The 45,699-nt window shown below is 50.5% G+C and carries 44 protein-coding genes and 2 rRNA genes; 26 read left to right on the forward strand and 20 right to left on the reverse strand.

Annotated features, from left to right (window positions below; all coding sequences use genetic code 11):
- Window positions 1–457 precede the first annotated feature (457 nt).
- Window positions 458–1,123 (forward strand): DNA mismatch repair endonuclease MutH, encoded by a 666-nt coding sequence (gene mutH / locus BZJ17_RS12315; protein WP_069586556.1) that lies wholly within the window; start codon window positions 458–460, stop codon window positions 1,121–1,123.
- A gap of 9 nt (window positions 1,124–1,132) precedes the next feature.
- Here the strand turns inward: mutH and BZJ17_RS12320 are convergent, their stop codons facing one another.
- A complete protein-coding gene (locus BZJ17_RS12320; RefSeq protein ID WP_077456307.1) occupies window positions 1,133–1,435 on the reverse strand; it encodes a DUF6482 family protein in 303 nt (100 codons plus the stop codon).
- A gap of 139 nt (window positions 1,436–1,574) precedes the next feature.
- Here BZJ17_RS12320 and BZJ17_RS12325 point away from each other — a divergent pair, with 139 nt between their 5' ends.
- Window positions 1,575–2,609, forward strand: coding sequence for an NADP(H)-dependent aldo-keto reductase (locus BZJ17_RS12325; RefSeq protein WP_077640925.1), 1,035 nt, complete (start codon window positions 1,575–1,577; stop codon window positions 2,607–2,609).
- Between the two features lie 87 nt (window positions 2,610–2,696).
- Here BZJ17_RS12325 and BZJ17_RS12330 read toward each other — a convergent pair whose 3' ends face one another.
- Together BZJ17_RS12330 and BZJ17_RS12335 are read right to left on the reverse strand one after the other, a co-directional pair.
- A complete protein-coding gene (locus tag BZJ17_RS12330; RefSeq protein ID WP_077640926.1) occupies window positions 2,697–2,927 on the reverse strand; it encodes a hypothetical protein in 231 nt (76 codons plus the stop codon).
- A gap of 452 nt (window positions 2,928–3,379) precedes the next feature.
- Window positions 3,380–4,258, reverse strand: coding sequence for a LysR family transcriptional regulator (locus tag BZJ17_RS12335; RefSeq protein WP_077640927.1), 879 nt, complete (start codon window positions 4,256–4,258; stop codon window positions 3,380–3,382).
- A gap of 177 nt (window positions 4,259–4,435) precedes the next feature.
- Here BZJ17_RS12335 and BZJ17_RS12340 point away from each other — a divergent pair, with 177 nt between their 5' ends.
- Complete coding sequence (locus BZJ17_RS12340; protein ID WP_077640928.1) at window positions 4,436–4,864, forward strand: PACE efflux transporter; 429 nt, start codon at window positions 4,436–4,438, stop codon at window positions 4,862–4,864.
- A gap of 37 nt (window positions 4,865–4,901) precedes the next feature.
- Here BZJ17_RS12340 and BZJ17_RS12345 read toward each other — a convergent pair whose 3' ends face one another.
- The 5 genes from BZJ17_RS12345 to xerD all read right to left on the reverse strand — a co-directional run bounded on the left by BZJ17_RS12345 (window position 4,902) and on the right by xerD (window position 11,835).
- The gene (locus tag BZJ17_RS12345) at window positions 4,902–6,239 is read right to left on the reverse strand and encodes a sigma-54 dependent transcriptional regulator (protein ID WP_077640929.1); all 1,338 of its coding nucleotides are present in this window, start codon (window positions 6,237–6,239) and stop codon (window positions 4,902–4,904) included.
- Window positions 6,240–6,469: 230 nt separating this feature from the next.
- Entirely contained in the window at window positions 6,470–7,978 is a 1,509-nt protein-coding gene (gene lysS, locus BZJ17_RS12350) for a lysine--tRNA ligase (protein WP_069586549.1), read from the reverse strand.
- A gap of 26 nt (window positions 7,979–8,004) precedes the next feature.
- Window positions 8,005–9,103 (reverse strand): peptide chain release factor 2 gene (prfB, locus tag BZJ17_RS12355; RefSeq protein ID WP_101494789.1). Its coding sequence is split into 2 segments (ribosomal slippage): window positions 8,005–9,027 and window positions 9,029–9,103, totalling 1,098 coding nucleotides; the frame shifts between segments, so codons are not numbered across the junction.
- Window positions 9,104–9,194: 91 nt separating this feature from the next.
- Entirely contained in the window at window positions 9,195–10,925 is a 1,731-nt protein-coding gene (gene recJ / locus BZJ17_RS12360; RefSeq protein ID WP_077640930.1) for a single-stranded-DNA-specific exonuclease RecJ, read from the reverse strand.
- Between the two features lie 19 nt (window positions 10,926–10,944).
- Window positions 10,945–11,835 (reverse strand): site-specific tyrosine recombinase XerD, encoded by an 891-nt coding sequence (gene xerD / locus BZJ17_RS12365; RefSeq protein WP_069586547.1) that lies wholly within the window; start codon window positions 11,833–11,835, stop codon window positions 10,945–10,947.
- 150 nt (window positions 11,836–11,985) lie between these two features.
- On the opposite strand from xerD, the gene fldB reads away from it, so the two are divergent.
- Window positions 11,986–12,513, forward strand: coding sequence for a flavodoxin FldB (fldB, locus tag BZJ17_RS12370; protein ID WP_069586546.1), 528 nt, complete (start codon window positions 11,986–11,988; stop codon window positions 12,511–12,513).
- Window positions 12,514–12,575: 62 nt separating this feature from the next.
- Here fldB and brnQ read toward each other — a convergent pair whose 3' ends face one another.
- Window positions 12,576–13,880: a branched-chain amino acid transport system II carrier protein gene (gene brnQ, locus BZJ17_RS12375; protein WP_077640931.1), complete on the reverse strand. Its 1,305-nt coding sequence runs from the start codon at window positions 13,878–13,880 to the stop codon at window positions 12,576–12,578.
- Window positions 13,881–14,163: 283 nt separating this feature from the next.
- Here brnQ and BZJ17_RS12380 point away from each other — a divergent pair, with 283 nt between their 5' ends.
- The 3 genes from BZJ17_RS12380 (at window position 14,164) to BZJ17_RS12390 (ending at window position 18,016) form a co-directional block, all read left to right on the forward strand.
- Window positions 14,164–14,895 (forward strand): methyltransferase, encoded by a 732-nt coding sequence (locus BZJ17_RS12380; protein WP_241836802.1) that lies wholly within the window; start codon window positions 14,164–14,166, stop codon window positions 14,893–14,895.
- Between the two features lie 113 nt (window positions 14,896–15,008).
- Complete coding sequence (srmB, locus tag BZJ17_RS12385; RefSeq protein ID WP_077640932.1) at window positions 15,009–16,238, forward strand: ATP-dependent RNA helicase SrmB; 1,230 nt, start codon at window positions 15,009–15,011, stop codon at window positions 16,236–16,238.
- 230 nt (window positions 16,239–16,468) lie between these two features.
- Entirely contained in the window at window positions 16,469–18,016 is a 1,548-nt protein-coding gene (locus BZJ17_RS12390; RefSeq protein ID WP_077640933.1) for an alanine/glycine:cation symporter family protein, read from the forward strand.
- Between the two features lie 67 nt (window positions 18,017–18,083).
- Here the strand turns inward: BZJ17_RS12390 and BZJ17_RS12395 are convergent, their stop codons facing one another.
- Both BZJ17_RS12395 and BZJ17_RS12400 read right to left on the reverse strand, forming a co-directional pair.
- Complete coding sequence (locus tag BZJ17_RS12395) at window positions 18,084–18,782, reverse strand: oxidative stress defense protein (protein ID WP_077640934.1); 699 nt, start codon at window positions 18,780–18,782, stop codon at window positions 18,084–18,086.
- 91 nt (window positions 18,783–18,873) lie between these two features.
- On the reverse strand, window positions 18,874–19,764 hold the full coding sequence (locus BZJ17_RS12400; protein ID WP_077640935.1) for a LysR family transcriptional regulator ArgP: 891 nt from the start codon (window positions 19,762–19,764) through the stop codon (window positions 18,874–18,876).
- A gap of 155 nt (window positions 19,765–19,919) precedes the next feature.
- Here BZJ17_RS12400 and BZJ17_RS12405 point away from each other — a divergent pair, with 155 nt between their 5' ends.
- A complete protein-coding gene (locus tag BZJ17_RS12405) occupies window positions 19,920–20,507 on the forward strand; it encodes a LysE/ArgO family amino acid transporter (protein ID WP_077640948.1) in 588 nt (195 codons plus the stop codon).
- A gap of 50 nt (window positions 20,508–20,557) precedes the next feature.
- On the opposite strand, the gene BZJ17_RS12410 is transcribed toward BZJ17_RS12405, so the two are convergent.
- From BZJ17_RS12410 to BZJ17_RS12430, 5 genes are all read right to left on the reverse strand, one after another.
- The gene (locus tag BZJ17_RS12410) at window positions 20,558–21,415 is read right to left on the reverse strand and encodes a mechanosensitive ion channel domain-containing protein (protein ID WP_077457400.1); all 858 of its coding nucleotides are present in this window, start codon (window positions 21,413–21,415) and stop codon (window positions 20,558–20,560) included.
- A gap of 180 nt (window positions 21,416–21,595) precedes the next feature.
- Complete coding sequence (gene fbaA, locus BZJ17_RS12415) at window positions 21,596–22,672, reverse strand: class II fructose-bisphosphate aldolase (RefSeq protein ID WP_069591186.1); 1,077 nt, start codon at window positions 22,670–22,672, stop codon at window positions 21,596–21,598.
- 153 nt (window positions 22,673–22,825) lie between these two features.
- Window positions 22,826–23,992: a phosphoglycerate kinase gene (locus BZJ17_RS12420; RefSeq protein ID WP_077457402.1), complete on the reverse strand. Its 1,167-nt coding sequence runs from the start codon at window positions 23,990–23,992 to the stop codon at window positions 22,826–22,828.
- Between the two features lie 65 nt (window positions 23,993–24,057).
- Window positions 24,058–25,074, reverse strand: coding sequence for an erythrose-4-phosphate dehydrogenase (gene epd, locus BZJ17_RS12425; protein ID WP_077640949.1), 1,017 nt, complete (start codon window positions 25,072–25,074; stop codon window positions 24,058–24,060).
- Between the two features lie 198 nt (window positions 25,075–25,272).
- Window positions 25,273–27,228 carry a ligand-gated channel protein gene (locus BZJ17_RS12430; RefSeq protein ID WP_077640936.1) on the reverse strand — a complete coding sequence of 652 codons (1,956 nt, stop codon included), beginning with the start codon at window positions 27,226–27,228 and terminating at the stop codon, window positions 25,273–25,275.
- Between the two features lie 171 nt (window positions 27,229–27,399).
- Between BZJ17_RS12430 and BZJ17_RS12435 the strand changes: the two genes are divergently transcribed.
- From BZJ17_RS12435 to ruvX, 7 genes are all read left to right on the forward strand, one after another.
- Window positions 27,400–28,338: a LysR family transcriptional regulator gene (locus BZJ17_RS12435; RefSeq protein ID WP_077640937.1), complete on the forward strand. Its 939-nt coding sequence runs from the start codon at window positions 27,400–27,402 to the stop codon at window positions 28,336–28,338.
- A gap of 175 nt (window positions 28,339–28,513) precedes the next feature.
- Window positions 28,514–29,668, forward strand: a complete 1,155-nt coding sequence (gene metK, locus BZJ17_RS12440; protein WP_069591183.1) for a methionine adenosyltransferase — start codon at window positions 28,514–28,516, stop codon at window positions 29,666–29,668.
- A gap of 143 nt (window positions 29,669–29,811) precedes the next feature.
- Entirely contained in the window at window positions 29,812–30,315 is a 504-nt protein-coding gene (locus tag BZJ17_RS12445; protein ID WP_077640938.1) for a SprT family zinc-dependent metalloprotease, read from the forward strand.
- 114 nt (window positions 30,316–30,429) lie between these two features.
- On the forward strand, window positions 30,430–31,161 hold the full coding sequence (gene rsmE / locus BZJ17_RS12450; protein ID WP_069591180.1) for a 16S rRNA (uracil(1498)-N(3))-methyltransferase: 732 nt from the start codon (window positions 30,430–30,432) through the stop codon (window positions 31,159–31,161).
- A 21-nt stretch (window positions 31,162–31,182) separates the two neighbouring features.
- A complete protein-coding gene (gshB, locus tag BZJ17_RS12455; protein ID WP_077640939.1) occupies window positions 31,183–32,127 on the forward strand; it encodes a glutathione synthase in 945 nt (314 codons plus the stop codon).
- 90 nt (window positions 32,128–32,217) lie between these two features.
- A complete protein-coding gene (locus BZJ17_RS12460) occupies window positions 32,218–32,784 on the forward strand; it encodes a YqgE/AlgH family protein (protein ID WP_069591178.1) in 567 nt (188 codons plus the stop codon).
- Window positions 32,781–33,209 (forward strand): Holliday junction resolvase RuvX, encoded by a 429-nt coding sequence (ruvX, locus tag BZJ17_RS12465; RefSeq protein WP_069591176.1) that lies wholly within the window; start codon window positions 32,781–32,783, stop codon window positions 33,207–33,209. The genes BZJ17_RS12460 and ruvX overlap by 4 nt, the downstream gene beginning before the upstream one ends.
- On the opposite strand, the gene BZJ17_RS12470 is transcribed toward ruvX, so the two are convergent.
- Window positions 33,206–34,324, reverse strand: coding sequence for a PilT/PilU family type 4a pilus ATPase (locus tag BZJ17_RS12470; protein ID WP_069591175.1), 1,119 nt, complete (start codon window positions 34,322–34,324; stop codon window positions 33,206–33,208). The genes ruvX and BZJ17_RS12470 overlap by 4 nt on opposite strands.
- Window positions 34,325–34,332: 8 nt before the next feature.
- A complete protein-coding gene (locus BZJ17_RS12475; RefSeq protein WP_069591174.1) occupies window positions 34,333–35,358 on the reverse strand; it encodes a type IV pilus twitching motility protein PilT in 1,026 nt (341 codons plus the stop codon).
- A gap of 23 nt (window positions 35,359–35,381) precedes the next feature.
- Here BZJ17_RS12475 and BZJ17_RS12480 point away from each other — a divergent pair, with 23 nt between their 5' ends.
- The 11 genes from BZJ17_RS12480 (at window position 35,382) to BZJ17_RS12530 (ending at window position 45,168) form a co-directional block, all read left to right on the forward strand.
- Window positions 35,382–36,083 carry a YggS family pyridoxal phosphate-dependent enzyme gene (locus tag BZJ17_RS12480; protein WP_069591173.1) on the forward strand — a complete coding sequence of 234 codons (702 nt, stop codon included), beginning with the start codon at window positions 35,382–35,384 and terminating at the stop codon, window positions 36,081–36,083.
- Between the two features lie 84 nt (window positions 36,084–36,167).
- Window positions 36,168–36,986, forward strand: a complete 819-nt coding sequence (proC, locus tag BZJ17_RS12485) for a pyrroline-5-carboxylate reductase (RefSeq protein WP_077640940.1) — start codon at window positions 36,168–36,170, stop codon at window positions 36,984–36,986.
- A gap of 16 nt (window positions 36,987–37,002) precedes the next feature.
- Window positions 37,003–37,557: a YggT family protein gene (locus tag BZJ17_RS12490; protein ID WP_069591171.1), complete on the forward strand. Its 555-nt coding sequence runs from the start codon at window positions 37,003–37,005 to the stop codon at window positions 37,555–37,557.
- The gene (locus BZJ17_RS12495; protein WP_069591169.1) at window positions 37,557–37,853 is read left to right on the forward strand and encodes a DUF167 family protein; all 297 of its coding nucleotides are present in this window, start codon (window positions 37,557–37,559) and stop codon (window positions 37,851–37,853) included. Before BZJ17_RS12490 ends, BZJ17_RS12495 begins: the two co-directional genes overlap by 1 nt.
- A gap of 61 nt (window positions 37,854–37,914) precedes the next feature.
- Window positions 37,915–38,355, forward strand: coding sequence for a DUF4426 domain-containing protein (locus BZJ17_RS12500; protein WP_069591168.1), 441 nt, complete (start codon window positions 37,915–37,917; stop codon window positions 38,353–38,355).
- Between the two features lie 28 nt (window positions 38,356–38,383).
- On the forward strand, window positions 38,384–38,980 hold the full coding sequence (rdgB, locus tag BZJ17_RS12505) for an RdgB/HAM1 family non-canonical purine NTP pyrophosphatase (protein ID WP_077640941.1): 597 nt from the start codon (window positions 38,384–38,386) through the stop codon (window positions 38,978–38,980).
- A gap of 2 nt (window positions 38,981–38,982) precedes the next feature.
- Complete coding sequence (gene hemW / locus BZJ17_RS12510) at window positions 38,983–40,140, forward strand: radical SAM family heme chaperone HemW (RefSeq protein WP_077640942.1); 1,158 nt, start codon at window positions 38,983–38,985, stop codon at window positions 40,138–40,140.
- A gap of 100 nt (window positions 40,141–40,240) precedes the next feature.
- On the forward strand, window positions 40,241–41,326 hold the full coding sequence (locus tag BZJ17_RS12515; protein WP_077640943.1) for an AI-2E family transporter: 1,086 nt from the start codon (window positions 40,241–40,243) through the stop codon (window positions 41,324–41,326).
- A 101-nt stretch (window positions 41,327–41,427) separates the two neighbouring features.
- Entirely contained in the window at window positions 41,428–42,456 is a 1,029-nt protein-coding gene (gene rsmC, locus BZJ17_RS12520) for a 16S rRNA (guanine(1207)-N(2))-methyltransferase RsmC (protein WP_198534164.1), read from the forward strand.
- Window positions 42,457–42,637: 181 nt separating this feature from the next.
- Window positions 42,638–44,206, forward strand: coding sequence for a HAMP domain-containing protein (locus BZJ17_RS12525; protein WP_157893191.1), 1,569 nt, complete (start codon window positions 42,638–42,640; stop codon window positions 44,204–44,206).
- Window positions 44,207–44,265: 59 nt separating this feature from the next.
- Complete coding sequence (locus BZJ17_RS12530; protein WP_077640946.1) at window positions 44,266–45,168, forward strand: LysR substrate-binding domain-containing protein; 903 nt, start codon at window positions 44,266–44,268, stop codon at window positions 45,166–45,168.
- 210 nt (window positions 45,169–45,378) lie between these two features.
- Here BZJ17_RS12530 and rrf read toward each other — a convergent pair.
- Window positions 45,379–45,494 (reverse strand): 5S ribosomal RNA (gene rrf / locus BZJ17_RS12535).
- Between the two features lie 86 nt (window positions 45,495–45,580).
- A 23S ribosomal RNA gene (locus BZJ17_RS12540) occupies window positions 45,581–45,699 on the reverse strand; the annotation flags it as partial.

Genomic DNA, 45,699 nt, shown 5'->3' on the forward strand with positions numbered 1-45,699 from the left:
GTCTAAAACGTCATCAGCTCAAGATCAGTTAATCTGATTTATGTCTAAAACGTCATCAGCTCAAGATCAGTTAATCTGATTTATAATTAAACAAAAACAAAAATAACCTATATAAATCAGAATATTAGAAACATAAAACCCAGAAAAGATCCTTGTGGCGATCTTTCGATCATCCTTTGCACACAGATCGCTCAAAGATCCATCAGTTAGTAAATTATCCACATCGTTAGCGCAAAAATCCAACAATATCGTTAGTTACTCACCTAACACAGGTAAAAAGGGTACTGTATATATGATCATGATCGCGATTTTTATACGCAACACTTATCTTTCTGTGGATAACTAAAGCGCTGCAAGATTGATCTTCACCATAAGGATCCTTGCGCCTCGCTCGACGCTTAACGATAATGCCGGTCATCTTATGCCAAACATTACCCGTTGCCGAAAAGCTATCTATATGCAGCCACCACAGTCCGAATCAGAACTCATGCAGCGTGCCGCTGATTTAGCCGGTTTTACGCTAGGGGAAATCAGCCACGAGCATGGGATCGCCTGTCCGGCCGATCTGAGCCGAGAAAAAGGCTGGGTAGGCATGTTGTTAGAAACCTGCTTGGGCGCGACGGCAGGAAGTAAGCCCGAGCAAGACTTTGCTCATTTGGGGATTGAGCTGAAAACGATCCCCGTTAACGCGCATGGCAAGCCACTCGAAACCACCTTTGTGTGTGTTGCGCCTTTGACGGGGATCAGTGGTGTACAGTGGGAACACAGCCATGTTCGGCACAAACTCTCTCGTGTTCTTTGGGTTCCCGTTGAGGGAGAACGCACTATCCCACTCGCAGAGCGACGCATTGGCACTCCCCTGCTCTGGTCACCCAGTCGAGAAGAAGACGCGCAGCTGCGTGCCGATTGGGAAGAGCTGATGGATTTGATTGCCTTAGGACGGGTGAATGATATTACCGCGCGTCACGGCCAGTATTTACAGCTGCGCCCCAAAGCCGCCAACAGCCATGCACTCACCGATGCGTTTGGGGCAAAGGGCGAACCGATCAAAACCCTACCGCGTGGCTTTTATCTGCGCACCCAGTTCACCCATCATATTCTAAGCCGATTTTTCGTCAGCTGACCGAACGGCCTAAAAGCGTATCGGCATGTCCTCTTTGCAGGGCGGTTGATCACCGGTGGCGAACTCGTCGTAAGGGTCGAACAAGCGCAATACACCCTGTTCAATTCCCAGCGCCTTTAAGCGGTCTCCCACTTGACCCACATTATCAAACTGCATCACTTCACCGGTGGCATCGTCACGCAAAGGTTCGAGGTGGTGTTTCACCTCCACTTCAACGGAATATTTCGCACCACCGGCGTGCGCCATCACATAACATTGGGGGCAAGAGCGCGGGTCGGCGCGCATCCATGCCTTAAGTTGTCCATAGTTCATGATGCTCTCCTCGTTGTGATCTTTATCAGTAAAGAACAGGATCGGAGAAACTGTCAAGCAAGGCGCCACAACGCTTTTGCTGAGCAATAAAATTCTCTACTATGGAATACCATAGGTCGATTGCAGACAAGGAGACAGGATGCAATACCACCGCCTGCCCCATTCCACCTTAGATGTCAGTAAAGTGTGCTTGGGCACCATGACCTTCGGTGAGCAAAACACCGAAGCCGATGCCCATGCGCAATTGGATTTTGCCCTTGAGCGCGGCGTTAATTTTATCGATACCGCCGAAATGTATCCGGTTCCGCCCAGCCAAGCCACCCAAGGCCGAACCGAGGCGTATATTGGAAGTTGGTTAGAAAAGTCAGGGAAGCGTGATCGTGTGATCTTGGCGACCAAAGTCGCTGGTCCACGCAATGTGCCTTACATTCGTGAGGATATGTCCCTCAATCGTCGCCACATTCATCAAGCCGTTGAAGACAGCTTATCGCGCTTAAAAACTGACTACATCGATTTGTATCAGGTGCACTGGCCACAGCGTCACAATAACTGTTTTGGCAAATTGAACTATCCGTATCAAGACGAGCACTCCGGCGTCACCTTGCTAGATACCCTGGATGCGTTAAATGATCTGGTGAAAGCTGGTAAAATCCGCTACGTCGGGGTATCAAATGAGACGCCTTGGGGCGTGATGAGCTATTTGCATTTAGCCGAAAAACATAGCCTGACGCGGATTGTATCGATCCAAAATCCCTATAATTTACTTAACCGTAGCTTTGAAGTTGGCCTGTCTGAAATCAGTCATCACGAAGGCGTCGAGCTACTTGCCTACTCCCCCCTTGCCTTCGGTGCCCTCAGTGGTAAGTATTTGGGCGGCGCGCGTCCCTCTGGTGCGCGTTGTACCTTACATCAGCGTTTTTCTCGCTATTTTACTGAAGCAGGACAAAAAGCGACGCAGGAATACGTTGAGTTAGCCCGAGCGCACGGCTTGGATCCGGCGCAAATGGCGCTCGCCTTTGTCAACTCTCGCCCTTTCGTTGCCTCCAATATTATTGGCGCAACCACCCTAAAACAGCTAGAAAGCAATATCGATAGTCTCGATATTACCCTCAGTGACGACGTCCTCGCGGGGATTGACGATATCGCTACTCGCTATCCAAACCCATGCCCTTAAACAAGAAACGGCAGCCTTATAGGCTGCCGCGGAGAGGGTGATTAGATAGGGCGGCGTTTGCTCTCAAACGCCGCTTTCTGGGACCCATTACAGCCACCGCCATCGTCGTCGCCATGTCACAAGATAGCGTTTTGCCGCGAAATGTGTACTCACAGGCAACCCATCTTGAAAGTCGGCGGTGATACCAATATCACGCTGCAAATGACGGTTCAATGCAACATTGGCAATTCGATAGCGGTTCGCGTTGGTACGACGTCGACGAAGTGCATCGATACGAACAACAGCTTGCGCTAATGGGTATAAAGATAGTTGAGTCATGTTGGCTCTCCTTGTTGGTTAAAGGAGGCCACAGGCACAATACGTAGAGGTACTGCAATCTGGCCGCATTATGCCCGCGGCCAGTTACAATTGGTCGCAGAGTCAGATGTATAAGCGGGTATCTCGTGCGCAATGATTGGCACGACCCATCGCTGAGGCAAAGATGACACCCTGTTTTTGGCTCGGTATGTATGTCATGTTGCCTCCTAAATACACATGAATCTGCGTGACTTGAGGGTTTATTGTTCAATATCACATCATTATATTCAATAACTTATTCGAATATTGTGCAAATTTAACGCAATACTCTGCTATCGTTTTTAGCAACCTTGTATTTGCACTGCTCTGGTTAACAAGGCTGTGACATAAATAGATAATTATTCTGTTCCTATCTCAGCATCAGCTGTCGCTTTCATCCCCTTCGAGCCTTAAACTCATTGAACGGGCGATAACTAAACCTTTGAGGCAATAAGCTGTTGGCGCAACGCTTGTAGGGCTATCCCCATAGCCTGCTGAGGCAACCAAACCAAATCGACAAAAAGTTCCCAGCTATCTTGAGCAAGATCGGAAGGCAAAATCACTAATTCACCTTGTTGAACCGCCGTTTCCACCAATGAGAAGGGCAGCTCTGCCCAACCAATCCCCGCCTCAACCAAACGCAATGCCACACTCAAATTTTCTGTTCGCCATGCATTGTCTGCATATTGCCAACGCGGCGCCGCGTGCCTATCTCGTCCGGCCACTACAATTTGGCGATGCTTCACAATTTCCGGCCAATCAAAGTGCGTTAACCGCGCGAGTGGATGCTGAGCACTGCAAACCGCACACATTTGCATCATCTCAAGGTTATGAAATTCAAAGGCTGTCGGCAGCTGTTGCTCCTGAACCAGAAGCCCTAATTGCGCGCGCCCTTGCTCAAGTAAGCTAATCACATCCACATAAGCGGCGGTGAGAATTTCAATTTCGACCTGTGGAAATTGCTGTTCAAACGCCGCCAGACGCGCAGCAATACTGGGCGAGATCGCGGCAGACTCTGCAGCAATAGTGAGACAGGTTTCAACTCCGGTTGCAAACGCATCGGCGCTGGCTTGAAGACGCTGCATTTCAATTAAAATTCGCTTCGCTTTGCCCAGCAGTGCCTCACCTTGCTCTGTCAGCACCGGGTAGCGCCCTTGACGATCGAATAACGTTACCGCCCAATCAATCTCTAGATTCGCGACCGCGGTGCTGACCACAGATTGTGCTTTACCCAGCTTTCTCGCCGCCGCAGAAAAGGAGCCAGTCTGTGCTGTCGTCACAAACGCGGCTAATTGATCCAATGAAAACGCCATCAAGCTCTCCCGAGAATTATCATCTATCTATTTATACGATAGTTACTAACTTATATACATCTATTTTACCTATACAATAGCCCAGAAGCTCGATAGTAGGCGAAACGGAGTCTTCTCCCTAGCGTCGCCACTATCGGTCGCGAATAACGTAAATTGATTGTGTTGTGTGAGGTTGTAATGCGAACAAAAGCCGACCGCTGGCGTCATGCCATTGGCTTTGAATTAATAGGCCTAATTCTAGTGGTAGTCGGGCTCAATTTTATATTGGGGGCTGATATCGGCCACTTGGGGGTGATGGGCGTGCTGTTTTCCGTGATCGCGACGGGTTGGAACTATGTGTATAACATCCTGTTTGATAGAGCCATGCTCGCGATGCGAGGCAGTGTCCTCAAAACCCTGCCAATCCGAATCCTGCACGCCGTGCTTTTTGAAGCTGGGCTTTTGGTGGTCACCATTCCGTTTATTATGTGGTGGCTCTCGATGACCCTTTGGCAAGCCGTGGTGATGGATTTAGGTATGGTTGTGTTCTACTTGTTTTACGCCTTTGTCTATAACTGGGTCTATGATCAAGTCTTTCCGATCCCTTCCCATTCTCCCCAAGCGTAATGGTCAGGCTGCACGGAAGCAGCCCAGCTCAATCTTTCTATTGACGAAACGTGCGAGGGGTCGGGATCAAGTTATGTTTGTTGAGCAAGCGATACATGGTGGCTCGCGACACGCCCAACTCTCTCGCCGCTGCCGACACCTGCCCTTTGTTCGACTCAAGTACCGCAATCAATGCATCGCGCTCTGACTCTTCGCGTATTTTGCGCAGACTTTGTTTGTAGTCCCCTTGGCGAGGTAAATCGAGATGTTCCGCTTCGATGACCAAGTGATCGGCAAGAAGCACGGCCCGTTTGACTTGATTGATTAACTCCCGCACGTTCCCCGGCCATGAATAGGCGCTTAATACACTCTTGGCTTCATCTGAAAACGTTCGCGCTTGGGTATTATATTGACGGGCAAATTTGAGCAGAAAATAGTCGGCTAAGTCAGTGACATCGGCTTGCCTATCTTTCAACGACGGCATGTTAATACGTAACACATTCAGCCGGTAATACAGATCTTCTCGGAACAATCCTTCAGCGACCCGTTTCTCTAAATCCATATGGGTTGAGGCAATGACGCGCACATCCAAATCACGATTGTATTTGTCGTGACTGATGTCCAGCATCCCCTCTTGCAGTAAATGCAACAAATGGCTTTGTAAGTGCAGCGGTAAGTCACCGATTTCATCAAAAAATAAGGTGCCTTTGTGGCATTGGCGTATTTTTCCCGGCGTCTCGTCATCACCCAATAACTCTTGCTGCATTTGCTCGTCGGCCAATGCCGAGCATTTAATCGACTCAAACGGGCCTTTGGCGCGGGTAGAGGCGTTATGAATCGCCAGTGCGACCAACTCTTTACCTGTCCCACTCTCACCGGCCACCAGCACAGACACATCGGTCGGCGCAACACGTCGCACCTGATCTCGCAGCTTTTTCATCGCAGGGCTTTTGCCTTCCAAGCCCATATCACTGTGATCGCCCAAGTGGGGCCACACCTGACGCTCCAAACGCAGCATCCCCAATTGGTGACCAATGGTGCTCATCAACTGTGAGTTCGGCACTGGCGAGGTGAAGTAATCAATGCAAAAGCTGACAATAAACTGGCAGATTGCTTCATTCCCCAATTGCTCTTCACGCACCAAGGCCAACCAACGCACTTGCTTGTTACGGTTAACCATAGACGCGACGCCATTGAGGCTAAAATCATCGTGGCTTAAGTCAACAATACCAATACAGGGGCCAATGTCTTGCAACAAAGATTGCGCTGCGCGCAAGTCATAACAACGATGACACCGCCAGCCTGCTTGTTCCAGGGTTGCTATCCAAGGCTCATACGGGCCCCCGACGACCACCAATGAGCTCAAGTTTGTTTCACTCCCTGTGTGTAATCCCATAACCTCTGCCTTACATCCAGTCTGTGATACTGCGGAAGAACCAAAGCCCCATTATAAGGAGGCTCAGTCCTGATTCTGTCTCAATAAAGAGACATTGAGTAGGTCAGAATACGTATAATTTTAGTCACTCGTCGCAAAAAGCAGCATAAAATAAGGCTTTTAGCGCGGGCATGATTCCGCTGATAGAAAAAAAGCGGCTCGAAAGCCGCTTTTTCATAAAACCTAGCGATTTAGCCGTTTTGTTGTGGGCGCATCGCTGGGAATAGAATAACGTCACGGATGGTATGCGTGTTGGTAAATAGCATCACTAGGCGATCAATACCAATCCCCTGTCCTGCCGTTGGCGGCAAACCATGCTCAAGCGCATTGATGTAGTCTGCATCATAGTACATAGCTTCATCGTCGCCCGCGTCTTTCGCTTCCACTTGGGCTTTAAAGCGTGCGTCTTGATCTTCTGCGTCATTCAGCTCCGAGAAACCGTTCGCCACTTCACGACCACCGACAAAGAACTCAAAGCGATCGGTTACAAACGGGTTATCATCGTTGCGACGTGCCAGTGGTGAAATATCCGCAGGATACTCTGTGATAAAAGTTGGCTGAATCAACTGAGGCTCAGCGGTTTCACCAAAGATTTCTTCCATCAGCTGACCGGCCGTCCAGAATGACTCCACACTGATTTTCAGTGATTTAGCAATCGCCGCGAGGTGATCACGGTCTTGCGCATTCTCGTAGGTCAGTGCTTGGATCTCAGCATGATCAGGGTTGTACTGCTTGATCGCATCCAGCATGGTCATACGTGGGTATGGACCGGCAAAGTTAATTTCATGCTCGCCATATGGCATCACAGACTGCCCCAGAACCTCGAGAGCAACACGCGATAGCATGTCTTCGGTCAAGTCCATCAAATCATTGTAATCCGCGTACGCCATATAGAATTCCATCATAGTGAATTCTGGGTTATGACGAGGCGACAAGCCTTCGTTACGGAAGTTGCGGTTAATCTCGAACACACGCTCAAAACCACCCACGACCAAACGCTTGAGATAAAGCTCTGGCGCCACACGCAAGTACATATCAATGTCTAGCGCATTGTGGTGAGTGATAAATGGACGTGCAGTCGCGCCCCCAGGGATGACATGCATCATCGGGGTTTCTACTTCCATAAAGTGTTTTTCTACCATGTAGTTACGGATAGCAGTCACTACACTCGAACGGATTTGAAACGCCTGACGCGATTCTTCGTTGACGATCAAATCTACATAGCGCTGACGATAGCGCAGCTCTTGATCAGCCAAGCCATGGAATTTTTCAGGCAGTGGACGCAAGGCCTTGGTCAGCAACTGGTAGCGTTCCATATTGACATACAGATCGCCTTTGCCGGATTTGTGCAGCGCACCGTGTACACCAATGATGTCACCGATATCCAATCCGTGGTATTCGGCCTTCAGTGCCTTTTGAACGTCTTTAGAGGCATAGGCTTGAATACGGCCCGAGACGTCTTGTACCACCAAGAAAGGACCACGTTTCGCCATGATACGGCCTGCGATGGTCACTTTATGATCGAGCGCTTCTAGCTCAGCTTTTTCTTTTTCGCCAAATTCAGCTTGTAGGTCCGCAGCAAGGTGCTCGCGACGGAAATCATTCGGATGACCGTTCGCCTTGCAGTTTTCACGGATGTGATTCAGTTTGGCGCGACGCTCGGCTATCAGCTTATTTTCGTCTTGTAACTGGTCAGTCATAGAAAACCCTTTACTCAAAGTCGTGATTACAGGCCAGATTTGAGGCTGGCTTCAATAAATTTATCTAAATCGCCGTCAAGTACGGCCTGTGTATTGCGGTTTTCAACCCCGGTGCGCAAGTCCTTGATGCGTGAGTCATCCAGCACGTAGGAACGGATCTGGCTTCCCCAGCCGATATCTGACTTCGCGTCTTCGTTGGCTTGTTTTTCCGCGTTTTGCTTTTGCAACTCAAGCTCAAACAGTTTGGCGCGAAGCTGCTTCATCGCTTGGTCTTTGTTTTTATGCTGCGAACGGTCGTTCTGGCACTGCACCACCGTATTGGTCGGCACGTGGGTAATACGAACCGCAGACTCTGTGGTGTTAACGTGCTGACCACCCGCGCCAGACGCGCGATACACATCAATGCGCAGATCGGCAGGATTGATGTCGATAGCAATATCATCATCAATTTCAGGGTAAACAAACGCAGACGCAAACGAGGTATGGCGGCGACCACCCGAATCAAACGGTGACTTACGAACCAAACGATGCACCCCGGTTTCGGTACGTAACCAACCGTAGGCGTATTCACCTGTAATGCGCACGGTGGCAGACTTTAAGCCGGCGACTTCACCTTCAGACACTTCAATGACTTCCGCTTTAAAGCCTTTCGCATCGGCCCAACGCAAGTACATGCGTAACATCATGTTGGTCCAATCTTGCGCTTCTGTACCGCCGGAACCGGCTTGCAGATCGATATAGCAATCTGACGCATCGTGTTCACCGGCGAACATACGGCGAAATTCCAGCTTCTCAAGTTTGGCTTCTAAGTCGGCAAGCTCTGGCTCGACTTCATCAAAGGTTTCTTGATCGTCTTCTTCAACGGCGAGCATCAAAAGCTCGTTAACATCCTCACCACCTTGGGTGAGTTGGTCAATGGTTTCAACCACAGCTTCCAGCGAGGCACGCTCTTTGCCCAGAGCTTGTGCGCGCTCAGGTTCGTTCCAGACGTCTGGCTGTTCTAATTCGGCATTAACTTCTTCTAGACGCTCTTTCTTGGCATCGTAGTCAAAGATACCCCCGAAGAACATCGGTGCGTTCAGCGATGTCCGCGAGGCGGTTTTTGATTGGATTGATCTCAAACATGGTCAAGCATCTTCATTTGCGGAAATTTAACCGCCGAATTTTAGCGAATTGTGGGGTCAATAAACAGGGCATGACGGAAAAAGCCGCACAATTAAGCACTCTCCAGATGAGAAACAATCAATTGCGCACTGCGATTACCACGAAACTCGTTAATATCCAGTCGGTAGACTAACCGCATCTGCTTCACACTCGGGTCCGGCCAACGGCGCACATCGATATTAAACGCAATTGCATCAATCATGGCACCACCGTCTGGATGCTCCACCATTAATTTCAGATGCTTACTGCCAACCAGCTTTTGCTGTAACACCTTAAACGTGCCATCAAATTGCGGCTCCGGAAATCCTTGTCCCCAAGGTCCCCCCGCTTGGATAAGCTCCGCGGTTTCGATGCTCAAGTCACGACTCGACAGTTCCCCATCACTGAGTAGTACGCCTTTGAGATCATCCTCGCTAACTGCCTCACGTACTTGCGTATCAAACAAACGGGCAAAACGCTCAAATTCACTCTCATCGATAGTCAGCCCTGCCGCCATGGCATGCCCGCCAAACTTTTTGATCAAGCCGGGATGCTGAGTATCGATCCGATCCAGCGTATCGCGCATGTGCAATCCTGGAATCGAACGCGCCGAGCCTTTAATGGTGCCATCGCCTCCATCGGCAAAAGCGATCACGGGACGATGAAACTGCTCTTTCAGACGCGAGGCTAAAATACCAATCACGCCTTGATGCCAATCTCGTTGAAAGAGTGCGAGGCCAACAGGTAAGTCTTGCTCGCTTTTTTCAGCAATCAAGCGCTCACACCATGCTACCGCTTCTTGCTTCATCCCGGCTTCAATTTCTTTGCGGGTTTGATTAAGTGCGTCCAACTCAGAGGCCATGCGTCGCGCGGCGTGGATATTGTTGCTCAGTAATAGCTCCACCCCAAACGACATATCATCCAGTCGCCCCGCTGCGTTGATCCTTGGGCCTAAAGCAAATCCAAAGTCGCTGGCCACCAAGGTCGCCATGTTTCGGTTAGCGACTTCGATCAGTGCCTGAATACCGGGGCAACATCGGCCTGCCCGAATGCGCTGTAAGCCTTGGTGCACCAAGATACGGTTGTTGGCATCCAATGCCACTACGTCGGCCACCGTCCCCAATGCAACCAAATCAAGCAGTTCCGCCAAGTTCGGTATCGCAATGCCTTGTTGCTCAAACCAACCTTGTTCACGCAAATGGGCCCGCAATGCCAGCATTAAATAAAATGCCACACCAACACCGGCCAGGGCTTTGGACGGGAAGCCACAGTCATTTAGATTAGGGTTTACCATCGCATCTGCGTCCGGAAGCTGCTCTCCGGGTAGGTGGTGATCGGTCACCACCACTTGCATGCCTAACGCTTTGGCATGCGCGACTCCGGCCAACGATGACACACCATTATCAACGGTCATGATGAGATCAGCATCACGCTCAGCCGCTTGATCGACGACCTCAGGACTCAGTCCATAACCATCGTCAAAACGGTTGGGCACTAAATAATCGACCCGCGTTGCACCCATCATGCGAAGCGCCTTTACCGAGAGCGCCGACGAGGTCGCGCCATCAGCGTCAAAGTCTCCCACAATCAGAATCGACTTGTGGGTTGCGATCGCCTCCGATAGTAGTGCGACAGCGCCTTCGATACCGGTTAACGCTTGGTATTGATGCAAGCCTGCCACACTGCGGTTTAACTCACTGTCTTCGCGCAGTCCTCGGTTGGCATACAAGCGTTGTAGTAAAGGGGGAATATCATCACTAAAGGCCGGCGTAACCGTCGGCATTCGTCGTTTTATCTCTATCATGGAAAATCACCAATCAGGGTTAGCCGCGTGGATGATGAGTTTGATGCAGCTGTTTCAAGCGCTCAGTCGCAACATGGGTATATATTTGGGTCGTCGAGAGGTCGCTATGGCCAAGTAACATTTGTACCACACGCAAATCAGCACCGTGATTGAGCAGATGGGTGGCAAAGGCGTGGCGCAACACATGCGGGGAGAGCGCGTCGCTATCAATCCCTGCCAGCTGAGCGTAATACTTAATCCGGTGCCAAAACGTTTGGCGTGTCATCTGTCGCGCCCGTTTACTGGGGAAAAAGACATCGGTACTGGTTTCGCCAAGCAGCACAGGCCGGCTGTGCGCCAAATAGTGCTCCAACCAGTCTACCGCAGTTTCTCCCATCGGCACCAAGCGCTCCTTGTCGCCTTTACCGACCACACGGACCACCCCTTGCCGTAAACTCACATTTTCGGTGGTCAAGCCCACCAGCTCAGTGACACGCAACCCCGTGGCGTAAAGCAACTCAAGCATGGCTTTGTCGCGCAGCTCCAGCGGATCGTCGGTATTGGGCGCATCGAGTAATGCATCAATTTGATCTTCACTGAGATCTTTCGGCAAGCGTTTCGGTTGTTTAGGGCTAATTAAGGTGGCACTCGGATCATCCGGACGCAGTTTTTGACGGTATAGATACTGGAACAAACGACGTAGTGCCGACACCATACGGGCTCGGCTGCTGGGCTGGTAGGCTTGTTCGTGTAACCAGTACTGATAATCCTGCAAGTCCTGTTTACTCACCGACAGCAATGCACGGCTATCAAGCCAGTGGCAGAGCTTGAGCAAGTCATTCCGATAAGAGCCGAGGGTGTTTTCCGATAGCCCCCGCTCCATCCACATGGCATCGAGGAACTGCTCGATTAATTCAACATTCTTGTTCACATTCAGCCTGCTTATTGGGGAAAACTCGAATAATAAGGGCGCCACACGCGACTTAGCGCGGGTCATTATACAAAATGTCGGCGCCGCTTGCTGGATCAAATTACCCACCAGCAGGTAAACTGCAGGTAACCAAACCAAATGAGTCAAACTATGAGAATCGGTCTGTTTTATGGCTCAACCACCTGTTATACCGAAATGGCAGCGGAAAAGATCCGTGACTTTATCGGCGACGATTTGGTTGAGTTGCACAACGTCAAAGAAACGCCGCTGGCCAAAATGGCAGAGTATGACTTGCTACTTCTCGGCATTTCAACTTGGGACTTCGGTGAGCTGCAAGAAGATTGGGAAGCCGTTTGGCAAGACATTGATAGTCTGCAACTGCAAGGCAAAGTGATTGCATTATTTGGCCTTGGCGACCAAGAAGGCTATGCCGAATGGTACCTCGATGCCATGGGCATGCTCCACCAGCAGCTGCAAGGCAGTGGTGCGCAATTTATTGGCTATTGGCCTACCGAAGGCTACCGCTTTGATGCGTCTAAAGCCGTGACAGACGATGGAAAACAGTTTGTTGGCTTGGCCCTAGACGAAGACAGCGAGTACGACCTAAGCGACGAACGGATTCACACCTGGTGCGAGCAAGTTTTGGTTGAATACCAAGCGTTACTCGAACAGGCCTGATACCTCGCCTGTTGATACAAAAAAACCGCGCTTGAGCGCGGTTTTTTTATTGGATAAGGTCGTTACGCTTGCGCGAACTTGTCCGAACTGGTCCCAAGCCATTTCGCCACGATCATGGCCGCCACGGTCGGGAGTAACCATGCCATGCCGACATCGAACAATGGCAAGAAGTTAAAGGCGCTCATATCCACACCCATCACTTTCACCGCATCGAGTAGGCTAAATAACAAGGCTACACCGAGTACGACACGATAACCCAATGCTGGGTTTGGCAACCAGCGACGGATAAAGGTCAAACCGATCAAGGCAATCGCAACCGGATACAGGGCAAACAATACCGGCACTGAGATCGCGATCAGTTGTTTAAGGCCCACATTTGCAACAATTGCACAGGCTAAAGACACCACAACCACCCAGCGGCGATAGGTCCAACGAGTCAAGGTGCTAAAGTAATCGGCGCAGGCGCTTACCAAGCCAATCACTGTAGTGAGACAGGCCAAGCCAATAATCGCCGCTAAAATCATTTGCCCCACAGGACCAAACAATGCATTGACGTAGGCGGCCATGATTTCGCCACCATTTTGGGTCCCAGCGGCCACTTCACTGGCAGTCGACCCCAGATAGAACAGAGAAATATAAACAAACGCCAAGCCGGCTGCCGCAATCACGCCTGCGTAAATCAGATACATACAGGTAGTTTTATTGTCTTCGATGCCTTTTTTGCGAATCACATCGACAATCAGCATACCGAACATAAGGGCCGCAAAGGTATCCATGGTGTTATAACCTTCGAGGAAACCTGTGGTCAGTGCGTTGTTCACATAGGCGCCTTGCGCAGCTGCCACGTCACCCTGAGGATTGACAATCACAGCAATCGCGAGAATTGCCAACGCCGCGAATAGCAGTGGAGTCAGTAGCTTACCAATCGAGTCTATTAATTTGCCCTGAGAGAGTGAGAAAAACATAGCAACGGCAAAAAAGACGATGGAGAAAGCTGTCAGTTCGACTTGGCCTGGCTCGAGCAAAAAGGGCTTAAAGCCAATTTCGTAAGCAACGAGCCCAGCACGAGGCGCAGCAAAAGCAGGACCGATAATGATAAAAATCAGCACCGCCATTAACGTGGCGAGTCCCGAGGGTAAATCACGCGTCAGGCCTTTCCAGCCGCCACCAGCGATGGCAACCGCAATGATACCAACCAGCGGGAGACCAACAGCCGTGATCAAAAAGCCCGTCATGGCGGATGTGAAGTGTTCACCGGCTAGCATGCCAGCTTGAGGCGGGAAGATGATATTCCCTGCGCCTAAGAAAAAGGCGAAGGTCATAAAACCTAACGCTAAAATATCAACTAATTTTAAACGCTTAGTCACGATTAATTCCTACAGCTTTAGATGGTGTTTGCAATGAGTAATGATTCGCCCAGCTGAAACCTAGATTTATAATATTTTGTTTCATACAACGGGCAGAATTTAGAATAATGAACAAGATCGCCATCACAGTAAAGCCATAGCAGCAAAACCTTGTGATCTTCTGTTTTAAAAGTAACAGTTAGCTCAATAAACTGGCTGTGATGTTAAAAGCGATATTTTTTAACAGCCCCAACCAGTAACAGATTGATTACACAATAGTAAAAAACACTGCTCTGTGGGCAGGATGAATCAAGCGGATAAAGGCAACCCAGTGAGCGAATTTCGATTCAAACAATTTAGCGTGACTCAAGACAACTGTGGGATGAAAGTCAGTACCGATGGGGTATTGCTGGGCGCTTGGGCTAACCCCAAACAAGCGAAAAATAGCCTCGATATTGGCACAGGAACCGGCCTTCTGAGCTTGATGCTTGCGCAGCGTTTTCAACATTTATCGCTCACCGCCATCGAGTACGATCCCGCCGCTTATGCCTGTGCAACCCGAAACGTGCGTGTCTCCCCCTTTGCAGCGCAAATTCAACTTCGACAAGGTGACATTACACAGTGGCACACGTGCACACGCTTTGAGCACATCGTATGTAACCCTCCCTATTTTACCAGCGGACAAACCGCACGCGATGCCAAGCGTGCCACGGCTAGGCATGCACACACATTGACGCATGAGGCGCTACTTCACGTGCTCGCGGCGCGGTTAACCCCAAGCGGATGTGCCGATCTTATCTTACCCGTTACCGAAGGCGAGCGATTGATTGCCGATGCGACACAATATGGTCTGCACCTACATCGTCAGGTGTACGTTCACCCGACCCCTAGCAAACCCGCATCACGATTACTTTTTACCCTCAGCCCCACGACGCATCCATTGATCTCTGATACGCTGGTGTTACGTGATGACCATAACCACTTTACCCCCGCGTTTGCTGCATTAACGCGCGATTTTTACCTAAAATTGCCTTAGTCAGTACACACCTTTCTGGTGGTCACTCGGTATGATCTATTTACTGATACTCTGCATATCGACGCGATTTACGTATATAATGCCGCTCTTAACTGTCCTTGGAGAACAACCCTGTGCGAAGCTTTGCCGAACTTGAGCTCGATCCTGAATTGCTCAGTGCCCTCGACGATATGGGCTATCAACGTCCAACGCTTATCCAATCCGAGGTTATCCCCCACGGGATGGATGGACGCGACATTTTAGCCTCTGCGCCAACAGGTACAGGCAAAACCGCCGCCTTCTTGTTGCCTATGCTACAGCACTTGCTCGACTTTCCTCGCCAAAAGCCTGGACCGGCGCGAGTGCTGATTTTGACCCCCACCCGGGAGCTCGCGATTCAGGTCGCTGACGAAGCCCGAGCTTTGGCAGTCAACACAGAACTCAAGATTTTCACCATCACCGGTGGTATTTCTTATCAAGATCATGCAGAACAGCTAGGCAAAACACAGGATATCGTTGTCGCCACACCGGGGCGACTCATGGAGTACATTGAGGCAGAACGCTTCGACTGTCGCGCCATCGAGTGTTTGGTGTTAGATGAAGCCGACCGCATGCTCGATATGGGATTTGCCAGTGCGGTCAACCGTCTCTCTGATGAATGTCAGCGTCGCAGTCAAACCATGTTGTTTTCCGCCACACTTGAAGGTCGTGGCGTCACTGGATTTACCGAAAGCTTGTTGACCGACCCTGAGCTTATCAATGTGGAGCCACCCCGCCGGGAGCGCAAAAAAATCACCCAGTGGTATCACCGCTGTGACGATCTAGCGCATAAACGCGCCTTGCTGAAACATATTCTTACCGAGCAAGCCGAGCGCGCCATTGTGTTTGTCAAAACACGCGAGCGTTTAGCCGATCTGCGTGATTACATGCAGTCACAACAACTGGATTGTGCGTGGATCCAAGGTGAAATGCAGCAAGCCAAACGCAACAATGCAATTAGTCGGTTTAGTGAAGGTAAAGTGAACGTCTTACTGGCCACCGATGTCGCCGCACGCGGTATTGATGTGCCAGATATTACTCACGTGATTAACTACGACTTACCGCGTACCGCGGATGTCTACTTACACCGCATTGGTCGCACCGCACGCGCGGGTAAAAAAGGCTCGGCCTTATCATTGGTAGAAGCCCATGATCAGCCGATGATGGAACGTATTTCGCGTTACATGGATGAAGATGTTAAAGAGCGAACCATTGATGGCCTAAAGCCAAAACATAAAAAAGCAGAGCATAAGAAGAAAAAGAAGAAGCAAACCGGTAAAAAAGCCGTTTCTGCTAAAAAGCCGAAAAAGCGTAAAAAGAGCTAGACAGCCCTTACCTACTGCGACAGCTTGATTGTCCATCGCTTATATGAAGGAGGCCGCATAAGGCCTCCTTTTGTATTGTTATCCCGCCTATTTTTCTGAACACAAAACGATCAGATTCACACATCAAAAAATCAAATGACACAAAATATTAACAATTGAGAACCAAATCAGTTTAAGATGCGGGTGGATAAAAAAACAACATGATGCAAACACAGTAGAAGGAACTCACTATGCAATCGTTTGTCGATTTTTTAAATAGCATCATTTGGAGTCCAGTGCTGATCTACACCTGCTTGGGTGCCGGCCTGTTCTACTCCATTTTGACGCGTTTCGCACAAGTCCGTCACTTCTCGGAAATGTGGCGATTACTTTTCTCCGGCAAAAGCTCAGAAAAAGGGATTTCGTCCTTCCAAGCTCTCGCGGTCTCACTTTCGGGTCGCGTCGGTACCGGTAATATCGCTGGGGTTGCTGCTGCAATTGGGTTTGGTGGTCCAGGAGCGGTATTCTGGATGTGGGTCGTCGCCTTTCTCGGCGCTGCGACCGCGTACACAGAGTCAACCCTCGCACAAATTTACAAAGAAGAGGATAACGGTGAGTTCCGCGGCGGCCCAGCGTATTACATTGAAAAAGCGATGGGTCAGAAGTGGTATGCCATTTTATTTGCGTTCGCGACCCTACTTGCATGTGGTGTGATGCTGCCGGGCGTGCAGTCTAATGCGATCGGTAACGCAGTAGAGACGGCGTTTGGTTCTGGTGCTATGGTTGATACGGCGATGTTTGGCGCCCTAGAGGTGTCGAAAGTCATCACCGGTGCCTTCATTTCCGTTGTACTTGGCTTCATCATTTTTGGTGGTGTAAAGCGTATTGCCCACTTTACTCAAATCGTTGTGCCATTTATGGCGCTTGCTTACATCATCATTGCGTTCGTGATCATCTTGCTAAACATCAGCGAGATCCCTGGTGTAGTTGCTATGATCATTGGCGATGCCTTTACACCGATGGCAGGTGCCGGTGCTGCGATTGGCTGGGGTGTGAAACGTGGCGTCTACTCTAACGAAGCCGGACAAGGTACAGGCCCTCATGCCGCCGCTGCTGCCAACGTTGAGCACCCGGCACAGCAAGGTTTAGTGCAATCATTCTCCGTCTATATCGATACCCTGTTAGTTTGTTCTGCCACCGCGTTTATGATCATCATTACCGGAGCTTATAACGTACATGGTGCGGGTGACGCCTTTATCGTGCAAAACCTCGCGTCATCTGTCGCAGCGAACAGCCCTGAGTTTACGCAGCTGGCTATCGAGCAAGCAATGCCGGGCCTAGGTAAACCCTTTATCGCCTTTGCATTGTTCTTCTTCGCATTCACAACCATCTTGGCTTATTACTACATCGCCGAAACGAATATCGCGTACTTACGCCGCACTTTTAAAGTGCCCGGTATGATGTTTGCGCTTAAAATCGTGCTGATGTCAGCGGTATTCTATGGGTGTGTACGTAGCGCGAACCTGGCGTGGGCATTTGGTGATGCCGGTGTTGGTCTGATGGCATGGCTCAACATTGTCGGTATTATCATTATTTTCTTTATTGGTAAGCCCGCACTCAAAGCGCTTAGAGACTATGAAGAACAACAAGCGAAAGGTGTTGAGACCTACACGTTTGATCCTGTGAAATTAGGGATTAAGAATGCAGACTATTGGGAACAACGCCTTGCTCGTCGCCAACAAACGCAAAGCGACCAAGCAGAAGATGGAAAAGGTAAGCCGGTGAATCCCACCGCGTAACTACTGCTTAGTTAGCATCAAAAAGGGCGCCCATCGGCGCCCTTTTTATTAATGAAGTGATGCAGGATTAATCGTCAAGACGAAAAATAATATCCACTTGATCACGCACTTCCATCGTCGCATCTTGATAACTGGCTGCCACATCCGCTTTAGCACCGCGCATTTCAGCCTGCATCATAACCGGGCGAGGCGAGCTTGAGCGATAGCGAATCTGCCATACGCCGTCCAACTTCATCGCTAAACTCTCGGCCAGTGCGGCTGCTTTTTCACGTGCATCCTTCACCGCAGCCTCTCGGGCTTTCGCTTCTAACGCGGCATAATCACTGCTCGTCAGTTGAATATGGCTAATACGGTTTATACCATCGCCTAACGCACCATCCAGCACCGGGTTTAGATTAGAGAGATCATTTAAGGTCACCGTCACTTGACGTTCAGCGCGGTAACCCGTTAATTCTGGGGCTTTATCTTTGGGATACTGATAACGTGGTGACAGGTTAATATGCGCACTTTCTATTTGTTCACGTGCAACGCCTTGTTTATTCAATCGGTTGATAAACTCAGCCACCGCCTTATCCGAAGCGAGTTTAGCGGCTTTGGCGCTTTTTCTTTCTGATACTACAGCAACATGGATCATCGCCATATCTGGCTTAGCTGTCACTTCACCGACCCCTGTGATTTCAAGATGGGGAAAATCGATATTAGCCATGGCGGCAGGCGCCATCACCAGTGTACTGGTCAACAGCACCATTGCTTTGAGTTTACGCATACGGTCTCCTTAAATGGGTTCACGATTTTACTGACACTCAGGTAAGACTCTCGATGAGCCAAAAGGCTCCCTGTGTTCGGTCAATTTCCGGTTAAGATTGCACTAATGCACGCTGTGCCGCTTGTTGGCAAGCATGGGTCATTTCCGATAACACACCACTTYCCATTGCCCAATAGTGCCAATAAAGATGACGAGCCTCGACTTTACCCGGCATCACATCGATCAAAGTCCCCTCCTCGAGCTGCTTTGATACCATTAAACGGGGTATTAAACAGTACGCCATGCTTTTACTTGCCATCGCGACAAAGGCCTCAGACGAGCGAACAATATGACGTCGCCACCCAGCGGCAGGCATCGCAAAATGGGACGCAAGAAAGTCCGCGTGCATATCATCATGCGCATCGAAAATGACGGCGGGTGCCGCCATTAAGGCCTCCCTATCAATCCCTTGGGAGAAATATCGCTGTGAAAATGCAGGGGTTGCCACACAGCTATAGTCCATGCGACCCAAATACAGGCAATCACATCCATGCATGGGTGTGGAGTCTGTGCTAATGGCTGCAATTGCCTCACCACTTCGCATCCGTTTCAAGGTGCGGCTCTCATCTTCAACTAGCAAGTTGAGATCAATCGCTTGCGAGGCTAACAAGGGGGCGAGTGCCGGTAGCAACCATGTCGCGAGGCTATCAGCATTAGTGGCAATTGATACCGAGAGTACGGAGCCATCCACATCTGGAGCAAGCTCTGGCAATGTCTCTTGCTCCAAAAGCTGAACACGCCGGTACAAACCCAGTAAACGCTGCCCAATCGGTGTCAACCGAGGCGGCTGCTCGCGAACCATCACAGGCTGCGCAATTTGTCGCTCCAGTTGTTTGATCCGCTGCGAGACCGCCGATTGGGTAATAAACAACGCCGCAGCGGCACGCTCAAATCCCCCTAAGGTGATCACCGCGTCTAACGCTTCTACGCCTCGATAGTCCATTCACACCCCCATAAGTTAGACTAATTAACCATAAATATAATTAAGTTCACTTAATAGCCATCCCTGCTTAAAGTGGGAGTCATACCTCGTGATAAAAGGATCAACCCGTGAGTAGTTTTTTTGTGGCACTCCAAGGCTTGGGGCTAAGCCTAACCATGATTATTCCTATCGGCGCACAGAATGCCTACGTGATTAACCAAGGGATCAGCCGTGAACATCATATGACCACCGCTTCCATTTGCTTTTTGTGCGATATCATACTGATTTCAAGCGGTATTTTTGGCGGAGGCGCACTACTGGCTAGCTATCCGGTGTTACTCAACACCATTACATTAGCCGGCATCGCATTTTTAACTATGTATGCATGGCAATTTATTCAAAATGCTCGCCAGCCTGCCGAGAACGATGTGTCCACGCCCACGATGAGCCGAGGTCGACGTGCCGTGATTATCGGCGCACTAGCAGTGACTCTACTCAATCCACATGTCTATTTGGATACAGTCGTTGTCCTAGGTGCCATTGGTGGACAGTTTGCCTTTGATGAGCGTGTTGCCTTTACGGTAGGTGCATTACTCGGCTCTTGCTTATGGTTTTATGGCTTATCCGCAGGGGCGGCGCGCTTATCTCCTTGGCTATCTACCCCGTCGATTCGCCGCCTGCTCGATATCTTAATGGCCAGTATGATGCTTTTTGTCGCGATAAAACTCGCTTTAGGTTTATACACGCGCCTCGTCGCAGGATAAAAAAACGGCACCCATTGGGTGCCGTTTGATGATCAACGTTAAAGCGCAAGTTATTCACTCACATCACCGCGGTTGATATGTACACTCATCTGCGGGAATGGGATCTCAATATTGTGCTCGTCCAAAGCTTCTTTCATCGACTGCAGCAGCTCGTAATACACGCTCCAATAGTCACTGGTTTTCACCCAAGGGCGAACCACAAAATTCACGGATGAGTCCGCCAGCGTCATGACACCAATTGTCGGTGCAGGATCTTTCATGACCAGAGGATGATTGGTCACCACCTCGGTTAAAATGGCTTTGGTCTTTTTCAGATCCGCGTTGTAAGACACGCCAATGGTGTAGTCAATACGACGTGTCGCATGTTTAGAGTAGTTGGTGATTGGACTACTGATCACCGAGCCATTCGGCACCACCACCATCTTATTGTCAGGCGTGGTCAATACTGTGGAGAAAATTTGAATCGACTCGACCGAACCGGCAACGCCTGCCAATTCAACGTAATCACCTGATTTAAATGGACGAAAGGTAACAATTAAGACACCAGCAGCAAAGTTGGCTAGTGAGCCTTGCAAAGCCAAGCCTACCGCTAAACCTGCCGCACCGAGAATCGCGATGACAGACGCGGTTTGTACCCCAATCCGGCTGAGCGCGGCAATCAATACAATGATAAAGAGCAGATAACGCACCAAGCCGTGAATAAACTCCACTACCGCGTTATCCATTTGACGCTTACGCATCACCGCAGCCAGTGAATTGGCCAAGCCTTTCACCACGAGGTTACCGATAATTAGGATCAGTAACGCAGACAAGATGTTCACGCCATACTGGATCAATAGATCTTGGTGATCGACAAACCATGTTTGCGCAAACTTAGCGCCTTCTACTACCGCGTTTTCCTCACTCATTCCCTTGTCCCTCTTTTTGGACCATCAATGATAACGCTATGCTAACAGGCTTTGGCCTACTTGTGTCTAGCTTTGTAGCACGAAACTGAGACAGTTATAGGCGACGTGTCCGAAGTGGTATCCAATCAGGTATAAAAAAACCCGCCAAACGGCGGGTTTTGATGACCGGAGAAACGATACTTACAGTACGTCAATCGCGTTAAGGTCAGAGAATGCTTGCTCGAGACGGGCAACCATAGATTCTTGACCTTTGCGTAGCCATACGCGTGGGTCATAGAATTTTTTGTTTGGTTGGTCGTCGCCTTTCGGGTTACCGATTTGGCCTTGCAGATAGGCTTCGTTCTCTTGGTAGTATTGACGAATACCGTTCCAAGTTGCCCACTGGGTATCGGTGTCGATGTTCATTTTGATCACACCGTAACCGATAGACTCTTCGATCTCTGCTTGTGAAGAACCAGAACCACCGTGGAATACGAAGTTCAGCGCGTTTGGTGCAAGACCAAATTTCTCTGCACAGTAGGCTTGAGAATCACGCAGGATGGTTGGTTTTAGAACCACGTTACCTGGCTTGTAAACGCCGTGTACGTTACCGAATGAAGCGGCGATGGTGAAACGGTGGCTAACTGCAGACAGTTTCTCGTACGCGTAGGCAACTTCTTCTGGCTTGGTGTAAAGATCGGCGGTATCAACATCGCTGTTGTCCACGCCATCTTCTTCACCACCGGTGATGCCCAGTTCGATTTCCAGCGTCATGCCCATTTTGTCCATGCGCGCTAGGTACTCAGCACAGATTTCCATGTTCTCTTCCAGTGACTCTTCAGACAGGTCAATCATGTGAGAAGAGAACAAAGGTTTACCGTGTTCTTTGTAGAAAGCTTCACCAGCGTCTAGCAAACCATCAATCCATGGCAGCAATTTTTTCGCAGCGTGGTCAGTGTGCATGATCACAGGCACACCATAGACTTCAGCCATCGCGTGTACATATTTTGCACCCGCTACTGCGCCTTTGATTTGAGCTTCTTGACCGTCTAGCTTCAGGCCTTTACCTGGGAAGAAGCCAGCACCACCGTTTGAGAACTGGATAACAACCGGTGCTTTTACTTTCGCAGCGGCTTCCATCACAGCGTTGATAGAGTCAGTGTTCACCACGTTGACTGCTGGCAGCGCAAATTTGTTCTCTTTGGCGACTTCAAATACTTTCTGAACGTCATCGCCCCAGATAACGCCAGGTTTTACAAAATCAAAAACTTTAGACATGGCTCTCGTCCTATTAACTCGGGTTGTCTTTGCTTAAACTTCGTGAAGGTGCCACAGCACCTTACTAGAAATGGTGCAATCGTTTACGACTCGGCCTATTGTAGTCAAACGAATGCGAAAACGGGAGACATCGCTCCCGTTTTATCACGTCAATTACGCGTCTTTGGCACGTGCTTCTAGCATTTCTACCGCTGGTAGTGGTTTGCCCTCAACAAACTCGAGGAACGCACCGCCACCTGTGGAAATGTATGACACGTCAGCTTTGATGCCAAACTTATCGATGGCAGCCAAGGTGTCACCGCCACCGGCGACAGAGAAGCCTTCTGACTCTGCAATCGCTTGTGAAATACCCTTAGTGCCCGCTTCAAAGTTCTTGAATTCAAACACGCCTACAGGGCCATTCCAGAGGATGGTTTTGGCATTTTTCAGAATGTCAGCCAGTGCTTGGGTAGATTCTGGGCCTAGGTCGAAGATCATGTCATCGTCTTGCACGTCTTCAACACGCTTGATCTCAGCTTCTGCGTTTTCATCAAACGCTTTGGCACACGCCACATCTGTTGCCACTGGAATATGACACTCTTCCATCAGTGATTTTGCGGTCTCGACCAAGTCTGCTTCGTAAAGAGACTTGCCTACATTGTGACCGGCTGCAGCGATAAAGGTGTTGGCGATACCGCCACCGACAACGAGCTGATCCGCCACGGTTGACAGAGATTTCAGCACAGTCAATTTGGTCGATACTTTTGAACCACCCACAATCGCCACCATTGGGCGCGCAGGGTTGTCCATCGCTTTACCCAGTGCGTCTAGCTCGTTCGCCAGTAGTGGACCTGCACAGGCAATCGGTGCGTGCATACCCACACCGTGAGTCGATGCTTGCGCACGGTGTGCAGTACCAAATGCGTCCATCACAAACACATCACACAAAGCAGCGTATTGTTTTGATAAAGCTTCGTCGTTCTTTTTCTCGCCTTTGTTAAAGCGTACGTTTTCCAGAACCACCAGCTCACCAGCATTAAGCTCAAGGCCATTCAGGTAGTCTTTGGCCAAGCTAACCTTGCAATCCAATGCATCGTCAAGGTAGTTCACAACAGGCTGTAGCGAGAATTTGTCTTCAGGCTGGCCTTCTTCAGGACGGCCAAGGTGAGAGGTCACCATCACTTTCGCACCTGCCGCCAGGCAGTGCTTGATGGTTGGTAGTGACGCCAAAATACGCGCGTCAGATGTGACTTTGCCATCTTTCACTGGCACGTTGAGGTCTGCACGGATAAAGACACGCTTTCCGGCAAGATCCAAGTCGGTCATCTTAATTACAGACATAAGGTCCTCTCTATAAGGTTGCAAATTGAAACTGACTTAATCAGGGCGATACCCCCACTTGCTGGCTACTGCGTTGTCGCTGCCATGGCAAGGGTGGTATCCAACATTCGGTTGGCAAAACCCCACTCGTTGTCACACCAAACCAGCGTTTTAATCAGCTGATGGTTACTCACCCGCGTTTGTGACCCATCGACAATGGCGCTGTGTGAGTCATGGTTGAAGTCAATCGACACCAAGGGCGCTTCGGTATAATCCAGGATACCGTCTAATGTACATCGAGATGCGGTTTGCAGAGCTTGATTTACGTCATTAACTTTCACTTTAGTACGTACAGTGACACTTAAATCCATCGCTGTCACGTTTATCGTCGGTACTCGGACCGAGATCGCCTCAAACTTGTCAGAAAATTTCGGAAAAATCCTACCAATCCCGACATGTAATTTGGTGTCTACCGGAATAATAGACTGACTTGCCGCACGTGTGCGACGCAGATCGGTATGGTAGGCATCGATCACTTGTTGATCATTCATCGACGAGTGAATCGTGGTAATAGTGCCTGACTCAATGCCAAAGTGCTCATCCAGCGCTTTAATCACAGGCACAATGCAGTTGGTGGTACAAGAACCGTTTGAGACGATACGATCATCGCTGGTCAGTGCTTCGTGATTTACACCAAAAATAACCGTACGATCGACATCTTGGCTGGCGGGATGGGAAAACAGTACTTTTTTCGCCCCCGCGGCAATGTGAGCCTCACCATCGGCGCGCGTGCCGAATGTACCGGTACAGTCGAGCACAATATCGACATCGAGGTCGCGCCAAGGCAAAAGGTGGAGTTCGGATAAGTGAAGAAGACGAATGCTGTCAGTAGCAACGAACAGATGTTCTTGATTGAAAGACACCGGCCACCCGAAACGCCCATGGCTGGAGTCATACTGCAGCAGGTGGGCCATCGCTTCTGGTTCCGCGAGTTCATTGATCGCCACCACTTGGATGCGATCCTGTTTGCCGCTTTCATACAAGGCGCGCAATACACTGCGACCTATGCGACCAAATCCATTAATTGCGACTCTTAGTGTCATGTCCATCGGTGCTCGTTTGACAACGCCGCCCAGTGTATCTCAAGCACGTAAAAGACGCACGTCTTATGTGAGGCTAATCACGCGACTGTTCACGCCATCCTACCCAAAAACGCCCGTTTGACTAGAGGCCAAAACGGGCGCGGCAGTGTTATCGCCGTCTCTATCCCCGATAAAAGAGACAGACGGGTCGGAGCTTCCTTAGAAGTGGATATTCATCCCTACCCAGTAGCGACGCTCATCGCTGATGTAACCGTAATCGTCATAGTCCAACGATTTATCTAGCAAGTTGTATATCGCCCCTTGCAACTCAATGGCACCGGTCAGTTGGTAGTTCGCCCCGGCATCCACCATGGTATACGCAGGTTCGATATTGCTGCGCGATGATGGGCCCGTTACCGGATCCATTTCTGTACCACGGTAAGTCACGCTCGCCCATGGGCTGAGTTTTTCGGTCGCTTGCCAATTCACTTCACCATGCGCTAGCGATTTCGGGATCTGGTTAAGTGGCTGCCCTTTATACTCACCGGTTTTTTGTTCCGAGTCGGTATAGGTGTAGCTGGCACTTACATCCACGGTATCACCGATGGGCACGAAAATACTCGCTTCCACCCCTTGGGTAACCGCTTCATCCACATTGACACGATAAGTTGGATCCGAGCCCCATTTGTTTGGTCCCGCAGTACATACGGTATCGGGGCACGTCACACGGGTGATCTTGTCTTTAAAGTCATTGTGGAACACACCAATCGACCCCGTGATGCCGTTATCCCCTTGATAGTTGAGGCTCAGCTCGGTATTCACGGATGTTTCAGGGTCAAGGTCGGGGTTACCGTAGATATTACCGCCACGGCTCACCTGGGCCCAGTTAGGCGTAATTTCGCGAAGCTGCGGAGACTTAAAGCCTGTCGCCACCCCACCTTTTAGTATCCAGTTATCAGTAACTTGATAAACCCCATACAGGCGAGGACTGGCGTGGTAATCGTAGTTTTCATCGTGATCGACTCGAAGCCCTAAAGTCACACTCAGCGGCTCCAAGACGCGCCATTCGTCCTCAACAAAAATCGCTGATTGCGTATTATCGATACTGGTCTTGGTCGACGCTTGGTTGGAGGTAAAATCTTCCAACTTCGCATAGACAACAGAGCCACCAACCGTCAGGGTATGCGCCTCGAAATCACGCACTAAACTGGTTTTAAATTCGGTATTTTCGATGGTCATTTCGCGGCTTTTATTCCGACTCTGTTCGTATTGCAAGTGGCTGTCAGACCATCCCCAGTCCCAATTCCCTTTGTGGCTGACGGCTATCGACTGACGCCGATATTCATTATTACTGTTCTCACAGCTGCCGCGACAAAGGCTATCGTCACTCGGTACGGAGCGGCCGACATGACCACGGCGATCTTGTGCGTTGACGCCGAGGTCAAGCTCCCAACGGTGCAAATCATTATGATCGTAAGTCAAGGTGGTGGATAAAGAGCGTAATGACTTATCTTCATAGCCGTACTGGATATCATCTTCTTGGCGCTGCGTGTTTTGACCCGTCAGTTTCAATCCAACTTTGTCACTTAACATGCCTGATAGGTAAAAGTTCGCGCTTTGCTCATCGCCCGATGCGCGATTTTCTTGCATCACGGTGCTCAGCTGCACGTTACCGTGCCAATCTTGTTCACCACGACGCGTAATAATATTGATAACCCCCCCAATCGCATCCGAGCCATACAGGGTTGACATAGGGCCACGAATGACCTCAATACGTTCAATCGCTTGTAGCGGTGGCAGCCACCCCTGCTCAATACCCGGGCCGTCACTGTTAGGGCGCGTTTCACGGCTTGAGGTTCGTCGGCCATCCACCAAAATCAGGGTATATTTTGAAGCCATGCCGCGAATACTGATATCCGTCGTATCACCACCGCCAGTCACCACCACACCCGGTACCCGTTTCAATGCGTCTGTCACATCACGATAGTAGCGCCCTTCTAACTGATCTCGGCTGATCACACTAATACTGGCAGGTGCTTTGGCAGTCACCTGCTCAAACCCAGAGGCGGTGATCACCATGGTTTCCGTGTTGGCTGCCTCAGCGGCAGAAAGTGAGGCTATAGGCATTCCCGCTAATACCATCCCAACCACAACGGGACGAAGACGACTAGACATATCTTACTCCATTTTTTGATAATAATTATCATTTGATTAGTGAGAATTATTCATATTAGAGTAAGGAAACCCAGCCCTAAAACTGGAACAACTTGTTCCAGTTTTAGAACGTGAAACAAGTAAGCGTTTATTTCATCTTACTGATAAAAAAGAAAAATAGGATAAAGAAGCATGCAGGACCTTGCCGCTATCCGTGCGTTCGATGCCCTTTGCCGCCATCAAAGCTTGACCGCAGCGGCTGACGCACTCCACCAGCCCAAATCGACCATTAGTCGGCGGCTGGCACAATTAGAAAGTGACCTTGGCCAAGCATTAACCCAACGGCAGGGAAATCGGTTGGTACTCACTAAAGCCGGCGAAACCTTTTCGCGCTATTGCTCGCAAATTTTGGCTCTGGCTGAGGAAAGCCAAGAAGCCATTCACGGTCTGAATAATGAGCTAAAAGGGCCAATTGAAGTCATTTGCCATCCGGCGCTCATGCGTGGCTGGGCTGGTCCTTTACTGAATCATTTTTTAACCGAGCATCCCAAAGTGTCCATCACCTTAACCAGTGAGCTGAGTGCACAGCGTATCCAAGCGGCTGATATTGTTATCTGGGCCGACGATGTGATGCTCCCTAGCAATTGTCGCACCCAAACACTGGGTCACTGGCACTACGGCATTTACGCCTCGCCCGCGTATGTTCAGGTATATGGTCCGTTTTCACACCCCTGCGCGTTGGATGATCACGCTTGGCTGGATGTGTTTGCGTTGCGCCGACGTGGACTCACACTGTTTCACTCCCATCAGGCTCCCTATCATTTGAGCGCGCTTCCCAGCCGGTTTAACTGCGATATGGTTGCGATTCAAATCGATGCGATTGCCAACGGACAAGGTGTGGGCCTGCTACCCACATGGAATGCTGAAGGGTATCAGGCGCATCATCCAGACAAGATTATCCGCTGTTTGCCACACTGGCAGTCGGCCGCGGTACCGATTCGATTATATAGCGCCTCGGGGCGACTGCCTTTGCGCATAGAAACACTGGTGGAGCGATTTATCACTCGTGCTCCCAAAGCGTGGACAGATGCTCAGATGGCCGATGATGTTATGCCTGTAGCCGTCGAATAACGCCTGACCGCGCAATCGTTTGCTATACCTAGATAGATAGCGCTATGCATCAACTTGCTTGCGTTTGTCACAATTACGAATAGAATAGACGTCTAGAAGTTAAAACATCTGAGATGATCGGCGATCGATTTCGCCTCGTATCGTCGGTATTCTTGATAAACAATGAGAGTGTCACATGGCTAAGCACCTGTTTACTTCAGAGTCTGTCTCTGAAGGCCATCCAGATAAAATCGCAGACCAAATTTCAGATGCCGTTTTGGATGCAATTCTTGAGCAAGATCCAAAAGCGCGCGTTGCCTGCGAAACCTATGTAAAAACCGGCATGGTAATGGTCGGCGGCGAGATCACCACCTCAGCGTGGGTCGATATTGAAGAGCTGACACGCCAAACGGTTCGCGACATTGGCTATGTACACTCAGACATGGGCTTTGATGCCAACTCGTGCGCAGTGCTCAACACCATTGGTAAGCAGTCACCAGATATTAACCAAGGTGTTGACCGTGCCGACCCCAAAGATCAAGGCGCAGGCGACCAAGGCATTATGTTTGGTTACGCAACCAACGAAACCAATGTCCTTATGCCTGCCCCGATCACTTACTCGCACCGTTTGGTCGAGCGCCAAGCGCAAGCGCGTAAAGATGGCACCCTAGATTGGTTGCGTCCAGACGCTAAAAGTCAGGTCACTTTTGCGTACGACAACGGCAAGATCGTCGGCATCGATGCGGTTGTGCTTTCTACTCAGCATTGCGACAGCGTCTCTACCGAGACCCTGCGTGAAGCGGTGATGGAAGAGATTATCAAGCCTGTTCTTCCTGCCGAATGGCTGACCAAAGAAACCAAGTACTTCATCAACCCAACCGGTCGTTTCGTAATTGGTGGCCCAATGGGTGACTGTGGTCTTACTGGCCGTAAAATTATCGTCGATACCTACGGCGGTGCAGCCCGTCACGGTGGTGGTGCATTCTCCGGTAAAGATCCATCGAAAGTTGACCGCTCAGCCGCCTATGCGGCACGCTATGTGGCGAAAAACATTGTCGCTGCCGGTCTGGCGGACCGCTGTGAAATCCAATTGTCTTACGCGATTGGTGTCGCCGAGCCGACTTCTATCATGGTCGAAACCTTCGGTACCGAAAAAGTGGCCCCTGAAATCATCATCAAGGCGGTGCGTGAAAACTTCGACCTGCGCCCATACGGTCTGCAGGAAATGCTTGATCTGCTACAACCGATTTATAAGCAAACCGCCGCATATGGTCACTTTGGTCGTGATATTTTCCCTTGGGAAAAAACCGACAAAGCCGAGCTATTGCGCGAATTTGCTAAACTTGGTTAATCTTGGGCTAACGCTCATTGTGCGCAAAGAAAGGAAGGGAAGCAGCGGCTTCCCTTTTTTAATCACCCATGTGCTGTGACACGTGTTAAATGACGCATGTTACGTGACCCCAAGACGTTAACTCGAGTGAGGTAACGATTGCCATGTCCGCAGTCTCTGAACCACTGGCTGATGCCGTTTTTGAACGAGTACGCGAGTGCATTGACATCGCCAACCACCAGCTCGGTATTCAACTGACTTATCCCGACACTAGCCTGTCGCTGCGGGGACGTGCCGCCGGCACAGCGCATCCCAGCCAATGGCGATTGCGTTTTAATCCCGTGCTGCTTCAACAGTCTCCTCACGTGTTTTTTGAGGAAGTGATCCCGCATGAAGTCTGTCACCTCGTCACCTTCGCATTGTATGGACGCGTTAAGCCTCACGGCTCACAATGGCGCACCTTGATGGAAACCGTGTTTCAGGCACCAGCCAACACCACCCATCAACTCGATATTACCGCCGTTCAAGGCAAAACGTTTGCCTATGCGTGCCACTGCGGGGAAGTGGCCTTGACCGTACGGCGCCACAATAAAGTGCAACGCGGTGAGGCGAGCTACCGATGTAAACGCTGTCACCAAACGCTGATGCCGGTGTCTGCCGTACTCTAGTCGCGTTTTTCTCGTCTTGGTTTTTTTCGTGTCTGTCCCCATATCAACACAAGCCTCCCAGTCACAGAACAGCGTGTTACACTGGCAACTTATTGATAACGGAACTCAAGCATTATGCGTATTCCTCGAATTTATCACCCAGACCCTTTGCCATCGCAAGGCGATGTGACGCTCACCGACGATGCGGCCAATCACATTGGACGCGTATTGCGCATGCAGCCAGGCCAAGCCGTGCTGCTTTTTGATGGCAGTGGCGCTCAGTTTCCCGCCACTTTAAGCGATGTCACTAAAAAACAAGTGTCCGTGACCATCAGTGCACGAGACGATCACAGTGTGGAGTCGCCACTTGACCTCGAGCTTGGACAAGTGATCTCGCGCGGCGAGAAAATGGAGTTCACCATTCAAAAATCGGTCGAACTGGGCGTCAATGTGATCACACCGTTGATATCAGCGCGGTGCGGCGTGAAGCTCAATGCAGAACGACTCGAGAAAAAACGCCAACAATGGCAAAAGATCGCCATTGGCGCCTGCGAACAAAGCGGCCGTAATCGCGTCCCAGAAGTTCGTCCTGTGATGATGTTGGAGGCGTGGAGCCAAGAAGCCTTTGCCGGACTGAAGCTCAACCTACATCCTCGCGCCCCATATTCCATTAATACGCTGCCAGAACGTCCATCGAAGCTACGCTTGTTGATAGGCCCCGAAGGGGGACTGTCCGATGAAGAAATCGCCATGACGCGCGATTGTGATTTTAAAGAAATTTTACTCGGCCCCCGCGTATTGCGGACCGAAACCGCCGCACTGACGGCCATTACCGCTTTGCAGGTTCGTTTCGGTGATTTGGGTTAGTTGGCGAACAGGAGAATCAAGATGAAAATTGGTGTAGTGATGGATCCGATCTCGGCCATCAATGTAAAAAAAGATTCCACGTTTGCCATGATGTTGGCAGCACAAAAACGCGGTTGGGAAGTGCATTATATCAACATGGATGATATGTCGATGTTGCAAGGTGCGCCGTACGCGAAAACCCATCAAGTCTCGCTACAAGACGATCCGAACGATTGGTATCAAATTACCCACACTCAAACACAGCCACTGAGTGTGTTTGATGCCATCCTGATGCGTAAAGATCCTCCGTTTGATACCGAATATATTTACGCGACCTATATGCTCGAGCGTGCCGAGCAGGCGGGAGTATTGATTGTTAACAAACCGCAGAGCTTGCGCGATTGCAATGAAAAGCTGTATACCGCCTGGTTCCCAGAACACACTCCGACCACACTAGTGACCCGTCGTGCCGACGAGATCAAAGCATTCCAAGCCGAACATGGCGATGTGATTTTAAAACCGCTCGATGGCATGGGCGGCGCATCTATCTTTCGAGTCAAACAAGGCGATCCAAACCTGTCGGTAATTATTGAAACCCTGACCGAGCACGGCAGCCGTTTTTGCATGGCGCAAACCTTCGTGCCTGATATCAGCAATGGCGACAAACGTATCTTAGTGGTCGATGGTGAGCCGGTGCCATACTGCTTGGCGCGTATTCCTGCCGATGGCGAAACACGTGGTAACCTTGCCGCTGGCGGACGTGGTGAAGCCCGCCCGTTATCCCCCACCGATTGGGCGATTGCGCGTGCGGTTGCGCCAACACTTAAAGAGAAAGGCTTAATTTTTGTCGGCCTTGATGTCATTGGCGACAAGCTGACTGAAATCAACGTCACCAGCCCCACCTGCATCCGCGAAATTGATGCAGCGTATGATATATCGATTGGTGATTTGCTGATGGATGCCATTGCAACACGTTGCCAAGGGTAAGTCAGTGGGCGCATTTAATGCGCCTATTTTCACCTAACTTTGTTTTTTAGCGCATACTCAAAGTACGCGCCTCAACGGGAGAACGGCGATATGAATCTGAAAAATCATTTTTTAGTCGCAATGCCAAGCATGACCGATAGCCGTTTTCAACATGGTGTGATTTACGTGTGTGAGCATAACGATGACGGCGCGATGGGATTGATGATCAATCAGCCTATCAATATCTCGGTGGGCAAAATGCTCGACCAAATCGAGGTTGAGCGGCAGCTTCCGCTCTCACAAGCCAAAGATAGCCTGGCGCAACCCGTCCTGTTTGGCGGCCCAGTGTCGGAAGATCGCGGCTTTGTGCTCCACCGTGCAGATCGAAGCTTTGGCACAAGCATCCCACTGTCTGACGATCTTGCGGTCACTACCTCCAAAGACATACTGTCTATTTTGGGAACCGATGAGCAGCCCGACCAATTTATTGTCGCGCTCGGCTATGCCGGATGGGAGCCCGGGCAACTTGAGCTGGAGTTAGCCGAAAACAGCTGGTTAACCTTGGAAGCCGATCCCAAAGTGATTTTTGACACCCCCCTTAGCGAGCGTTGGCAAAAAGCCCTTGATCAACTGGGGATCAACGCGGCGAATTTATCTTCAGAAATAGGACACGCATGACTTCACACACCGTGCTTGGGTTTGATTATGGCGTTAAAAGTATTGGCGTTGCGATCGGTCAATCGTTAACGGGAACCGCACGCCCCCTATGTGCATTAAAAGCCCGCGATGGGATCCCCAATTGGGAAGAGATCGCGTCATTACTCAAAGAGTGGCAACCCGATGTTTTGGTGGTCGGCTTGCCACTTGACTTGAATGGTGAACCACTAGAGACCATCACCCCGCGCGCCCGCAAGTTTGCCAACCGTCTGCATGGACGTTTTGGTTACCCTGTCGAGCTGCACGACGAACGGCTTTCAACCCGAGAAGCCCGTGCAGCATTGTTTGAACGTGGTGGCTATAAGGCACTGCAAAAAGGCGCGGTCGATGCACAATCTGCGGTGGTGATTATCGAAAGCTGGTTTGAACGCCAGTACGCCGATTAATCCAGCGAGCCCGCTCTTTCAATCCGTACATGATCCAGTGCGCTGCCCGGCGCACTGTGCTTAGCACCGGTTTTGATCATCAACTTCAATTCATTGGCCGAGTCGGCATGTCGCAGCGCCTCATCCTCGCTGATACTCCCTTGCACATAAAGCGCATACAGCGATTGATCAAAGGTCTGCATACCAAAATGCTCCCCGCTCAACATGGCTTTTTTCAACGCGTGTAGTTCACCGTTGCGGATCAGCTCTGCCACATGCGCGTTATTGATCAATAATTCAAAGGCACCATGCCGCCCAACCCCATTCACACCCGGTACCAACTGTTGAGCGATAACACCTTTTAAGTTCATCGACAAATCAAACAAAAAGGTCTCTCGCTGTGCTTTAGGCATCAAGTGTAATGCCCGCTCCAGTGCTTGATAGGCGTTATTCGCATGTAAGGTGGCCAAGCAAAGATGGCCCGTTTCGGCAAACTGAAGCGCGAAGTTCATGGTTTCTGGCGTTCGTATTTCACCAATTACCACCATATCTGGCGCTTGCCTGAGCGCATTTTTTAGCGCTGTTTCATAATCCTGGGTATCGATACCAATTTCGCGTTGGCTAACAATGCATTGCTGATGCTCATGAACAAATTCAATCGGATCTTCAACCGTTAGGATATGGCCTTGCCCATAGTGATTACGAAACCCCATCATCGCTGCCATGGTTGTCGACTTACCCGACCCCGTCGCCCCAACCACTAAGACCAAGCCTCGCTTTTGCATCGCAAGCTCTTCGAGCACCACTGGGGTGCCTAACGATGACAAACGCGGAATCTCGGTTTCTATGCGGCGGATCACCATACTGGGCATATCACGCTGCCAATAAGCACTGATCCGAAAACGCCCAACACTGCGTTTTACCGCAAAGTTCGCTTCCCGCTTGGTAATAAATTGCTGCTTTTGTTCCTCGTTCATCGCACTGTTCAACATGACGTTGATTGCCGCCAGCGACAACGGCGAAGACAGAGGTTTTAAGCGTCCATCCACCCGTAACATCACAGGCGCATCCACAGAAATATACGCATCCGAGGCGGTGTGCTCTTGCATCGCCACCAGCACACTACTGAGTTTCATGCTTCCTCCTAAAGCGCACGTAATACGCGATCGCGTTGTTCCGGCGCGATCGTCCCTTGTCCGACTAAATCGGCCAGTGCTTGCTCCATGGTTTGCATCCCTTGATTGGAGCCGGTTTGAATCATCGACACCATTTGCGCGACCTTATCCTCACGGATGAGGTTACGAATCGCTGGGCTTGCGATCATGATTTCATGCGCGGCCACGCGCCCACCTTGCGCTGTTTTTATCAGCTGCTGAGACACAACTGCCCGCAGTGAGGCTGAAAGCATCGAGCGGACCAGCGGCTTATCACTGCCGGGAAAGACATCAATAATACGGTCGACTGTTTTTGCGGCGCTTGACGTATGCAAGGTGCCGAATACCAGATGTCCAGTTTCCGCCGCCGTTAACGCCAAACTAATGGTATCGAGATCTCGCAGCTCTCCTACCAAAATCACATCGGGATCTTCACGCAACGCCGAACGCAGCGCTTGCTGAAACGATAAGGTATCGCGCTTCACTTCACGCTGATTAATCAAACTTTGTTGTGGGTGATGGATAAACTCAATCGGGTCTTCGATGGTGAGAATATGCTTAGGTGCGTGGCGGTTAATGTGATCAACCATGGCCGCCAATGTGGTGGACTTCCCCGAGCCCGTCGGGCCGGTGACCAACACTAATCCATTTGAGAGCCGAGCAAAATCCGCAAAAATCTCGGGTGCATGGAGATCCGCCAAACTAGGGACTGTCTCGGGGATCACCCGAAATACCGCCGCGCAGCCGTGTTGCTGATGAAATGCATTAACCCGAAAACGTCCTACAGACTGCATATGAAATGAAAAATCCACTTCCAACTGCGCTTGAAATTCACGCTGCTGGTTATCATTCATCACATCCAAGACCAATTGATTGACCTCTTGATGGCTCAACGCTGGCAAACTCAACTTGCGCACATCGCCATCTACCCGCACCATAGGCGCCACTCCCGCGGAAAGATGTAGATCTGACGCATTATGTTTTACACTAAAGGCCAATAGCTCAGTGATATCCATTCATTTTCCTCGCAGAATCAAGTATGTGTAGTATCAAGAAAAACATTGAACAGGTCATGGAACACATAGACCGCGCAACGCAAAAATGCGGCCGACCCGAAGGTTCGGTGCAATTGCTTGCGGTGAGTAAAACCAAGCCCATCGAAGCCATCGCAGAAGCGTTGGCGGCAGGACAACACGCGTTTGGTGAAAACTACGTACAAGAAGGCGTGGAAAAAGTGCAGCATTTTGCTCAGCATGCCGCACATTCCGCATTGGAATGGCACTTTATTGGCCCCATTCAGTCCAACAAAACGCGTCAAATTGCCGAGCACTTTGATTGGGTGCATTCGGTGGACCGCTTAAAAGTCGCTAAACGTTTGAGTGAGCAACGCCCCGCACATTTACCCGCCCTGAATGTGTTGGTGCAAGTGAATACCAGCGGGGAAATGTCAAAGTCAGGGGTCGCGTTTGAGGAGGCCGAAGCGCTGGTTGAGGCGATAGCTCAGTTACCGAATCTCACCGTAAGAGGGTTGATGTCGATTCCTCAACCTGAAACCGACTATGCCCAACAATGTGCCGCCTTCGCCCCTTTGGCTGACATGTTTTCAGCATTAAAAGCGAAGTACGAGAGTGTCGATACGCTATCAATGGGGATGAGCGGCGACATGGAAGCAGCGATTGCATCCGGAAGCACCATGGTACGAATTGGGACTGCGGTATTTGGGGCGCGAGAAAAACGCTAACGCGCAGCGAGAAAAAGAAAATAGAACGACACGTGACGTGCTGGTTATCAGCATCAGGTACCACCAACAATAGGAACGTCATTCATGGAACATCGCGCACTGACTTTTATTGGCGCAGGGAACATGGCTCGCTCCATTATCGCGGGCTTAATTCAATCGGGCTACCCAGCCTCAGCGATCACGGCGGCGTCACCAAGTGCCTCGCCGAATAGCGGCTTGCAGGCCGAATTGGGTATTCAGACCACCGCCGATAATCTTGCCGCATGCCAAGGGGCTGAGGTGGTGGTATTGGCGGTCAAGCCACAGCTGATGGCGCAAGTTCTCGCCTCGCTGACTGACGTCGATTGGCAAAACAAATTAGTGATTTCGATCGCCGCAGGGATCCATGCCGATCGCCTGATGGCGATGGCAGGCACAACACTCAACCTCGTTCGCGTGATGCCCAATACTCCCTCTTTAGTCGGACAAGGGATGAGTGGCCTTTATGCCGTCCCTACCGTGTCGGGTGAGGATCGTGATTATGCGGGCGCACTCATGCAAGCTGTCGGTGAGATCTGCTGGGTCAACCAAGAATCTGACATCAATGGCGTGATTGCGGCAGCCGGCAGCGCACCCGCGTATTTCTTCCGATTTATGGAAGCCATGCAGCAAGAAGCGATGCAGCAAGGCTTTGACGACCACACCGCACGTCGTTTGGTGCAACAAGCGGCACTTGGCGCTGCGCAAATGGTGGTAGCCAACCCGGATATCGGATTAGGCACTCTGCGCGAACAAGTGACCTCCAAAGGGGGCACAACCGCTGAAGCATTGCGTGTGTTTGACGAAAACCGGATCGGTGATATTGTCGCGCAAGCCATGCAAGCGGCAGTTAGCCGTGCCGAACAAATGGAAAAAGAATTTTAATCACTAAGGCGACGATATGAATGCAATGACCTTTCTGATCAACACCGCGTTTGATCTTTACATCATGGTGGTGCTGTTGCGCGTTTGGCTACAATTAGCCCGTGCCGACTTCTATAATCCTTTCTCCCAGTTTGTGGTGAAAGCAACCCAGCCTGTTGTCGGACCGCTACGTCGTCTGATCCCAGCACTGGGTGGTTTAGATCTCGCTACCGTGCTCTTTGGCTACCTGTTAATGGTCGCGAAGTTTGCCGTGCTCGATCTGGTGGCGGGTAATCCATTGACGCTAAGTGGTGGCATGTTTATTTTCTCCGCCATCGCACTCCTAAAAGCCGCCGGGAAACTGCTGTTCTGGGTGCTGATTCTGCGCGCTATTCTCAGCTGGGTCAGCCAAGGGAATAATCCGGTTGAATACGTGTTCCACCAACTGACTGAGCCCGTGTGTGCGCCGGTACGTCGCGTCATCCCACCGATTGGCGGGCTCGATTTAAGCATCTTGGTGGTGTTTATTGCCTTACAGTTTATCAATATGCTGATTGGCGATTTTCTCGGCCCAGTGTGGTACGCGCTGTAATGCCCGTCCGTGTTGATACTGAGACAGGCGCAATCACATTGCGCCTGTACGTACAACCTAAAGCAAGCCGAGACCAGTGTCTGGGCCAGCATGGCGATGCGCTTAAGATCGCCATCACAGCCCCACCCACGGATGGCAAAGCCAATGCCCATTTATGCCGCTGGCTTGCCAAGCAGTGTAAGATCGCAAAAAGCAATGTGACAGTGACCCACGGGTTAACAAATCGACACAAGCAAGTGCAGATTGATGCGCCCCAACAGCTTCCTGATTGGCTAACCCCGTATCTTCCCCACTGATCACTCATCGTCAATTATCCGTATTCAGGCGAGGCGACTCGCACGACAACAAGGAAGAATTATGCGTACATTTACGGTAATGCTGGTCAGTTTTCTGAGTCTATTCTCGCTGTCAGCGTGGTCAGGACAATACAAAGAGGTGGGTGAGCTCGAAGTGCACTACAACACGATCTCGACGACCTTTTTAACCCCAGAGATCGCAAAGCAGTACGACATCACGCGAAGTGGCTACCGCGGACTAGTTAATATCGCCGTGCTTGATAAAATGCAGCTCGGCAAACCGGCGGTCAGTGCGACCTTAACAGGAAGCGTGAAAAACCTCGTTGGCAACAGCCGTGAGCTAGACTTCAAGGAAATACGTGAAGGTGAAGCGATTTACTACATTGCTACCTTTGCGGCTGACGATGAAGAAACGTATCAGTTTCATATCGAGTTAAACGCCCAAGGCAACCGATCCGCCACCTTGGACTATCGCTACAAATTTTACGTTGATACCCCTTAATCGGGCTTTAAGCAAATAGGTACTATTCATGAACAAAGTTGTACTCGCCACCGGCAATGCTGGAAAAGTAAAAGAAATGGCTAGCTTACTCAGCGAGTTCGGTTTTGAGGTCTTGCCTCAGAGCGATTTTGCCGTCAAAGATGCCGATGAGACCGGAACCACGTTCATTGAAAATGCCATTATCAAAGCCCGTCATGCGGCAAAAATTACTGGCCTGCCTGCCATCGCAGACGACTCAGGTTTGGAGGTGGACTACCTCAATGGCGCGCCTGGGGTCTATTCTGCCCGGTATGCAGGTGAACAAGCGAGCGATAGCGACAATGTCGTCAAACTGCTAGACGCAATGAAAGACGCACCGGATGCGCAGCGTACCGCACGTTTCCATTGTGTGCTCGTGTATATGCGCCATGCCAATGATCCTACGCCTCTGGTGTGCCATGGTGTATGGGAAGGCAAAATTGCCCACCGCCCTCAGGGTGACAATGGCTTTGGTTATGATCCTGTGTTCTTACCCCATGACCAACAGTGCACCGCCGCAGAAATGCCCGCATCAGAGAAAAAACAGCGCTCCCATCGCGGCCAAGCACTCAATCACTTATTCAACGCGTTAAAAGCGGCCCAGTAAGCATGATCCCACTGAGTTTGTACGTACACATCCCTTGGTGTGTACAAAAGTGCCCGTACTGCGACTTTAACTCTCATGCGCAAAAAGGGGTGATCCCTGAGTCGGACTATATCAGTGCATTGCTCGATGATCTTGATACCGACTTGGCCGCTTATCCTTCTGTTGCAGAGCGGCCGCTACATTCGATTTTTATTGGTGGTGGTACACCAAGCTTGATGTCCCCCCCCGAAATTCAGCGCTTGCTGGATGGTATCAAAGCGCGCCTAACGCCAAGCGCAAAGATGGAAGTGACCATGGAAGCGAACCCTGGCACGGTAGAAGCCGATAAGTTCATTGGCTACCGTCAAGCGGGCGTCAATCGAATCTCTATCGGTGTACAAAGCTTTTCTGCCGATAAACTCGAGCGCTTAGGGCGTATTCATGGTCCGGGAGAGGCCGAACGTGCCGCTCAGCTCGCACACCAAGCCGGATTGGATAGCTTTAACCTCGATTTGATGCATGGCTTACCCAATCAATCGGAGCAAGAAGCGCTGGCGGATCTTGAAAAGGCCATTGCACTCAATCCACCGCATTTGTCTTGGTATCAGTTAACCATCGAGCCTAACACCCAGTTTTACTCCAAACCGCCTACGCTGCCAGAAGAAGATACCCTTTGGGATATTTTTGACAAAGGCCATCAATTGCTCACAGACGCCGGTTATGTGCAGTATGAAACCTCGGCCTACAGCCTTGAGAACAAGCAATGCCAGCATAATCTCAACTACTGGCGGTTTGGCGACTATTTGGGGATTGGCTGCGGGGCGCATGGAAAACTGACCTTGCCAGATCAAGGTCAAGCACGGGTGTTGCGCACAGTCAAAGTCAAGCACCCACGCGGCTACCTCGACCCGGAAAAGGCCTACCTGACCGATAGTCAATGGGTCAAACCCACAGAGCTGGCCTTTGAATTCTTTATGAATCGCTTCCGTTTATTGGAAGCTTGCCCCAAAGCTGAGTTTGTCCAGCGGACAGGCTTACCGCTATCGACACTCGATGCGCCAATGGCAGAGGCGATTGAGCAAGGGTTAATCACAGACACCCGCTCACACTGGCAAATCACGCCAAAAGGAAAATTATTCTTAAACGATCTCTTGGCGATTTTTTTAGCTGACGCAGACTAATCTGTCTGTGGTAAGGTGCTCATAAATACGGCGGATCACCGATCCGCCTTCGTTTATCGAGGGCATCGCCCACCGACATTCAGCAAAAAAGGATACGCCTGTGAGCCCGTCATTTCGCGTCGAGCCCAAACACTGGACCCTGATTGCAGCGCTTATCGTTGCCACCTACGCGTGTTATCTGCTTATAGAACCCTATATTGGCGCCATTGTGCTGGCCTTCATCGTCTCGCTATTATTTTTTCCGGTGCATAACCGTATCGAGCAACGCTTGGGCGATCGCCCAAATACCGCCGCGGTGCTGTCCTGCGTGCTGCTAACCTTTATTATTATTATCCCGCTGACCTTAGTCGCCGCAGCCATCATCCAACAAGGTGTTAGCTTTTTTACCCAAAGTTATGACTGGTTGAATAATGGCGGCGCAAAATCCCTGATGAATAACCAGCAAGTTCAGGGTGCGCTCCACTTTTTCAATCAATGGCTGCCATTTGATTTGATTGACCCGCAAGAAACGGTGAAGAAACTCGCTGCTTGGATGTCGTCATTCAGTGGGCAAATGTTAGAATTCAGCTCCAAAGTACTTGGCGATGTGACCAACTTTTTCATCAACTTTATGCTGATGCTGTTTGTGCTCTTCTTTTTACTCCGAGATCACGAAAGCATCATTCAAACTCTGCGTCATGTGATCCCACTTTCTCGCAGCCAAGAAGATCAACTGCTCGATGAAGTCGAGAAAGTCGCCAAATCTGCCGTGTTAGGCTCATTTCTGACCGCACTCGCCCAAGGCGCAGCCGGTGGCCTAGCCATGTGGGCCGTGGGACTGCCCGCCCTATTCTGGGGAACCATGATGGCTTTCGCTTCCTTTATTCCCGTGGTGGGCACAGCACTTATCTGGCTGCCGACCGTGGTGTATTTAGCCATCACGGGCGAATGGCAATGGGCGCTAGGGCTATTGATATGGAGCGTGGTGGTGGTCGGCTCGATTGATAACCTGCTACGCCCGTTTTTGATGCAGGGGAACTCGGGGATGAATACCTTGCTCATCTTCTTCTCTTTGCTTGGCGGCCTGCACCTATTTGGATTGATGGGACTGATTTATGGCCCCATCATCTTCTCGCTCACCCTCGTCCTCTTTCGCATGTATGAAATTGAGTTCGAGCGTTTCCTCGACCGCCAAGACAATGCCTAACCTGGCATAGGTTGGCCTAGTGCGCGCTTTGTGGGACAATCCGCTCCCCAGCGCGCACCTAAGCGCGTCGATTGTCACGTCTGAATCACGTAAAGAGAACGATCATGAGTTTAACGGCCCCGAGTGAAATTGCGCAGCGCCACCTGACGCTATTTGAAAACAAACATGTTCTATTGGCAGGTGAGCTAGAAGATGACTTTGCTCGGCAACTCCTCGCACATGCAAAAAGTGTCTCTGTGTTTACCACGCATCACGGCTATGCAACGCGCATGGCTGGTACGGGTGTAAATGTGCACGCAGATGCTGAGTATAATGATGAGCAGCCGGTGGACCTTGTCCTCTTTTATTGGCCCAAATCGAAAGCAGAAGCTGACTTTCTTCTCGCGATGCTCACCCATCGCCTCGGCGCCAACGTCGACTGGATAGTGGTGGGTGAAAACCGTAGTGGCGTCAAAAGCATCGAAAAACGTTTTGCGCCTTATGGCCACGTCACCAAACAAGACTCTGCGCGCCGGTGCAGCCTGTATTGCGGCGAGTGCACGTCCCCAGCGCCTCAGTTTGAGTTAGCGGCATGGTTTAATGACTACCCGTTACAAATCGCAGAGGTGACCCTCACGATCCGAGCACTCCCCGGCGTATTTAGCCAAAAAAGTTTAGATGACGGGACTGCTTTACTGCTGAAAAACCTCCCCGCTATGGAAGGGGATGTGATTGACGTCGGTTGTGGCGCTGGTGTCATTGGCACCGCATTGCTGGCGAGCAACACCAAGCTCGCACTGACGTTTGTCGATGTGAATCACTTAGCCGTTGCCTCGACACAAGCGACCCTTGAGGCCAATGGACTCAAAGGTTCTGTGTTGGTTTCAGATATGCTAAGTGCCGTCAGTGGACAGCAGTTTGATGCCATTATCAGCAATCCCCCATTCCATGAAGGGCTAGAGACACATTATCACGCCACCGAGTCGTTACTGGAAAGCGCCCCTCGCTATCTGCGTCGTCGCGGCCAACTGGTGATCGTCGCCAATAGCTTCTTACGTTACCCACCGCTTATTGAAAAAGGGTTTGGTCAGTGCGATACCCTCGCGAAAACACGTCGATTCGCAGTTTATCATGCGCAAAAAGCGCGCTAGTTGCTGATAACACCATCAATCAGCGCACTAACACAGTTTTAAGGCTTGATACCTGACAGCAGGTCACAGTTTTAGCTCATCGGACGTGTTAGCGTTTACTCTCTCGCGGCTGCCTTTTGGCAGCCGCTTGCGATTCAAGCCCGCGTGATCAGGGAGAGGTACTCACAGCGTGCAAATGGATATGGGTTACTCAACGCGTCTTCAACGCCGCTTTATGTGGTGGTTTTTTAGCCTTAGCATTATTCCTGTGGTAATTCTGACCGGTTACTTCACATGGAGTCAGTCACAGCTGTTGATCACCCAAGCCCACCAACAGCTGGAGAACGAACGGGATCGCTACTACTTCACCATCAAAGAATATTTTCATGATCAGGTGCGTGCCGTTGTTAACCTTGCAGACTCCGACTTGGCGATTAGCAGTGGTGGGCGCTTCTATGGCTTTCCGAATGCGTTCGCCCAATTAGGTGAAGACACGTCCCAAGCGCACCGACAGCTCATGCAAATCCTCCAGCAAAACGCAGGAACACACCTCAAGACCAACAACCAGAATTATCACCGCCTTTACCGACAGTTTAACCGTCAATACCAATCATGGATGGCAAGGTATGAATTCAATAATGTGGCGATGTTTGACCGAAACCAACACCTCGTTTTTGCCGTCAAAGCCACGTCACAGTTGCTCGCGGATACCAGACTACACCAAGCTGTCACCCAATTATTAGATGCCCCGCCTGAGCAACGCCCTAAGTGGGTACGCACTCACTTTGCTCCCCAAGGTTCACGCACCATGCAAGCATGGTATCTCGCCCCTATTCTGAAAAGCGGCCAGATCCAAAGTATTCTTGCCGTAAGTACCACGACGGACAACTTGTCCGCCATGCTACGTCAGCTTCAACGCCCTCATTCAGGCTTATGGCTTATTGATCAATCACATCAGTCCTTACTCAGTGGCTGGGTACCCCGCTCAAGTCATGCCAAACTCGCTGTTTCCCCACCACAAGCGGCAATTATAAAAAGCTTAGAGGGTCAACAAGGAGTATTGTCACCCAGCGACTATGCATTGATGCCACAACTGACCGCCTATCGTCCCGTCAGCATCGGTAACACTTCTTGGGCACTGATAACTTGCACCCCCAAGCAAAGCGCATATCAGCCGCTTTATCGCCTATATTCAATCAGTGTGACCTTGGTGATAGCCCTGATTGTATTACTGCTATTTATTGGACACTGGCTCTCCCATCGACTTGCTCTCCCTATGTTGCAACTGACTTGGTGCGCCGAGCAATTTGCAGCCGGTGAGCTTGACTATCCAGTGACGCATCGGCAACGCCAAGATGAAATCGGACGGCTTGCCACTGCCTTATCGCACTTGCAGCTCCGATTAAAAGCGACGTGCTTTTCAACATCATCTCCCTCATCCAGTGAGCACACACCTGCAATGCAGTCAGGCAGCTTACACCACAGCTTAGTCATCGCGATGAACCTCGCGTTAGAGGCATGGGGCGGAGATAAAGTCGGTTTGGCCGAGCAAAGCGGTTTATGGCGCGTCTATTCCGACAAAGGTAGCCTACAAACAAGAACCTTGGATAAATACCTGCACCTTGAAACGGTTCCCAAAACGCCGCGTTGGCGGAATGTGGTACGTAGTCTCGATTTCGTTCTCCAGCATACGGACAGACAATCGCCTTACTACCAACCCTTAAAACAGGCCCAACAAGAAATCCAACATTGGATTACCGACCGTCGTTAACGTTGTCATTGAGAGCAAGCAGTCTTATAGTGGCTCAAACCCTCAATCACTAGGTCTGAATGGCGCTTTCACTTCCTCAATTGCGAGTGTTTTTAACTATCGTGCAAGAGGGCACGATCACCGCCGCTGCCAAGAAACTGTTTCTCAGTAAACCAGCGGTCAGCATGGCGCTTGCCGAGTTAGAAAGTCAGCTCGGTTACCCCTTGTTTGATCGACGCGGCAACCGACTCCACCTTAATGACCAAGGTGCTGCGCTGATCCCTAAAGCAGATGAATTGCTGACCCGTAGCGATGAGATTAGCGCGGCACTGAAAGACGACAGCCAGTTGATTGGCTGCCTACGATTAGGGGGAAGCGATACGGTGGGCAATCAGCTTTTGCCGTCACTGATCAGCGATTTTCGTCATGCAACCGCGCATCAACAACAAACATTAGTGATTGCAAACAGCCAAGAGATCATCGCTCGCCTACAACATTTCGAGCTGGATATCGGTTTAATAGAAGGTGAAATCCAACATCCTGATTTACTGCAAACGCCTTGGCTAAGTGATCAGATGGCGGTGGTGTGTCACCCTGATCACCCACTTGTCAGTCAAGCGCCGTTAAGTATTGGGGATCTCGACAATCAAACTTGGCTGATCCGCGAATCTGGCTCGGGCACACGCGAGCACTTTCTCTCACGCCTTGCTCCTCGCTTCGAGCGCTGGCACCTTTCTTTCGAGCTTAATACCACAGAAGCGACTTTAAACGCCGCGAGTGCCGGGTTAGGCTTGGCATATCTGTCTAAGCTCTCCGCGCAACACGCCATTGCCGACGGTCGAGTCGTTGCCCTCGAACTCCCTCTGCTATTATCCCGGCGCTATTGGCTTGTGCGTCATAAAGATAAATACCAGTCAGGTTTACTCACCCGCTTCTGGGACTTTTGCTTACACTGGCAACCTCAACCCCATTCTTCTACTTAACCAGCAATCACCACGCGACAGATACAAAAAAGCCCCGACCGCGAGGTCAGGGCTTGGTGTTTTCTCATCAAAGTCTTACATTTATTTGCTTTGATGCTTAAATTGCGAGCTATGCGCAGTTAGTTTTGAAGCGAGACGCACAGTGTATGCCAATATATGAGCACCGTAGCTATCAAAAATCGCAAGCAATAGTCACAATTTATAATCAAAGCCTGGCGATGTCCTACTCTCACATGGGGAGACCCCACACTACCATCGGCGCTGCTTCGTTTCACTACTGAGTTCGGCATGGAATCAGGTGGGTCCAAAGCGCTATGGTCGCCAAGCAAAATCTTTAATCTAGAAAGCTGTTCGTTCTCGCCACAATCAACTGGCTTATTTTAAGTCCAACCCAAAACCTCTTGGGTGTTGTATGGTTAAGCCTCACGGGCAATTAGTACAGGTTAGCTCAACGCCTCACAGCGCTTACACACCCTGCCTATCAACGTCGTAGTCATCTCGGGGCCTTTAGAGAGCTCGAAGCTCTAGGGA

Origin of the sequence: Salinivibrio sp. IB574, assembly GCF_001996205.1 — a bacterium.
GTDB classification, from domain to species: domain Bacteria; phylum Pseudomonadota; class Gammaproteobacteria; order Enterobacterales; family Vibrionaceae; genus Salinivibrio; species Salinivibrio proteolyticus.

Bases quoted from the DNA above. Each gene is read 5' to 3' on its own strand.
- mutH (WP_069586556.1), top strand. From the start codon at position 458: ATGCAGCCACCACAGTCCGAATCAGAACTCATGCAGCGTGCCGCTGAT.
- BZJ17_RS12320 (WP_077456307.1), bottom strand. From the start codon at position 1,435: ATGAACTATGGACAACTTAAGGCATGGATGCGCGCCGACCCGCGCTCT.
- BZJ17_RS12325 (WP_077640925.1), top strand. From the start codon at position 1,575: ATGCAATACCACCGCCTGCCCCATTCCACCTTAGATGTCAGTAAAGTG.
- BZJ17_RS12330 (WP_077640926.1), bottom strand. From the start codon at position 2,927: ATGACTCAACTATCTTTATACCCATTAGCGCAAGCTGTTGTTCGTATC.
- BZJ17_RS12335 (WP_077640927.1), bottom strand. From the start codon at position 4,258: ATGGCGTTTTCATTGGATCAATTAGCCGCGTTTGTGACGACAGCACAG.
- BZJ17_RS12340 (WP_077640928.1), top strand. From the start codon at position 4,436: ATGCGAACAAAAGCCGACCGCTGGCGTCATGCCATTGGCTTTGAATTA.
- BZJ17_RS12345 (WP_077640929.1), bottom strand. From the start codon at position 6,239: ATGGGATTACACACAGGGAGTGAAACAAACTTGAGCTCATTGGTGGTC.
- lysS (WP_069586549.1), bottom strand. From the start codon at position 7,978: ATGACTGACCAGTTACAAGACGAAAATAAGCTGATAGCCGAGCGTCGC.
- recJ (WP_077640930.1), bottom strand. From the start codon at position 10,925: ATGATAGAGATAAAACGACGAATGCCGACGGTTACGCCGGCCTTTAGT.
- fldB (WP_069586546.1), top strand. From the start codon at position 11,986: ATGAGAATCGGTCTGTTTTATGGCTCAACCACCTGTTATACCGAAATG.
- BZJ17_RS12380 (WP_241836802.1), top strand. From the start codon at position 14,164: ATGAATCAAGCGGATAAAGGCAACCCAGTGAGCGAATTTCGATTCAAA.
- BZJ17_RS12390 (WP_077640933.1), top strand. From the start codon at position 16,469: ATGCAATCGTTTGTCGATTTTTTAAATAGCATCATTTGGAGTCCAGTG.
- BZJ17_RS12395 (WP_077640934.1), bottom strand. From the start codon at position 18,782: ATGCGTAAACTCAAAGCAATGGTGCTGTTGACCAGTACACTGGTGATG.
- BZJ17_RS12405 (WP_077640948.1), top strand. From the start codon at position 19,920: ATGATTATTCCTATCGGCGCACAGAATGCCTACGTGATTAACCAAGGG.
- BZJ17_RS12410 (WP_077457400.1), bottom strand. From the start codon at position 21,415: ATGAGTGAGGAAAACGCGGTAGTAGAAGGCGCTAAGTTTGCGCAAACA.
- fbaA (WP_069591186.1), bottom strand. From the start codon at position 22,672: ATGTCTAAAGTTTTTGATTTTGTAAAACCTGGCGTTATCTGGGGCGAT.
- BZJ17_RS12420 (WP_077457402.1), bottom strand. From the start codon at position 23,992: ATGTCTGTAATTAAGATGACCGACTTGGATCTTGCCGGAAAGCGTGTC.
- epd (WP_077640949.1), bottom strand. From the start codon at position 25,074: ATGACACTAAGAGTCGCAATTAATGGATTTGGTCGCATAGGTCGCAGT.
- BZJ17_RS12430 (WP_077640936.1), bottom strand. From the start codon at position 27,228: ATGTCTAGTCGTCTTCGTCCCGTTGTGGTTGGGATGGTATTAGCGGGA.
- BZJ17_RS12435 (WP_077640937.1), top strand. From the start codon at position 27,400: ATGCAGGACCTTGCCGCTATCCGTGCGTTCGATGCCCTTTGCCGCCAT.
- metK (WP_069591183.1), top strand. From the start codon at position 28,514: ATGGCTAAGCACCTGTTTACTTCAGAGTCTGTCTCTGAAGGCCATCCA.
- BZJ17_RS12445 (WP_077640938.1), top strand. From the start codon at position 29,812: ATGTCCGCAGTCTCTGAACCACTGGCTGATGCCGTTTTTGAACGAGTA.
- rsmE (WP_069591180.1), top strand. From the start codon at position 30,430: ATGCGTATTCCTCGAATTTATCACCCAGACCCTTTGCCATCGCAAGGC.
- gshB (WP_077640939.1), top strand. From the start codon at position 31,183: ATGAAAATTGGTGTAGTGATGGATCCGATCTCGGCCATCAATGTAAAA.
- BZJ17_RS12460 (WP_069591178.1), top strand. From the start codon at position 32,218: ATGAATCTGAAAAATCATTTTTTAGTCGCAATGCCAAGCATGACCGAT.
- ruvX (WP_069591176.1), top strand. From the start codon at position 32,781: ATGACTTCACACACCGTGCTTGGGTTTGATTATGGCGTTAAAAGTATT.
- BZJ17_RS12470 (WP_069591175.1), bottom strand. From the start codon at position 34,324: ATGAAACTCAGTAGTGTGCTGGTGGCGATGCAAGAGCACACCGCCTCG.
- BZJ17_RS12475 (WP_069591174.1), bottom strand. From the start codon at position 35,358: ATGGATATCACTGAGCTATTGGCCTTTAGTGTAAAACATAATGCGTCA.
- BZJ17_RS12480 (WP_069591173.1), top strand. From the start codon at position 35,382: ATGTGTAGTATCAAGAAAAACATTGAACAGGTCATGGAACACATAGAC.
- proC (WP_077640940.1), top strand. From the start codon at position 36,168: ATGGAACATCGCGCACTGACTTTTATTGGCGCAGGGAACATGGCTCGC.
- BZJ17_RS12490 (WP_069591171.1), top strand. From the start codon at position 37,003: ATGAATGCAATGACCTTTCTGATCAACACCGCGTTTGATCTTTACATC.
- BZJ17_RS12495 (WP_069591169.1), top strand. From the start codon at position 37,557: ATGCCCGTCCGTGTTGATACTGAGACAGGCGCAATCACATTGCGCCTG.
- BZJ17_RS12500 (WP_069591168.1), top strand. From the start codon at position 37,915: ATGCGTACATTTACGGTAATGCTGGTCAGTTTTCTGAGTCTATTCTCG.
- rdgB (WP_077640941.1), top strand. From the start codon at position 38,384: ATGAACAAAGTTGTACTCGCCACCGGCAATGCTGGAAAAGTAAAAGAA.
- hemW (WP_077640942.1), top strand. From the start codon at position 38,983: ATGATCCCACTGAGTTTGTACGTACACATCCCTTGGTGTGTACAAAAG.
- BZJ17_RS12525 (WP_157893191.1), top strand. From the start codon at position 42,638: ATGGGTTACTCAACGCGTCTTCAACGCCGCTTTATGTGGTGGTTTTTT.
- BZJ17_RS12530 (WP_077640946.1), top strand. From the start codon at position 44,266: ATGGCGCTTTCACTTCCTCAATTGCGAGTGTTTTTAACTATCGTGCAA.